Origin of the sequence: Thermovirga lienii, from assembly GCF_036847465.1 — a bacterium.
Lineage (GTDB): Bacteria > Synergistota > Synergistia > Synergistales > Thermovirgaceae > Thermovirga > Thermovirga lienii.
Window position 1 is genome coordinate 115344 of record NZ_DAITZW010000001.1, and the last position, 57671, is coordinate 173014.

Annotated in this window: 57 protein-coding genes (2 of these 57 cut by a window edge); 28 read left to right on the top strand and 29 right to left on the bottom strand. The window is 42.6% G+C overall.

The window, feature by feature from the left end; all coding sequences use genetic code 11:
- The 26 genes from V7Z69_RS00615 to V7Z69_RS00740 form a co-directional block, all read left to right on the top strand.
- Positions 1 to 1348: the 3' portion of a UDP-N-acetylmuramoyl-L-alanyl-D-glutamate--2,6-diaminopimelate ligase gene (locus V7Z69_RS00615; protein WP_334138103.1), read on the top strand. The gene continues 188 nt to the left of window position 1, outside the view; the window shows 1348 of its 1536 coding nt (coding positions 189-1536); its start codon lies off the left edge, out of view; it ends in the stop codon at positions 1346 to 1348.
- Positions 1339 to 2733 (top strand): UDP-N-acetylmuramoyl-tripeptide--D-alanyl-D-alanine ligase, encoded by a 1395-nt coding sequence (locus V7Z69_RS00620; protein ID WP_334138105.1) that lies wholly within the window; start codon positions 1339 to 1341, stop codon positions 2731 to 2733. Before V7Z69_RS00615 ends, V7Z69_RS00620 begins: the two co-directional genes overlap by 10 nt.
- Before the next feature lie 17 nt (positions 2734 to 2750).
- Complete coding sequence (gene mraY / locus V7Z69_RS00625) at positions 2751 to 3701, top strand: phospho-N-acetylmuramoyl-pentapeptide-transferase (protein ID WP_334138154.1); 951 nt, start codon at positions 2751 to 2753, stop codon at positions 3699 to 3701.
- A 29-nt stretch (positions 3702 to 3730) separates the two neighbouring features.
- Positions 3731 to 5104 (top strand): UDP-N-acetylmuramoyl-L-alanine--D-glutamate ligase, encoded by a 1374-nt coding sequence (murD, locus tag V7Z69_RS00630; protein WP_014163128.1) that lies wholly within the window; start codon positions 3731 to 3733, stop codon positions 5102 to 5104.
- Between the two features lie 160 nt (positions 5105 to 5264).
- A complete protein-coding gene (locus V7Z69_RS00635; RefSeq protein ID WP_472132003.1) occupies positions 5265 to 6287 on the top strand; it encodes an FtsW/RodA/SpoVE family cell cycle protein in 1023 nt (340 codons plus the stop codon).
- On the top strand, positions 6262 to 7371 hold the full coding sequence (locus V7Z69_RS00640; protein ID WP_334138108.1) for a UDP-N-acetylglucosamine--N-acetylmuramyl-(pentapeptide) pyrophosphoryl-undecaprenol N-acetylglucosamine transferase: 1110 nt from the start codon (positions 6262 to 6264) through the stop codon (positions 7369 to 7371). Before V7Z69_RS00635 ends, V7Z69_RS00640 begins: the two co-directional genes overlap by 26 nt.
- Complete coding sequence (gene murC / locus V7Z69_RS00645) at positions 7343 to 8791, top strand: UDP-N-acetylmuramate--L-alanine ligase (protein ID WP_334138110.1); 1449 nt, start codon at positions 7343 to 7345, stop codon at positions 8789 to 8791. The genes V7Z69_RS00640 and murC overlap by 29 nt, the downstream gene beginning before the upstream one ends.
- The gene (murB, locus tag V7Z69_RS00650; RefSeq protein WP_014163132.1) at positions 8769 to 9704 is read left to right on the top strand and encodes a UDP-N-acetylmuramate dehydrogenase; all 936 of its coding nucleotides are present in this window, start codon (positions 8769 to 8771) and stop codon (positions 9702 to 9704) included. The genes murC and murB overlap by 23 nt, the downstream gene beginning before the upstream one ends.
- Positions 9694 to 10494 carry a hypothetical protein gene (locus V7Z69_RS00655; protein WP_014163133.1) on the top strand — a complete coding sequence of 267 codons (801 nt, stop codon included), beginning with the start codon at positions 9694 to 9696 and terminating at the stop codon, positions 10492 to 10494. Before murB ends, V7Z69_RS00655 begins: the two co-directional genes overlap by 11 nt.
- A 26-nt stretch (positions 10495 to 10520) precedes the next feature.
- The gene (gene ftsA, locus V7Z69_RS00660; protein WP_014163134.1) at positions 10521 to 11855 is read left to right on the top strand and encodes a cell division protein FtsA; all 1335 of its coding nucleotides are present in this window, start codon (positions 10521 to 10523) and stop codon (positions 11853 to 11855) included.
- A gap of 18 nt (positions 11856 to 11873) precedes the next feature.
- Complete coding sequence (gene ftsZ / locus V7Z69_RS00665) at positions 11874 to 13010, top strand: cell division protein FtsZ (protein WP_014163135.1); 1137 nt, start codon at positions 11874 to 11876, stop codon at positions 13008 to 13010.
- A 53-nt stretch (positions 13011 to 13063) separates the two neighbouring features.
- Positions 13064 to 14551, top strand: a complete 1488-nt coding sequence (locus V7Z69_RS00670) for a B12-binding domain-containing radical SAM protein (protein WP_014163136.1) — start codon at positions 13064 to 13066, stop codon at positions 14549 to 14551.
- A gap of 53 nt (positions 14552 to 14604) precedes the next feature.
- The gene (locus tag V7Z69_RS00675) at positions 14605 to 15267 is read left to right on the top strand and encodes an SPOR domain-containing protein (RefSeq protein WP_014163137.1); all 663 of its coding nucleotides are present in this window, start codon (positions 14605 to 14607) and stop codon (positions 15265 to 15267) included.
- Between the two features lie 18 nt (positions 15268 to 15285).
- Positions 15286 to 16521, top strand: coding sequence for a molybdopterin molybdotransferase MoeA (locus V7Z69_RS00680; protein WP_014163138.1), 1236 nt, complete (start codon positions 15286 to 15288; stop codon positions 16519 to 16521).
- Positions 16509 to 18431, top strand: a complete 1923-nt coding sequence (locus V7Z69_RS00685) for a molybdopterin biosynthesis protein (RefSeq protein WP_244406305.1) — start codon at positions 16509 to 16511, stop codon at positions 18429 to 18431. Before V7Z69_RS00680 ends, V7Z69_RS00685 begins: the two co-directional genes overlap by 13 nt.
- Positions 18428 to 19402: a GTP 3',8-cyclase MoaA gene (gene moaA / locus V7Z69_RS00690; protein WP_014163140.1), complete on the top strand. Its 975-nt coding sequence runs from the start codon at positions 18428 to 18430 to the stop codon at positions 19400 to 19402. Before V7Z69_RS00685 ends, moaA begins: the two co-directional genes overlap by 4 nt.
- Before the next feature lie 9 nt (positions 19403 to 19411).
- On the top strand, positions 19412 to 19903 hold the full coding sequence (gene moaC, locus V7Z69_RS00695; protein ID WP_014163141.1) for a cyclic pyranopterin monophosphate synthase MoaC: 492 nt from the start codon (positions 19412 to 19414) through the stop codon (positions 19901 to 19903).
- Positions 19900 to 20733 carry a MogA/MoaB family molybdenum cofactor biosynthesis protein gene (locus tag V7Z69_RS00700; protein WP_014163142.1) on the top strand — a complete coding sequence of 278 codons (834 nt, stop codon included), beginning with the start codon at positions 19900 to 19902 and terminating at the stop codon, positions 20731 to 20733. The genes moaC and V7Z69_RS00700 overlap by 4 nt, the downstream gene beginning before the upstream one ends.
- 34 nt (positions 20734 to 20767) lie before the next feature.
- The gene (gene rapZ / locus V7Z69_RS00705) at positions 20768 to 21655 is read left to right on the top strand and encodes an RNase adapter RapZ (protein WP_014163143.1); all 888 of its coding nucleotides are present in this window, start codon (positions 20768 to 20770) and stop codon (positions 21653 to 21655) included.
- On the top strand, positions 21652 to 22794 hold the full coding sequence (locus V7Z69_RS00710; protein ID WP_014163144.1) for a gluconeogenesis factor YvcK family protein: 1143 nt from the start codon (positions 21652 to 21654) through the stop codon (positions 22792 to 22794). The genes rapZ and V7Z69_RS00710 overlap by 4 nt, the downstream gene beginning before the upstream one ends.
- 2 nt (positions 22795 to 22796) lie before the next feature.
- Complete coding sequence (gene whiA, locus V7Z69_RS00715; RefSeq protein WP_334138116.1) at positions 22797 to 23708, top strand: DNA-binding protein WhiA; 912 nt, start codon at positions 22797 to 22799, stop codon at positions 23706 to 23708.
- A complete protein-coding gene (locus tag V7Z69_RS00720) occupies positions 23695 to 25644 on the top strand; it encodes an amylo-alpha-1,6-glucosidase (RefSeq protein ID WP_334138117.1) in 1950 nt (649 codons plus the stop codon). Before whiA ends, V7Z69_RS00720 begins: the two co-directional genes overlap by 14 nt.
- A gap of 98 nt (positions 25645 to 25742) precedes the next feature.
- The gene (gene gap / locus V7Z69_RS00725) at positions 25743 to 26765 is read left to right on the top strand and encodes a type I glyceraldehyde-3-phosphate dehydrogenase (RefSeq protein ID WP_014163147.1); all 1023 of its coding nucleotides are present in this window, start codon (positions 25743 to 25745) and stop codon (positions 26763 to 26765) included.
- A gap of 4 nt (positions 26766 to 26769) precedes the next feature.
- Positions 26770 to 27957, top strand: a complete 1188-nt coding sequence (locus tag V7Z69_RS00730) for a phosphoglycerate kinase (RefSeq protein ID WP_334138118.1) — start codon at positions 26770 to 26772, stop codon at positions 27955 to 27957.
- A gap of 26 nt (positions 27958 to 27983) precedes the next feature.
- Positions 27984 to 28796 carry a triose-phosphate isomerase gene (tpiA, locus tag V7Z69_RS00735; RefSeq protein ID WP_014163149.1) on the top strand — a complete coding sequence of 271 codons (813 nt, stop codon included), beginning with the start codon at positions 27984 to 27986 and terminating at the stop codon, positions 28794 to 28796.
- A 38-nt stretch (positions 28797 to 28834) separates the two neighbouring features.
- The gene (locus tag V7Z69_RS00740) at positions 28835 to 29863 is read left to right on the top strand and encodes an asparaginase (RefSeq protein WP_334138119.1); all 1029 of its coding nucleotides are present in this window, start codon (positions 28835 to 28837) and stop codon (positions 29861 to 29863) included.
- Positions 29864 to 29987: 124 nt separating this feature from the next.
- On the opposite strand, the gene rsfS is transcribed toward V7Z69_RS00740, so the two are convergent.
- From rsfS to xseB, 13 genes are all read right to left on the bottom strand, one after another.
- The gene (gene rsfS / locus V7Z69_RS00745; protein WP_014163151.1) at positions 29988 to 30341 is read right to left on the bottom strand and encodes a ribosome silencing factor; all 354 of its coding nucleotides are present in this window, start codon (positions 30339 to 30341) and stop codon (positions 29988 to 29990) included.
- A 37-nt stretch (positions 30342 to 30378) separates the two neighbouring features.
- A complete protein-coding gene (locus V7Z69_RS00750) occupies positions 30379 to 31596 on the bottom strand; it encodes an LCP family protein (RefSeq protein WP_334138120.1) in 1218 nt (405 codons plus the stop codon).
- A 40-nt stretch (positions 31597 to 31636) separates the two neighbouring features.
- Positions 31637 to 32275, bottom strand: a complete 639-nt coding sequence (gene nadD, locus V7Z69_RS00755; RefSeq protein ID WP_014163153.1) for a nicotinate-nucleotide adenylyltransferase — start codon at positions 32273 to 32275, stop codon at positions 31637 to 31639.
- A 45-nt stretch (positions 32276 to 32320) separates the two neighbouring features.
- A complete protein-coding gene (gene obgE, locus V7Z69_RS00760; protein WP_334138121.1) occupies positions 32321 to 33646 on the bottom strand; it encodes a GTPase ObgE in 1326 nt (441 codons plus the stop codon).
- A 117-nt stretch (positions 33647 to 33763) separates the two neighbouring features.
- Entirely contained in the window at positions 33764 to 34045 is a 282-nt protein-coding gene (gene rpmA, locus V7Z69_RS00765; RefSeq protein WP_014163155.1) for a 50S ribosomal protein L27, read from the bottom strand.
- Entirely contained in the window at positions 34038 to 34373 is a 336-nt protein-coding gene (locus V7Z69_RS00770) for a ribosomal-processing cysteine protease Prp (protein ID WP_334138122.1), read from the bottom strand. The genes rpmA and V7Z69_RS00770 overlap by 8 nt, the downstream gene beginning before the upstream one ends.
- A gap of 16 nt (positions 34374 to 34389) precedes the next feature.
- On the bottom strand, positions 34390 to 34704 hold the full coding sequence (gene rplU / locus V7Z69_RS00775; RefSeq protein WP_014163157.1) for a 50S ribosomal protein L21: 315 nt from the start codon (positions 34702 to 34704) through the stop codon (positions 34390 to 34392).
- Between the two features lie 148 nt (positions 34705 to 34852).
- Positions 34853 to 36523 carry a DNA repair protein RecN gene (locus V7Z69_RS00780; protein ID WP_014163159.1) on the bottom strand — a complete coding sequence of 557 codons (1671 nt, stop codon included), beginning with the start codon at positions 36521 to 36523 and terminating at the stop codon, positions 34853 to 34855.
- A 48-nt stretch (positions 36524 to 36571) separates the two neighbouring features.
- A complete protein-coding gene (locus V7Z69_RS00785; RefSeq protein ID WP_014163160.1) occupies positions 36572 to 37447 on the bottom strand; it encodes an NAD(+)/NADH kinase in 876 nt (291 codons plus the stop codon).
- 29 nt (positions 37448 to 37476) lie between these two features.
- A complete protein-coding gene (locus V7Z69_RS00790) occupies positions 37477 to 38307 on the bottom strand; it encodes a TlyA family RNA methyltransferase (protein ID WP_334138123.1) in 831 nt (276 codons plus the stop codon).
- Positions 38297 to 40162, bottom strand: a complete 1866-nt coding sequence (gene dxs / locus V7Z69_RS00795; RefSeq protein ID WP_334138125.1) for a 1-deoxy-D-xylulose-5-phosphate synthase — start codon at positions 40160 to 40162, stop codon at positions 38297 to 38299. The genes V7Z69_RS00790 and dxs overlap by 11 nt, the downstream gene beginning before the upstream one ends.
- A gap of 26 nt (positions 40163 to 40188) precedes the next feature.
- Positions 40189 to 41100, bottom strand: a complete 912-nt coding sequence (locus tag V7Z69_RS00800; protein ID WP_014163163.1) for a polyprenyl synthetase family protein — start codon at positions 41098 to 41100, stop codon at positions 40189 to 40191.
- Positions 41090 to 41323, bottom strand: coding sequence for an exodeoxyribonuclease VII small subunit (xseB, locus tag V7Z69_RS00805; RefSeq protein WP_014163164.1), 234 nt, complete (start codon positions 41321 to 41323; stop codon positions 41090 to 41092). Before xseB ends, V7Z69_RS00800 begins: the two co-directional genes overlap by 11 nt.
- A 154-nt stretch (positions 41324 to 41477) precedes the next feature.
- On the opposite strand from xseB, the gene rpmB reads away from it, so the two are divergent.
- Positions 41478 to 41672 (top strand): 50S ribosomal protein L28, encoded by a 195-nt coding sequence (gene rpmB / locus V7Z69_RS00810; RefSeq protein WP_014163165.1) that lies wholly within the window; start codon positions 41478 to 41480, stop codon positions 41670 to 41672.
- 25 nt (positions 41673 to 41697) lie between these two features.
- Here the strand turns inward: rpmB and V7Z69_RS00815 are convergent, their stop codons facing one another.
- From V7Z69_RS00815 to V7Z69_RS00880, 14 genes are all read right to left on the bottom strand, one after another.
- Positions 41698 to 42423 carry a thiamine diphosphokinase gene (locus tag V7Z69_RS00815; protein ID WP_334138127.1) on the bottom strand — a complete coding sequence of 242 codons (726 nt, stop codon included), beginning with the start codon at positions 42421 to 42423 and terminating at the stop codon, positions 41698 to 41700.
- Positions 42420 to 44429 (bottom strand): DNA translocase FtsK, encoded by a 2010-nt coding sequence (locus V7Z69_RS00820; RefSeq protein ID WP_334138128.1) that lies wholly within the window; start codon positions 44427 to 44429, stop codon positions 42420 to 42422. The genes V7Z69_RS00815 and V7Z69_RS00820 overlap by 4 nt, the downstream gene beginning before the upstream one ends.
- A 258-nt stretch (positions 44430 to 44687) precedes the next feature.
- Positions 44688 to 46013, bottom strand: a complete 1326-nt coding sequence (locus tag V7Z69_RS00825; protein ID WP_334138130.1) for a TldD/PmbA family protein — start codon at positions 46011 to 46013, stop codon at positions 44688 to 44690.
- A gap of 61 nt (positions 46014 to 46074) precedes the next feature.
- Entirely contained in the window at positions 46075 to 47121 is a 1047-nt protein-coding gene (gene mltG, locus V7Z69_RS00830) for an endolytic transglycosylase MltG (protein ID WP_014163169.1), read from the bottom strand.
- 182 nt (positions 47122 to 47303) lie between these two features.
- Complete coding sequence (locus V7Z69_RS00835; protein WP_334138131.1) at positions 47304 to 48251, bottom strand: ABC transporter substrate-binding protein; 948 nt, start codon at positions 48249 to 48251, stop codon at positions 47304 to 47306.
- Positions 48245 to 48457 carry a hypothetical protein gene (locus V7Z69_RS00840; RefSeq protein WP_334138132.1) on the bottom strand — a complete coding sequence of 71 codons (213 nt, stop codon included), beginning with the start codon at positions 48455 to 48457 and terminating at the stop codon, positions 48245 to 48247. Before V7Z69_RS00840 ends, V7Z69_RS00835 begins: the two co-directional genes overlap by 7 nt.
- A 62-nt stretch (positions 48458 to 48519) precedes the next feature.
- A complete protein-coding gene (locus tag V7Z69_RS00845) occupies positions 48520 to 49233 on the bottom strand; it encodes an ABC transporter ATP-binding protein (RefSeq protein ID WP_014163171.1) in 714 nt (237 codons plus the stop codon).
- Positions 49220 to 49993 carry an ABC transporter ATP-binding protein gene (locus V7Z69_RS00850; protein ID WP_014163172.1) on the bottom strand — a complete coding sequence of 258 codons (774 nt, stop codon included), beginning with the start codon at positions 49991 to 49993 and terminating at the stop codon, positions 49220 to 49222. Before V7Z69_RS00850 ends, V7Z69_RS00845 begins: the two co-directional genes overlap by 14 nt.
- Positions 49990 to 50874, bottom strand: coding sequence for a branched-chain amino acid ABC transporter permease (locus tag V7Z69_RS00855; protein ID WP_014163173.1), 885 nt, complete (start codon positions 50872 to 50874; stop codon positions 49990 to 49992). The genes V7Z69_RS00850 and V7Z69_RS00855 overlap by 4 nt, the downstream gene beginning before the upstream one ends.
- Before the next feature lie 17 nt (positions 50875 to 50891).
- A complete protein-coding gene (locus V7Z69_RS00860; RefSeq protein ID WP_014163174.1) occupies positions 50892 to 51767 on the bottom strand; it encodes a branched-chain amino acid ABC transporter permease in 876 nt (291 codons plus the stop codon).
- A gap of 66 nt (positions 51768 to 51833) precedes the next feature.
- The gene (gene hutH, locus V7Z69_RS00865) at positions 51834 to 53363 is read right to left on the bottom strand and encodes a histidine ammonia-lyase (RefSeq protein WP_014163175.1); all 1530 of its coding nucleotides are present in this window, start codon (positions 53361 to 53363) and stop codon (positions 51834 to 51836) included.
- Positions 53364 to 53446: 83 nt separating this feature from the next.
- Positions 53447 to 54442 carry an AmmeMemoRadiSam system radical SAM enzyme gene (gene amrS, locus V7Z69_RS00870; protein WP_334138134.1) on the bottom strand — a complete coding sequence of 332 codons (996 nt, stop codon included), beginning with the start codon at positions 54440 to 54442 and terminating at the stop codon, positions 53447 to 53449.
- Between the two features lie 12 nt (positions 54443 to 54454).
- Positions 54455 to 54997, bottom strand: a complete 543-nt coding sequence (amrA, locus tag V7Z69_RS00875; RefSeq protein ID WP_014163177.1) for an AmmeMemoRadiSam system protein A — start codon at positions 54995 to 54997, stop codon at positions 54455 to 54457.
- Entirely contained in the window at positions 54998 to 55807 is an 810-nt protein-coding gene (locus V7Z69_RS00880) for a class III extradiol dioxygenase subunit B-like domain-containing protein (protein ID WP_334138136.1), read from the bottom strand.
- Between the two features lie 134 nt (positions 55808 to 55941).
- Between V7Z69_RS00880 and V7Z69_RS00885 the strand changes: the two genes are divergently transcribed.
- Positions 55942 to 56436 (top strand): HTH domain-containing protein, encoded by a 495-nt coding sequence (locus tag V7Z69_RS00885; RefSeq protein ID WP_014163179.1) that lies wholly within the window; start codon positions 55942 to 55944, stop codon positions 56434 to 56436.
- Here the strand turns inward: V7Z69_RS00885 and queA are convergent.
- A complete protein-coding gene (queA, locus tag V7Z69_RS00890) occupies positions 56429 to 57481 on the bottom strand; it encodes a tRNA preQ1(34) S-adenosylmethionine ribosyltransferase-isomerase QueA (protein ID WP_334138137.1) in 1053 nt (350 codons plus the stop codon). The two genes, V7Z69_RS00885 and queA, sit on opposite strands and share 8 nt — an antisense overlap.
- 44 nt (positions 57482 to 57525) lie before the next feature.
- Positions 57526 to 57671: the 3' portion of a SpoIID/LytB domain-containing protein gene (locus V7Z69_RS00895; protein WP_334138138.1), read on the bottom strand. 1228 nt of this gene lie beyond the right edge of the window; only the last 146 of its 1374 coding nucleotides appear in the window; its start codon lies off the right edge, out of view; it ends in the stop codon at positions 57526 to 57528.

The window sequence follows — 57671 nt, forward strand, 5'->3', positions numbered from 1 at the left end:
TTACGTCGAAAGCGCTCGTCAAAAGGGAGCGTCAGCCATCTTGGCTGAAAAAACGGTAAAAGTGGATGTTCCTTGTATTGTAGTGAGTGATGTGCGTAGTGTACTAGGTGAAGTAGCCAGTGCAGTTCATGATTTTCCATCGGAAAAATTGATAATGATCGCCGTGACAGGTACGAACGGTAAAACAACTACGACATATATGACTAGAACCATTTTGGAAGCCTCAGGGATCAAAACAGGTTTAATCGGCACAGTTATCTATGATGATGGTCGTAATGTGTCCGAAGCTTCGCGTACTACGCCTGAAGCCTCAGATGTTCAGCGACTGCTCAGAAACATGATCAATAACGGGTGTAAAGCCTGTGTTATGGAAGCATCATCTCATGGCATTGCTCAGGGCAGGCTCAGTGGATGTAGGTACGATGTGGCTGTATTCACTAATTTGACACCAGAGCACCTGGATTACCATGGAGATATGGAGTCTTATTTCAAGACTAAGTCCACATTATTTGAAAACTTTATGAAGAATGGGAAAGGTCGTTTTGTAATAAATGAGGACGATGAGTATGGGAAAATTTTGATCGACAAACATAAAGATAAAACCATTGCTTTTACGTTAAGGGAGCCAAGATTGGTTGCAAAAGAACATCTCAAGGGCGTTATAAAGGGAATGAACCTATGGGGTACTTCCATAGAGGTTAAGTCATCAATAGAAGGATACAATGACCTGTTTTTAAACATCCCTACGATTGGTGAGTACAACGCTGCAAACGCCCTTGGGGCAGTTGGGGCTGCAGCGTTTTTGGGAGTAGAACCGAAATTAGTTAGAGATGCTCTTAAAGAAATGAGAAGCGTTCCTGGAAGGCTTGAAAAGTACATATTTGAAAATGGTCCTACTGCGGTAATAGATTATGCTCACACTCCTGATGCCTTAGAGAAGGCTTTGAGTACCCTCAGAAAGGTTTGCAAGGGTAACCTTTGGGTTGTGTTCGGTTTGGGTGGAAATAGGTATCAAGATAATCGTCCAGAGATGGGTAAGGTGGCTTCCAGGCTGTCCGATAGAATAGTTATAACCGTGGATAATCCCAGGAATGAAGATCCCCGGCAAATAGCTATGCAAATTAAAGAAGGAGCTGATAAAATAGCCGGGGCTCAGGTAGACATAATTCTTGATAGGAAAGAGGCGGTTTTCTACGCCCTAGACAATGCTGAAAACGACGACATTGTCTTAATAGCTGGTAAAGGACCCGAAAGGAACATTATATACGCCGATAAAGTCATTCCTTACAACGATGGGGAAGCTGTAGAGGAGTGGAGTGTTTTGAGAGGTAGGAAAAAATGGAATTAGCCAGATTCGTATCTTTGGAAGAGGTGGCGGAAGTATTAAATGCCAAATTTATAAAAGGGAAAAAGACCTTTTTAGGTACCCCTTTGAGCGTTGATACCAGGACAATGAAGGAAGGGCAGGGCTTTATTGCCCTTAAAGGTTCCAAAGTGGACGGGCACAAGTATGTGAAAGACGCCATTGATAAAAACGCAAGTTATTTGATCGTAGAAGAAGCGAAACTAGATGAAATTCTGCCAACGGCAATACAGAAGCAAGTTTCGTTGCTAGCAGTTAAAGATACAAGCCTTGCTCTTAAAAAGCTCGCGCAGTTCATTTTTAGTGAAAAAAGCAACCTAAAAGAGGTCATTTCGATTACTGGCACCGCTGGGAAGACCACCACGCGGGAGTGCCTAGCGGCCGCTCTAGGTTCAGCGTTTAAAGTTCATTCCGCCATAAAAAGCTATAACACCTGGATAGGGTGCGCTTTGACTATTGCTTCTATGCCCATTGATACAGAGATCCTAATCCTTGAGATGGGCACCAACCATCCTGGCGAAATAATGGAAATGGTTGAATTATTCCCTCCATCCATAGGAGTGATTACTTCAGTGGGGCCTGGTCATCTGGAGGGGTTAGGAGACATCAATGGGGTGATAAAGGCTAAAAGTGAACTTTTGGCATCCAACAAACTTCATACTTTTTATTACAATGCCGACATTCCTCTTTTGGAAGAAGCAGTAGAAAACTATCCCTCAACTTTTGAGAAGATAGGTGTGGGTTTTGAAAGAGGTAAAGTAAGATTGGCTGTAGAAAGATTTTTCCTTAACGAAGAAGGTGCAAACCTTAGAGTAACAGTCTCGGAAAAGGACATGAACCATGTTTTTGATTCATTGCTATTTGGTCTCCAAAACGCCTACTCAATAGGTTTCGCTGTATCAGTATCAAGACACCTATCATTAGAGGTAGAGGATATCGCTGAAGCTTTAAAGCGGGTTTCGCCTCTTGATGGAAGAGGCAAGATAGGAAAGACTTTAAGGGGAGCCGTCTATATTGATGAAACATATAACGCAAATCCATTGTCATTGAAAGCTGCAATGGACAACTTGAAAATGCTCGAGGTTAAAGGGAAAAAAATATTAGTGCTCGGCAGCATGAAGGAGTTAGGTGAATATAGCGCTTATTGGCACCAAGTCATTTTAGAAGAAGCTAATTTTGCGGATTTAGTTGTTCTAGTTGGTGATGAGTGGCCCTCTAGAGATCTAGGCCCTAACTTTGTCAAATGTGAAAGTAACCAAGAGGCAGCATTGTTATTGAGAGAAAAACTGAACCCAGAAGATGTAGTTCTATTGAAGGGGTCAAGAAGCAACAAGTTGGAAGAAATAATTTACGACTTGAGGGGTTTATGATGATAAGTTCCAGCGTAATGTTTGTGGGAATAGGCGCATTTTTGCTAAATACCTTGTTGCAGTCTTTGTGGATATCTTATTGCAAACGAAAAAGCATGTCTCAAGCTATGAAAGAATATGGTCCTAGTCACCATATTAGTCTCAAGGCAGGGACTCCCTCCATGGGAGGAGTAGTTTTTATTATTACCTTCCTGCTCTTTTCTGTTCTCATCTACATTATAGAGGGTCCGGCGTTAAAGAAGTTTTTGCCCATTGTTGGAATACCCTTTACTGCAGGATGCATTGGTTTTTTAGACGATTTCCTCAAGCATCGGAAAAATTCCAGCGAAGGTTTTTCAAGCCTAGGCAAGCTGACGCTCCAGATTTTACTTGCAGCTCCTTGGGTATATTTCATAGTTTTCTGGGGAAACAACATGCTTTTGCATGAGGTGAAACTTTGGGGACCTGCGACAGCTTTCTTGTTTTTGTTCTTGATTGTGGGTTCTATGAATGCTGTTAACATAACAGATGGGTTGGATGGTCTTGCAGCAGGCAGCTGTGCTATCTCTTTCTTGGCAATGTCAGTCTTGCTACATTTTTCGAAATCAGAACTTATGATAAGTATCGTTGGCCTAGCCATTGCAATTTCATTTTTGTGGCATAATGCCCATCCGGCCAAAGTCTTTATGGGGGATACAGGATCTCATTTCTTAGGGGGACTTTTGGCATCCATAAGTATATGTACAGGCAATGCCCTGATGCTCATACCCTTTTCTTTTTTAATGGGAGTGGAGATACTATCGGTAATCTTACAACTACTATCTATTCATTTTAGAGGGAAGAAAATATTTAAAATGAGCCCTCTGCATCATCACTTTGAACTTGTGGGCTGGAAGGAAACCCAGGTGGTAGTCCGGTTTTGGCTAATTCATGTCGTAGGCATGGTTACCTTCATAGTAACTTTTAATATGCTAGGTTTGATTGAATAAACATATTTGGTATGTAGGGAGAGAGAATATTGGAAAACAAGAAACTGAACGGATTGCATGAAGGCTGTAAATTAACAATCATTGGAGCAGGAGTTAGTGGGAGAGCTTTAGCTTCTTTAGCAGTGCGTTTAGGCTTTTCTGTTTTTGTTACTGATAAGGCAGAGATAAATCCGAAGACCAAGGAAATTATAAAGAGATACGGAATAGAGTATGAGGAGAGAGGGCACACAGAGAAAGCCTTGGAAGCTGATGCCTTGGTTTTGAGTTCAGGAATATCCCCCAGAGCACCCATAATTGAGGGTGCTCTAAAGAGAGGGATACCGGTTGTTGGAGAACTTGACTTTGTTTTTCCACATCTGAAAAGTAAGGTGATAGGCGTAACAGGGACAAATGGTAAGACAACCACTACTTCCCTTATAGCCCACCTGTTAACCAATGGTGGATTTGAGGCTGAAGCCGTAGGCAATATAGGTAATGCTTTGGCCGATTATGCGTTTTCTGACCACGAGTGGTTAGTAGTAGAAGTGAGTAGTTTTCAACTTTATTGGAGTCAATATGCTAGCTTCGATATTTCGGTGATAACAAACATCGCACCAGACCATCTTGATTGGCATGGTTCTTACGAAGAATATTTCGCCTCCAAAACTAAAATATTTAATTTGACCAGTGACAATGGCATAGGTATATGCCAAGCGCGAGATGTGGAAGAGATAAAAAAACAATTAAACAGACCTCTCAAGATAATTCCCTTTGTTGATAATAAGAATAAAGTTGTTGATTGGCCTGAGGGGATATATTTTGAGGATGGACAATGTGTATTACGTGATGATAGCAAGATCAGACTCTTTGATGTGAGTAATGTGCATTTGATAGGGACTCACAACCTAGAGAACGCAGCGATGTCTGCTGTAGTAGCTTACTATTCGGGGCTAGATCCCCAAGTCATAGAAGAGGGTATAGATAGTTTTAAGGCTTTACCTCATAGATGTGAGGAGGTAGCTAATAAAAATGGAATAAGATATGTCAACGATTCTAAAGGGACCAATGTGTCTTCAACCGTTGCTGCACTAAATTCTATAGAAGGCAAGAAAATAATCATCTTGGGCGGTAAGGGTAAAGGGGAAGATTACGGACCTCTTGCAGAAGCTGTAAAAGAGCACACGGAAGCAGCAATTCTAATGGGAGAAGAAAAAATTAAGATAGCCGAAGCACTAAGTCGAAAAGGATACACAAATTTCCATTTAGCAAATTCTATGGAAGAAGCCGTTGAAAAAGCAGTAAGCTTGGCTTCTCCTGGATGTACTGTCCTGCTTTCGCCTGCGTGTACGAGCTGGGACATGTATGAAAACTACAAGGCAAGAGGTGAACATTTCCGAAAAGTCGTGAATGAGTTAACCGATTGATGGAAGGGATAGCATGAGGGAGTCATCACAGGATCATCACAGTGATGCAAGTGATGCACTTGCGGGATTGCAAGCAAATAGCCTAATCAAAGAGGATAGAAACCCCTTAGTAATGTTGCTATGGGGGATCCCTCTTGTACTTAATACTTTTGGGGTAATAATGATAACCTCTGTGGGCACTAACATTTCAATAGCGAGGTGGGATGCCCCCTTTGTTCTTGCCATAAAACAGATCCAATGGTCCATAATTGCTGTTTTAGGAATGATTGTTTGCTATGCAATACCTTTCAGAATCTGGAGAAGATATTCTGGCGTCTTTTGGTTTCTATCTCTCTGGTTGATGTATCTGACGCTACTCCCGGGGATGCCTAAAGTTTATGGGGCCTCAAGGTGGATAAATCTTGGAGTGTTTTCAATCCAGCCATCGGAGGTCCTATTTGTTTTTTCAGTTATACACTTGAGTAAGAAATTGCATGAAAAAGATATATCCAAAAGAAGGGCTTTTTTCCGAACGATATTAATGTATGCTTTGGCTTTTTTCCCTTTCGTTTTGCAACCTGACTATGGAGGTGCTATTCTCTTATTTGTTCTAATGATGGGTATTTATGTAGAGGCTCATGGTTGGGCTTACCCTCTTACATATGGAGGGGCTTTGGGCGCCATCATGTTTATCCCTCTTCTGTTTAGCCCTTACAGGATGGCGCGAGTGCTCGCTTTCTTGGATCCCTGGGAGGATCCAAGAGGTAAGGGATTTCAGATTATTCAGGGGTTCATTGCCTTTGCCAATGGAGGCCTTTGGGGAGTTGGGCTAGGACAGGGACTTCAAAAATTGAGGTATCTTCCAGCTGCCCATACAGATTTCATTTTTGCTGCTATCGGGGAAGAACTAGGATTTGTGGGTACATCATTGGTCTTGGTCCTGTTTATTTGCTGGTTTGCAGTAATTCTAAGGTTTTACGTAGATTTTAAAGGCACGATTACTGGAACATTGCTATGGGGCTTTGCTATATCTGTAGCCTTGCCATTGCTCGTCAATTTGGGGGGAGTGCTCAAGCTTTTTCCTATGACAGGGGTGCCTTTACCTTTTATAAGTTATGGTGGTAGCGCCCTTGTAATGATGTGGGCGAGGGTAGGATTTTTGTTGGGGAGCATAAGAGATGGGCTTTCAGAACAAAAAGCTTAAGTTGGCTATTGGGGCTGGTGGCACAGGAGGACATATAATACCCGCTTTGGCCTTTGCAAATTGGCTTAGAGGTAACCACCCTGAAGTGGAGTTTAAATTCTTTTGTGGCGCCAGGAACATTGAAAAAGAGATATACAGCGCTCACTCAATAGAACCTGAAGTATTACCTATTGAAGGGTCACCTATGTGGGGAAACCTATTCCAACGAACAAGCAGGTTGTGGCGAATGATGATCTCCTTTGGTATTGTCAGTAACTACTTCAAGAAATGGAAGCCAGATGTGGTCATAACCTTCGGGGGATATGTTTCTCTGCCGTTGTTGTATGTCTCTTTTAGGGCCAAGATCCCAGCTTTTGTGCACGAACAAAACGTCATTGCTGGGAAAGTGACCAAGCTGGCGTATAAAGCTGGTTTTGAAGTTTTATCAGGCTGGGAAAAATTGGAGGGTGTTAAAGAGTACAGATATGTTGGCATACCTTTGAGGAGATTTCAATGTTTGCCCAGATGGGAAGCTTGGCATAAACTTAACATGAAAGATCATCCACCCTCAGTACCCATAGTTTTAAGCCTTGGTGGATCTCTTTTTAGTGAGAAAATGAGGACCTTAGCATTGAAATTAGCAAGTAGAGAAAGTTTCAAAAAATGGTTTTTCTTGGTTTTGGGGGATGTGGCTCACCCCAATAAGCTAAAGGAGAATGTTTATCTGTTACCTAAAACATGGGAAGTTGGCAATCTATATTCTTTGGCTGATATAGTTATTTCTAGAGCAGGAGCATCAACGCTAGCGGAATTGAGTTATTGGAATATACCAGCGATAGTTGTTCCCTGGCTGGAAGCTGCAGATGGCCACCAGCTGGCTAACGCAAAGCTGTTTGAAGAGAAAGGTTACGGTAGAATATGGTTTGAGGGAGAAGAAAACATAAAATCCCTAGAAAACAAGATCTTGGATCTTCATAGTCGTCGTTTAAAGAAAAAAACAACGAATACAATAACTGACCTTGCAGATAGACCATCTGAACTAGTTTGGGAGAGCTTGAAAAGAGAGTTGAAGGGAGATGTGGATATTGACGGCGAGCAAGCTTAAATTTGAGAAATATAGAAAGTTTCATCTAATGGGAATAGGTGGAGCGGGCATGAGCGGTTTGGCTTTATTGTTATCCCAGTTGGGATGCGAGGTCAGCGGCTGTGACGTCGCCCATAGTTATTATATAGACAAGATAAGCAAGAAAGGCATAGATTTCAGGATAGGCCATAGTAAGGAGCATATTGAAGAACTGGAGCCTGATGTTTTGGTTTGTAGCAGTGCGATCCCCGCAGGTAATTCTGAGCTTGAGTTTGCCTCTAGTAAAGGTATACCTATTTACAAAAGGGCAGAAGTGCTGAGTTGGCTTTTCAACGAACGCTCAGGAATAGGTGTGGCCGGTACTCATGGTAAAACCACTACAGCGTCAATGATAGGTTTGATATTTGAATTGGCTAAAACTAATCCAACAGTTGCTATTGGGGGGGAATTATGTGATATAGGAGGCAACGCAAAATTAGGAAAGGGACCTTACATGATAGCGGAATTAGACGAAAGTGATGGTTCCTTTGAGCTGTTCAACAGCGAGGTCGCTATAGTTACAAACGCCGATTGGGATCATGTAGACCATTACCCCCATTTTCATTCAGTAATCAATGCTTTTAAAAGATTCCTCCATAATAGAAAAGAACAAGGTTTAGCGGTGGTGTGTGGAGAAGACAAAGGAGTTCAAGTGCTCATGGAGAGTAGCGATTTGGATAACATAGTGACCTATGGGTGGGGTACGTCGTGGGATTGGGGAGCTATAGATGTAGTTCATAAAAGTGGTGGTGGTACAAGTTTTAAGGTTTTACATAAGGGTAAGACGGTTGATACTGTGGAGCTTAGAGTGTCCGGAGATCATAACGTTCTAAACGCCCTTGCAGCATATGTGGTAGGTAGTACATATTCCATACCCCAAGATATTATAAAAGACGCGCTTAACAAATTTAGTGGCGCTAAAAGGCGGTTGCAGCATATGGGGAAGATAGGAGATGTGGATATATTTGATGATTATGGACATCACCCTTCAGAGATCAACGCCACCCTTATGGCGCTCAAAAAAACATTTCCACAGAGAAGAATAACCGCAATCTTTCAGCCACATAGGTACACAAGAACTGCAGCCATGTATAGAGAGTTTGCAGAATCCCTTTCTATAGCCGATAAAGTTTACTTAATGCCCATATATCCAGCAGATGAAACCCCCATTGAAGGCGTAAGTTCTCATCTGATATATTCGGCTGTTGTTGATAACGCTGGGGGCAAGTTCTATCTTTGCTCCAGCTCAGACGAAGTAGTTGACAGGGTTTGTGAAGAAGTCGTAAGTGGAGACGTCATTCTAACCATAGGTGCTGGAGATGTGTTTATGATAGGAGATAAAATAATCAAGATACTGCAGAACAGGGATTTGAGCGCCAATGCAGTGGTTATCGAAGCTTAAAAGAAATCAATCTGATGACTATTACGAGATATATGAGAATGTGTCGTTGTCATCCAAAACTTCTTTCCGATTAGGTGGCCCTGCAAAAGTATATGTATGCCCACGATCGGAAAGGGCTGTCGCCGATATCATGTCTTTTTCTTCCAAAGAGGATGTTCCCCTTTGGGTTTTAGGTGGCGGCACTAATGTTTTGGTTCATGATGATGGCCTACCAGGAATAGTTGTCGGAACTTCCAAACTTAGAGATATAACATGGGAAATACGAGGTTCCGATGTTTATGTTTTTGTATACAGTGGTTTTGCCTTACCAGAATTAGTTGCAATAGCTTTAAAAAATGGATGGAGTGGATTAGAGTTTGCTGCAGGAATACCTGGCACTGTGGGAGGTGCATTGGCAGGTAACGCAGGAGCCAATGGCCGAGCAGTGGGGGATCTGGTAGAGTGGGTGAAGACGGTAGAGAAAAACGGAGAAGTGATTCAATGGGAAAAGAATGATTTAGTGTTCTCATACAGATATTCCAACATATATTCTCCCGATAGAGTTATTTCTCAATCCTGCTTAAAACTAAAGGTTTCTGAGACTAGAAAGGTTATGGATCTTTTCATGGAATATAAGAAACGCAGGAAAATGCAGCCAATGAAAAAAAGGACGGCAGGATGTGTTTTTAAAAACCCTTCTCCAGATATGAGCGCAGGGATGTTGTTGGAACGAGCAGGTTGTAAGGGCTTAAGTAAAGGTGGAGCTTGTGTTTCTAATGTGCATGCGAACTTTATCGAAGTAGAAGGAGATGCCAAGGCTTCGGATGTTTATTCCCTCATAGAATGTTGCAAGGAAAGGGTATATGCGTGTTTTGGAGTTAGCCTGGAGTTGGAAATAAGATTGTTTGGTGGTCCATGGGTGTATGTCGAATAAATGGTTAAAGAAAGCGGCCTTTTTTGCTTTATTATTAGGTACAATAGTTGCATTGGAACAGAACTTTCAAGTTTTGAGACTCAGGAATATAACTATTCCGACCCTTGAGGTTCTTCCGGACTCAATTTTATGGCCTAGAGTCAGCTCAGAAAACATCCGCTACTGGCCTCTCTTCTATTTGGATAAAGATAAGGTGATCAAGGATATAGAGGAAAACATACCAGTTACAGTTACTATCGAATGTACAGGTTGGGGTAGCTTCTCTTTTATGGCGCGACCTCTTAAACCCAAATTTATGGTTTTTTGGCGAGGTAGCGAGTGGTTTGTTGCAGATGGAGGCTTGATGTGGTCTGTGTACCACCCGATGAACGGGGTGATACAGGCACAAAAGCCGGAAGAAAACATGATAGTGATATGGTCGGACGCCTTGGGAAGGGACAGTGTGAAGCATGAAATGGCTCCAGAAGAAATAATAAGTTCACCTATCCCTTTAAGTAAGCTAGAATATTGGAAAAAGCTATTAGAAGATAGTGGGTTTTATGAAAACACTAAATCCATATCTGTATTTCCCGAAGGAGAGGAAATTTACGTAGAGGTGCTTATGCGATTAGGTTCGCAAAGAGTGAAGGTTAAACTACAAGCTTCAGGAGAGAATTGGGGTCTGCTGTTTAAAGCCATCAAAAATATTTTGAAGGATCCAGAAATAAGCGGCTATGATGTGTTTATTGATACGACATATGAGGGTAAAATTCTTGTAAAGAAAGAACGCAAATCTACCGGAGTTTGGTAATTCCTCAAGAAGGAGGAGCTTCTCCTATGAAGAAGAAAGAAAAACATAAGGAAATTATAGCAGGAGTTGACATAGGTACTAAAGCTATAAAGTTGATCGTGGCGGAGAAAAGAGATAGGGATATATATGTTTTGGATCTAAGAAAAACCCCTTCCAAAGGGGTGAGCAAGGGAAAGGTAACGGATCCACCTTCTGTAGTGGAAGCAATAAGAAGCATTTTGGATGAGACAGAGAGAAATCTTGGTTTCCCTATAGAAAGCGCCTACGTTATTTATGGGGGTACATCCATTAAGGTACATGATAAGAAAGCTGAGGTAACTCTTGAGGAAAAAAGGAGAAAAATCGTCTTTTCCGATGTTAAGGAAGCGGTAAGTTCAGTCTTGGAGGATTTTGGAGATGTCAGCAATATAATCCACGTCATCCCTGTAAATTATGGAGTGGACGATGAGTGGGGAATAGAAAAGCCCGTGGGGAAAGACGGTTCTCTGTTGAAGTCTGAGTTATTGGTTGTTGAGGGAAATAAGGAAGAGATAACGTTGGCATCAAGTTGTGCAGAGAAAGCAGGACTTAAGATAAAAGGGTTACTCCATAAAGCCGCAATCTCCCCTTTGGGTTGTTTTTCATCTAAACCCGGCGAAATAGTGCTTTACCTGGATATAGGAGCAGGTACAACTACTGCTAGTTTATTTAAAGGTAATAGAGTTCTCTGGTTGGGTGCTTACCCAATAGGAGGCAACCACATAACATCAGATTTGTCGTACGTTTTAGGCATACCCCTTGAAAAAGCTGAAGCATTGAAAAAAATAGTTTCCTTGATTGAACCAGAGGAGAATTTGGATGACGAACTAGAATTTGATTTAGATGGTGAAAGAGCTGTGTGTAGAGTTGGAGATGTGCTGGAGATAATAAAAACACGGCTAGAAGAATTGTTTGTAGATTTGATATTGAAGGACTTGAAAACCAGGATGCCTATGGACTCCCTTTCGTCTTCTTCTTTGTCCAGGATAGTGCTCTCCGGTGGTGTAAGCAAAACGGAAGGTCTTAAAGTGTTTCTGAAGGATATTTGTGGTGTGCCGGTGGAAATGGGGGTTCCTTCTTCAAACTTCATGGAGAATTGGAGAGAGCCGGAAAACGTTTCATTGGCCGGATTGATAAATTATATTGTTGCTCAGGAAACACGCCCTTATACCATTTTAGATAATTGTCTAAGTGGTTCATCTTTGACTTTTGGCGAGGAGGATACGGTTTTTAGTTCACAAGTGGCAGAAAAAGTTAGAAAAGCAAAACAAAAGAGGCTGAAAGGGCAACAGATAAAGAAGGTAATCGATACTTTCAAGAGGACCATTAAAGAGCTTTTTTAAGCTTGGGGGGATATACATATGACGGAATTATTCGAGATTGAGAGTTCGGAGAGGCATGTAAGGGAAGTTATAAAAGTTGTGGGTGTAGGAGGCGGAGGAGGCAATGCGCTGAACCATATAGTTCGAAGTGGAGTCAGAGGTGTAGAGTTTATAGCGGCCAATACAGACATTGCTCATCTAGGGTTATCCGAAGCAGACCAAAAGATAGTTTTGGGAAGGGACTTAACGAAAGGTTTAGGCGCAGGTGCTGATCCAGGAATAGGGCTCAAAGCAGCGGAGGAGTCCGCTGAGGAGCTTAGAGAGTCTTTGAGTGGTGCCGACATGATTTTTCTAACGGCTGGTATGGGAGGCGGCACTGGTACTGGTGCGTCACCTGTAATAGCCAGAATCGCCAAAGAGACAGGAGCTCTGGTAGTGGCAGTGGTAACAAAACCTTTTACATTTGAAGGACGAAGAAGAATAGCTCAGGCAGAAGAAGGAATAAAAAGTTTAAAAGAAGAGGTTGACGCTTTAATCATCATACCCAATGACAAACTACTAGAGATAACTGACAGGCGCACTAGCTTGTCTGAAGCCTTTAAACTGGCAGATGAGGTTTTGCGTCAAGCTGTGCAGGGTGTGACGGATTTGATATTGCGTCCTGGCTTCATAAACGTTGATTTTGCGGACGTTAGAGCAGTAATGAAGGATGCAGGTACGGCTATTATGGGAATTGGGCACGGTGATGGAGAGGATAGGGCCATTATAGCTGCTCAAGCGGCCATAAACAGCCCGCTGATGGATGTGCCCATTGGCGGAGCCAGCGGAATTCTTTTCAATGTAACAGGCAACGATAACGTGGGTATACACGAGATTCAGGAAGCTGCCAGAATAATAACAGAGGCGGCAGATCCAGATGCCACTATAATATGGGGACACGTCATGGATCCGGATATTGATGAGGACAAGATCGTCATAACCGTAATTGCCACCGGGTTCCCTGACAATCCGGGCAAACTCAAGACGTTGAGAGCCGGGCAAAGAGCCCTTGGTATAGACTTGATAGAGTCGGAGATAAAGTTGGCTAATGAAAAGGAAACTGCAGGAGTTAGCGGTGGCTTGTTCGAGAGCGAATTGGACATTCCTCCTATCATAAGAAAAAAGAGAAAAGGCTAAAAAACTTTTAACTGTTTTGGAGGTTGATGATCAATAAAGGAAAGAGATAGTTTATGAAGAAGACGCCCCATAGAAAAAAGGAGATTTCAACAAAAGAGCTTTTAAGAGACGAAATATGGATGGATGACCTCAACGAGGGCGGCGATCCGTTGTGGGCTATGGCTTATCCTGCCAGTTACGCTGTAGGTATGTCTAATTTGGGTTTTCAATATGTATGTGCTTACCTAAAAGAGCATGGAGTAGCTGTAGAACGCTTTTTTGATGATAACGAGCAAGAACGTTCTCTAGAAAGTGGTCGCCTTGCGGGGAATTTCCCGATTATTACTTTTTCTGTCATGTATGAGCCTGATGTAAAGAAAATATTGCAAATGCTTAAAAGATGGGGCATATCGCCTCTCTGGAGGGAGCGGCAGAACAACCTAGAGCCGATAATTGGAGTGGGGGGCGGTTTGTCAGTCATAAACCCCTTGATATTTTCTCATATTGCTGATTTTGTGGTTTTAGGTGATGGAGAAGATGTGATCCCTTATTTGGTAAATGCTGTCCGTCGCTACTCTCAAAAAGGAAACAGAAGAATTTTTTGGGAGTCTATAGCCGAACACCCTTCCTTATTTGTTCCTCCTTTGCACCTTGAGATGTTGCAGAGAGAAGAAATTATTTCGCGTAAAAAATCTTTTTGTATGGACTTATCCAAAGCCAGGGGGCATGCCTTATGGGTGTCCCCTAACACTGTATTTCCTGATACTCTCCTGATAGAAACCCAGAGAGGTTGTTTCAGGAGATGTCCATATTGTACTATCCCGTCGTGTTTTGGAAAACCCAGGTTTAGGAAACCAGAAGGAGTGATAAACGACGTAAGAGGCGCCTATACGCGCGGCATTAAAAGGTTGGGGATCGTGGCGCCGGAGTCGGGAGATTACCCTTGGTTAGAAGAGGTTTTGAAGGAGATACGAAAGAACAACCTAGAAGTTTCTTTTGCCTCGCTGAGGATAGATAATATAAACGATATGTTGTTGGATACGCTGGTGGAGGGGGGGCAAAGGCAAATAACGATAGCGCCGGAAACGGGCGACCAAACCTTTAGATCTTCTTGTGGAAAACATTTCACAAACGAGCAGATTCTTTCTGTTTTACAAAAAGCCAAGGGAAAGGGTCTAAAAAAGGTTAAAATGTATTTTATGTTGGGATTGCCGGAAGAGGAAGACAGACACATACTTGCGACTGCCGACTTAATTGCAGAGGTTCGGGAAAAAACAGGCATGAATGTGGTGGCTTCTGTAGGATTGTTCGTTCCTAAGCCTCAAACTCCATGGTCTGGGATGTCTTTCTCCCATGCTGAATATAAAAGAAAAGTGACGTTACTTAGAGGAGCCATTGGGAATATCAAGGGGGTTGAAATGAGAGTCCAGAGTGTGAGGGAGGCAAGAGATGAGTATAGGATCACTTGGACGAACGTGGATAATTTCTTGGACTATTTTGTCACGAATACTGCTCCAGTTAGAGAAAAAACTGTAGCGCACCTTGAAGCCCTTGGCTTTTAATATGGGTTTTAGAGATGTAGATAAAACATTTTTTAGGATAGAGGTGAGCTGTGATGAACATCAGGAGAGGGAGAAGCTTTAAGAAAAAGAAACCCTTTTTTTCGTTTGGGTATTTTTTACTTCCAGTTTTAGGATTGCTTGCTTTGGGGTTCTTAATCCTAGGGGTAAGGTTGCTATTTTTCCAGCCAAGCAACGAATATGAAATTATAGATGATGTTAGTGATTCACCAGTCATTGTAGAGCAGCCTAGAGAGGATTATCCGGCGCCTGAAACCCAAGATAATACAGGAAACGAAGAAGAGAAAGTAATTACTGCAGTTCCTGTCAAAGTTTCAAATTATAAGGATACCGAGGACACAGGTTCCATGACAGCGCCGAAGGTTTCGGAAGAGGCTGCAAATAAGCAGGAAAATATAGTTAAGAGCACTCCCACTAATAGTGAGGAAAAGGCTAAAATTGCAGATACTTCCATTCATGAACAAAGACCTTTTTGGAGCGTGCAAGTGGGTGCATTTACTGTGAGGGATTCTGCCGACAAGCTTGCAGCAGAATTACAAAAATCAGGTTATGATGTCTTTGTCGTTTCTGCAGAAGTAGGAGGCAAGAAATATTACAGGGTAAGAGTTAAAGCAGGTAAGACAAAGCAGGAAGCTCAAAAGATTGCAGGAAAGCTTTCTTCTGAAGGATATCCGACTTTCATAGCCTATGAAAAGTGATGTGAGGGATTTGTTTAAATGAGCGGTTTTGTTAAAGAAGTTCTACCAAGGGAGGAAGCACTAAATTTCGTTAGTGAAATTTTAAGTTTCCCTTGGGATGTCAATACCTATAAATTGGACCTTCTCTCGGCAGTAGGCAAAAGGTTGGCTGAAGATATATATGCAAACGAGGATTATCCACCTTTCTCCAGGAGCACGAGGGACGGATATGCTGTAAGAGCAGAAGATACGTTGGGATCGTCTCAGGGGTATCCGTCCTTTTTGACGGTGGTGGGAGAGATACCCATGGGGGCGGTGCCAAATATAAAAGTCAGCGAAGGAGAAGCTGCTCTTGTGTACACTGGTGGAGCCATACCTGAGGGAGCAGATGCTGTAGTAATGGTCGAACATACTTCAGTGTTGCAGAATACCCTGGAGGTAAGGAAGTCGGTTCAACGTGGGGAAAATATCATATGCAAAGGAGAGGATGTGGCAAAAGGAAAACTTTTGCTAAAGAAAAACTCCATCTTTGACTTCAGGAGTGCCAGTCTCCTGTCAGGGCTTGGTATAAGCAAAATCAACATCTTAGATCTTTCTGTGGGAGTAGTAAGCACGGGGGATGAGGTTGTACCCGAGGATACCCCTTTTGTTGAGCCAGGTAAAATAAGAGACAGTAATTCCACCATGATAGGAGCGTTGCTCAAGAGAGAGGGCTATCAGGTTCGAAAGTATGGTATTGCATTAGATGATTTAGAAGATCTAATGAAGTTGACAAATAAAGCTATGGATGAGAACGACGTGGTGATTTTAAGTGGGGGTTCCTCTGTCAGCTCAAGGGATTTTACGATAGATGTAATGAACAATATAGGCGAGCCGGGGTTGGTCCTTAGAGGCCTTAACATTTCGCCTGGCAAACCTACATTAGTAGGTGGCAACAAAAACAACCGTAAACTTCTAATAGGGTTGCCTGGTCATCCTTTATCGTGCTCTGTAGTTATGCTGACTTTTGTTTTGTCTTTGCTCGCTTCCATGATAGGAGCAGAAAAAGACACCTTGTGGCAGAAAAAAATTTTTATACCAGCAGGTAAAGATATATACGGTAGAAGTGGAGTTGAAGAATTTATCCCAGCTGTGTTGAACGGGGAGACAGTGTACCCCTCCATGGCTAAATCTGGTTTTATATCTGCCTTGAGGAGCGCAGATGGCTTAGTTAGACTCCCTGAGAATCGGGAGACTGTGAGGAAAGGTGAACCAGTGGAGGTGTGGCTTTGGTAGCAAAATACAAAGAACACATTAGTCTCAAAGAGGTTGCTTCTATATTGAAGGAAAACCTTACGCCGTTAAGCAAGAGGGTGAGACTTTCGACCACTGACACTAACTCGTCTTTGGTAGGAAAAGTCTTGATGGAGGATGTATATGCAGAGCGCAATATTCCTCATTATCCAGCCTCTGCTGTGGATGGTTACGCCATATGTTCAAGCGACACAAGCTATGCAAACCCAGCAAGTCCGGTCGAAATACCAGAAGGCAAGTTTTTATGGGTTAACACTGGAGCTTTTGTTCCAGAGCGCTTTGATGCCGTGGTTATGGTTGAAGATACATCGGTGGAAGGTGACTCCTTGTACGTTTTCAATGCTGTATCTAAAGGGGCCAATATACGTCCGATAGGTGAGGATGTTTCAAAGGGCAGGATTATAGGACGCAAGGGAGAATTATTGACTCCCTTTCATAAAGCCCTCTTTGCTGCGGCAGGGGTTGAAGAGGTGGAAGTAAGGGCACCTATCAAGACTTGCTTCATACCTACAGGTAACGAAATAGTCGATATAAGAGAAACTAATACAAAGCAACTTGCCCCTGGCAAGGTTCCGGAGACCAACTCATTGCTCTTGTCTGAGTTGTTTCAAACTTGGGGATTTCACCTTGATGTCCTGCCATTGATCCCGGATGATCCTGAGCTACTGAAAGGTTCCATAAAACAAGCCGTTGAGGAGTACGATCTGGTTCTTGTAGGAGCTGGCACTGCCAAGGGGAAAAGAGACTACAGTGCGGAAGTTCTCGCTGAACAGGGCAAGATGTTGTTCCGATGGTTGAGAATGAAGCCAGGAAGACCAGTTATGATGGCAGTTGTAAAAGACAAGCCGGTAATTGCACTGCCTGGTTTTCCTGTTTCCACGTTAGTAGCTTCATGGACGGTCGTTTTCCCAACGCTTCAGATTTTGAAGAGGGGCGACATCAGCGAAAGCTATTTGTCAGAGGCTGTAAAAACAGCTAAACAGGTTAAAACAGAGCTAGCGGAGCACTATTCTACTAGGCAGGGAATTTCAGAGTGGCTGAGAGTACAGTGCGGAGAAGTGAACGGGAAAACATACAGCTGGGTTACCTCATCGGGAGCGAGCTCGATGATGCCTTTGACGGAGGCAGACGGATTTTCCTTGGTGGGGGAAGAGGTTTTAGAGCTTCCTAAAGGCAGCAGTATAGAGGTTTGGGTGGTCAAAGAAAATGATTGGATTAATAGAGCTGTTTACCAGGGATCCAATGATCCAGGGATAGAACATTTAGTTGGTTACGTTAGAGATAGAGGTGGAGACTTGATAATTAGATCGGTGGGCAGCTTAGGGGGAGTTACTGCACTTGCCAGGGGAGAGTGCCATATGGCAGCTTGCCATTTGCTTGACCCCAAGACCGGGGAATATAACACTTCATACATTAAAAGGTTCGATATAAATGACGAATGGGACCGGATTTTGTTGTACAGAAGACTTCAGGGTCTCATCGTTAAAAAAGGTAATCCAAAACGTATAGTCGATGTAGCAGATTTGACCAGAGAGGACGTCGTCGTAGTTAATAGGCAGCCAGGCTCCGGGACGAGAGTGCTATTAGATTATTTGCTTAGTCAAACAGAGATCGACCCCAAACAGATAAGAGGTTATGACAATATAGCTGTTACCCATTTCGATGCTGCCTCAAAGGTAGCTTATGGAAATGCTGATGTCGTTGTGGGTATCAAAGCAGTTGCAGATGCACTGGATTTAGATTTTATACCGTTAGTAGAGGAACCTTTTGAGGTCATTATCCCTAGGGCCTTTCTAGATCATCCTGGAGTAAAAGCTTTTCGGGACGCAATAACAGATAAGGTTTGGAAAGAAACCATAATAAAGCTCGGAGGATATAAACTGGAACAATGAATGATTCTTACGGCAGAGAGTTAAACTATTTGAGGGTTTCGGTGACCGATCGATGTAATTTTAGATGTTTATATTGTATGCCTGAAGAAGGGGTGCATTTTATACCTCATGAGAACATAGTGACTTATGAGGATATAGACTTCCTTTTAGGCGTCTTAATTCCAATGGGGATAAGAAAGGTCCGATTTACCGGGGGGGAACCTCTTGTGAGGAGAGGTTTCTTGGGTTTTCTGAAGGATTTGAAACGAAACAGACCTCAACTTAAGATAGCCCTTACCACCAATGGATCTTTAGTGAGATTATTTGCGGAAGAGCTTGGTGCTGTGGGACTATCGGGGCTAAACGTTAGCCTGGACACCATTGATAAAGAGAAGTTTAAAACTGTGACTAGGACCGATGAATTCGAAAATGTTATGGAGGGTATAGATATAATAGGTAAAAAGCTCAACATTCCTCTAAAGATAAATACGGTGGCTATAAAAGGTTTTAATGATGACGAAATAGAGAATTTGATTGATTTTGCGAGAGAGAAAAATGCAGTTATACGATTCATAGAATTTATGCCTTTGGATTGTAGCGTTTGGTCCAAAGATAATTTCCTCTCAGCAGACGACATATTGGCTTGTCTACCAGGTGGAGCAGGAACTTGGGAAAAGGAAGATGTGTCTGCAAGTCATGGCACGGATGGCCCAGCTGTTTATTACAGGAACGTACACACTAACCAGCGAGTAGGTATCATAGCAGCTGTTTCTAGCCATTTTTGTGACAAATGTAATAGGCTCAGGGTAACTGCAAATGGGGAGTTGAGGACCTGCCTGTTTGCAGAAAAGGGGCAGGATATATTGCCTTTACTGCGAGCCAGAAACGAAGAGGCATTGAGGGAAGCTGTAATCTCTTCTGTTCGCATGAAACCGAAGGGATGGCAGTTTTTGCCCGAGACACAGAAGCACATGTGGCAAATAGGAGGTTAAACAAAAAACATGGGGAAAAATGGGTTAACTCATTTAGATTCAAACGATAGGCCACAAATGGTGGACGTGAGCAAGAAAGAAGAAACTCTTAGAGAAGCCGTAGCAGAAGGGAGAGTCGTGCTTCCTCAGCGGATTTTAGAAGTAATAAGAGAGGGCAAGACCAAAAAGGGTAACGTGTTATTGATAGCAGAAACAGCGGGGATAATGGCTTGTAAGAAGACCCCTGAACTAATCCCCTTATGCCACTCCATAAGATTGGATAGTGCTTCCGTAACTTGTGATCTTGACGAATCCAATTCTTGTGTAGTTGTTCGATGCAAGGTGGTAGCAAAAGAGGTAACAGGGGTAGAGATGGAAGCCCTGACAGGGGTTTCCGTCGCAGCTTTGACAATATACGATATGTGCAAAGGCATAGATAAAGGTATGCGAATAGAGGGTATACGCCTTTTGAAAAAAAGTGGTGGCAAGTCCGGTATATATTGTGTGGAGGGAACAGAATGAAAAAGAAGATTTTAGGTCTATCCTTTTCCAGTGATAAATCTTCGTTACCTATGGTCTTGATTCACACTCAAAAGAGCGGAGGGACCTTAGTAAATGGGAAAAAGGCTAAAATAGTAGTCGCACCGCCACAGCACAAGTTGCATGAAGCTTGCAAGGAGAACTCTTTAGTAATAAAGTTGCCCGATAACGTTTTTCCACTGAGGGAGAATGATTTTATCTCGTTTAATAAAGGCGGAGTGCTGTTGAGAGTTTCTGAGGGCAATGGAACATGCTGTGTTTGTGAAGTAGCCAAAGAAGGCTTTTTGCTTGTTTCAGAGTCGTTCGAGAAGTGGGAGCCAGTTAATGTTGCTGTTCTTACTGTGAGCGACAAAGGGAGTCGAGGCGAGAGAGAAGATACCTCTGGCCCTGCCCTTGGAGAGGCCGTGGTGGATATAGGGGGAATACTCCAAGATAGAGCAATCGTTCCTGACGAACCGAAAGATATATTGAAAGTTTTGCGTTCTTGGATAAGTCGTGGATATGAATTGATTTTGATTACCGGTGGAACAGGTCTGTCTCCTCGGGATGTAACCCCCGAGAGTCTTGCAGATCTGGAGGGAAAAGATGTACCTGGGATAGGGGAGTACATGAGATGGAGGACTTCCTACTATACTCTTAGATCGATACTTTCCAGGTGCATGGCGAAGGTTGTTGAAAGAAGCTTGATTATTGCCTTGCCGGGAAGCAGGAAAGCCGCCTTGGAATGTTTTTTTGCAGTGTCACCAGTAATAAGACATGCCATAGAGATCGTAACTGGCAAGGCTACAGAGTGCGCACATAATCATAAGTAGTATTAAGAAGTAAAGGGAGATTGAAAAAAGGAGCATGCATACAAAGAAAGTCCAAAAGTGTATTATTATTACCGGAATGTCAGGGGGAGGCAAATCTACCGTCCTTCACCTGCTAGAGGATAATGGGATGTACGCCATTGATAATATCCCTCCTAGTTTATTGCCTCAGCTAATGATGGTACTGTCCAAACACGAAGCCGCCATTAAAAACGGAGTTGTAGCTGTGATAGACATAAGAGGAGACAACCTCTTAGGGGACTTGTTTCACGCTATAGAATTTTTGAGAAAAGAGGGAACGGATGTCACGCTTCTTTTTCTTGAAGCTTCTGACGAGGTCCTTTTGAGAAGATATGAGATGACAAGGAGAAAACATCCTTTAGGGGAGAACAGTTCGATTCTAGATGCAATAAGGAGAGAACGCAAAAAAATAACTCCCATATTAGAAAATGCGGATGTCATATTAGATACCTCGAACCTAAAGCTTACTGAATTGAAAGAGAAGCTATTCGAGTGTTTATCCATTGAAAAGGAACCCTTTAAAATTCTGCTGTATTCCTTTGGATTTAAATACGGAGTTCCTTTGGATTGTGATTTCCTTTTTGATGTTCGTTTTCTCCCAAACCCTTATTACGATGAATATCTCAGACCCCTTTCTGGTAAAGATGAGAGAGTGAAATCCTTTCTTATAGCGTTTAAGGAAGTAGAAGAATTTTTAGAATACATGATTTCAATGTTGGAGTATGTATTGCCTTTGTATAGAAACACATGTAAACAACAAATAAATATGGCTGTAGGATGCACAGGGGGACGCCACCGCTCGGTAGCGGTTGTGGATTGGCTTTTTGAGCACTTCAGCAAAAGCTACGAAGGTATAATGGTGCATCATAGAGATATTGAAAAAGAGCAGGAGAGTTGGGGATGAACTGGTGGACTGCGTTTACTCTTGGGCTTTTGGCTGGTGGAGTCTTAACGTTTATTTTTTTCCTCGTGTTCAGGGAAGAACAACAAGAAGAACATAAAAAATCTACTTCACCCATGGCGCGATCAAGGGAACGCTCCATAATGAGCAAAGCCATAAATTTGAGGCTTGCCCAAGGACCACGTATCGTAGCGATAGGAGGGGGAACAGGACTTTCTACGTTGTTAAGCGGTCTTAAGGCATACACCAAAAATATCACAGCCGTTGTTACTGTTACCGATGAAGGTGGTAGCTCAGGAAGACTAAGATACGAGTGGGGCATGCTACCGCCAGGAGATATAAGGAACTGCTTGGTAGCCCTCGCGGAGAACCATGACTCTATTCATAAAATTCTTAATTTTCGTTTTGATCGAGGAGATCTAGCGGGTCACAGCCTGGGAAATCTCATCTTGCTGGCTGTTACAGAGATGACCGGAGATTTTCGTCTGGCTGTAGAAGAACTTAATAATTTGTTGGCTATGAGGGGACAAGTTCTTCCTGTTACAACTGAAGCCGTATCTATAGTGGGACAAACGGAAGAAGGGGAAATTCTTCGGGGAGAGTTGGAGATAGCTAAAAAAGGATCCCGATTAAAGTCCATATGGATAGAACCTAGAGGGGCAAAGGCTGCAAAGGGAGTGTTAGAAGCAATAGACAACGCAGATTTGGTGGTGTTAGGTCCTGGGAGCTTATTTACAAGTGTGCTTCCCAATATCCTCATAGATGATGTGGCACTGAAATTGCGATCGGAGGAGACAGCACCTAAAGTGTATGTAGCGAATTTGATGACCCAGCCTGGCGAAACTGAAGACCTTAGCATATTAGATCATTTGAAATGGGTGGAGAAAACTTTAGGCATTTTACCTGAATATATAGTCGTTAATGAAGGAGAAATGCCCAAAAATCACCTAGAGAGGTACAAGAAGCAGGGCTCAAAGCCTCTTTACATGGACAGATTTCAACTAAACCAAATTAGGCGTATGGGGACTAAAGTCATCATGGGAGATTTTGTTCATGTGTCTGAAGAAGGAACGATAAGACATCATCCTCAGAAGTTGGCTGAGACTATCATAAAAGTAGCACGAGAGATACGAGAGGGGTAAACATGGAAAAAATAAAGGATATTTTGTGGGATGAATGGATTCAGAGACCCACTACACGGGAGGATGCTACGGAAGAAATAAAAGGAATAGTTTCCGGGATGACCTGCAAGCCCGATGGGCGGAATGTAATATGTCAAAGTGGCAGATTGTGGGTCTTTGGAAGATTGAGAAAAATATGGAATTTATCCGATTGGGCTAAAGTGGTGGATCTTTCTTCGATATTAGTAATACCTAGGGATTTTAAAGGGAAAGTGTTGTTAAGGTTTCCTCCTGTTTTGTTCAAAAAAATTACAGGATTAGGAGATTCAAATCCAACGTGGTCGTGGATAAGTGGTTTTTTGGGAGTATGTGCATCCTTTTATCTTCCCAGAACGGGATATTATTTGGTTTTTAGGGGGCATCAGGGAAAAGGTTCTGATAGTCTCAATATGTTGTACCGCTTTCTTCTGAAACAAGGTTTTCCTGTTAAGATGCGGCACAAATCAGATGTTAGTGAGGTCATAATAAGAGATCAACAAAGCATCGTGGCATTGTTGGTGAAGACAAATCTACATAGAACATCTTTGGAACTGGAGCAGAAAGCCCTTTTACGGGCTCTTAGAGATACAGCAAATAAAATAGTCAACTGTGACGCTGCTAACATACGGAAGAGCTTGGAGGCGGCGCAAAGACAAATAGAAATAGCAAACGAGATCCTGGCCATGAAAAAGTACATCAAAGTACCAGAGTCGTATATTGATTTAGCTGAAAAGAGGATAGCCAATCCTACCGCTACATTGAAAGAATTGGGTCTACTTTTGGAGAGACCTGTGAGCAAAAGTACGATAGAATATAGGTGGAAGAAAATGGAGGAAATGTTAGGGACAGGGCCCAAAAAGATTGCGAAGGGGGATGGTCAAAATGTACTTCGGTAAAGCGGACGTAAATACCTTTGAAAGAGGCTCCAGCAGAGAATTTTTATTATCAAATGGAAAGGGTGGATATGCTTTTTCTACTGTAATAGGGGCTAATACCAGAAACGAACATGGATTACTAGTGGTATCTGGAGAGAAGTCCTGTGTTCCCACGGTGTATGTCAGTAAAGTAGAGGAAACCCTTTTCGCCAGGAATAAAAAGTATCAGCTTTCTACAAATCAGTATAAAGATACGGTGTACCCTGATGGTTATAGATATATACAAGAATACGAAGAAGACCCCCTTCCTACTACCTTGTTTGTCATTTACAACATAATGTTGAAAAAGACCGTATTCATGCCAAAAGGACTTCCCTGTACTGTGATTAAGTATGAACTGCTAACTAGTCAAGATCGGTTGCAGCTTGAAATTAGACCGTTATGTGCTCACAGAGAAATAGGCCTTACCTGCGATAATGTGTCTTTCGAGGCCGATATTGCAAAGCAAGTCCTGTCTGTAAGCGGCAATGGGTGTCAAAGCCATATATACGCCACTAGAGGTGAGTGGACTTATAAACCATTGATGTTTGAAAACCTTATGTACACTAGGAGCGAGAGTAGTATAAACGGTAAAAATATGGAAAATCTTTGGTCCCCAGGGGTTCTTTCTTTTGAGATAGGAGAGGGAGAAGCTGTTTATGTCGCAATAAGTTCAGAGCCGATGCAGCTGGATGAATCGAAGCTGATCAACATGGAAGCAGAGACGATAAAGTGGGTCAAGAACAAAACCAAAAGAGCCCCCACTCAAAATGTGTTGATCGCTTCTGAGTTGATAAAATCTGCTTCCAATTGCATAAAAGAGTTGGAAGACGGAGGGGCCACGGCAATATCTGGTTATCCTTCATTAAGGGAGTTTTCTAGGGATGCCTTCATATCTATCCCGGGTTTGGCTAAAGCTTACGGTGACCCCATAATAGGATTTAAAGTCCTCAGGACCTGGCTTGCGAGAGCCAAAGAATGTGGGTATATCATGCCTTCTGAAATGGATGGTATGAACAAGAAGCCTAAGATAGCAGCTGCCGATTGTGGTCTTTGGTTCATTTACGCTTTTTCGAAATTGATGGATCAAGCTGGAAACATTTCCGCCATGGAATCCTGGTGGGATGACTTAAAGCGATTAGTGGATAAGTATATTGAAGGCATACCTGAATTAGATTTAGTTTGCGACAATGATGGTTTACTCGATATTAAAACTAGAAACCCTGAGAGACATTGGATGAACGGCGTAGTAGACTCTAAGCCTGTAGTCGAAAGAAGAGGCAAGTTGGTGGAGATAAATGCCCTCTGGTATTTCGTTTTGCGGGAAATGGAACGATATTGTGATTTTATGGAGGATGAAAATGCCAAAAAGTACGGGGATTTGGCAGATAGAGTAGCCGAGTCGTTCCCCAGTGTGTTTTGGAAAAAAGAAGGGTATCTAAAAGATTGGGTAGATGGTAACGAAAGTGATGATTCCATCCGCTGCAATCAGATATTGGCTGTATCTCTTCCAATATCTCCGTTGGATCCAGAGAGAGGAAGGTCCGTGGTGGAAACTTGTTGGAGAGAACTGTACACTACTTACGGTTTGAGAACCCTTGATCCCCATGATGATAAATATAAAGGACGGAGCGAGGGGCGACAGGATCAAAAACAAAAAGCTCGTTTTAGAGGTATGGCGTGGCCTTGGTTGTTGGGGCAGTTCATTTCAGCGTTTGTAAAGTTCAATCCTGACAAGAAAAACATAGTGCAGTACTTTATAAAACCCTTCAGAGCTCACTTGAGGAGGGGATGCATAGGAGGCATAGCAGAGAATTTTGACGGCAGCATGCCTTATTTGCCCCATGGGGATGTGGTGTCTATCCTTAGTGTGGGAGAGATTCTTAGGGTAATTTACGAAGATCTGGCGGACCTGTAGATCTTACGTTATAAAAAGGTAGTCAAAGGCGAGCGTTAGCTCGCCTTTAGTATGGTTAAGATATGTTTTATTTAAAAGATAGAAGGAGGCATTCATAGATGAAGGATCGCAAAGTTAGGGTAGCCATTAACGGTTTTGGAAGGATTGGAAGGCTTGCGCTCAGGGCAATGTACGAGTACAGGCAGGACTGGTCTTTTGAGATCGTAGCTACAAACAGTAGGACCGATGCAGAACAAAGAGCGTACTTGTTGAAGTATGATTCGGTTCATAGGCGATTCAAAGGCACCGTTAAAGTTGAAGGAGATTCCCTTGATGTCAATGGTTCGAAGATAGAAGTTTTGAAATACCAAGATATAAGGGATATTCCATGGGGAGACAAAGGAATAGACATCGTAATCGAGTCATCCGGAAAGTATACCGATGCGGATAAGGCAAAAGGGCATATTGAGGCTGGCGCAAAGAAAGTTGTAATAACAGCACCTGCTAAAGGCGATGTTCCCACAATAGTTATGGGGGTAAATGAAAGTATATATGATCCTCAAAAACATTCCATCGTCTCCAATGCCTCTTGTACTACCAATTGTTTGGCGCCTGTAGTAAAAGTGCTACATGAACGTTTTGGTATAAAACAGGGGCTTATGACAACTACTCATGCTTATACGAACGACCAAAAGACCCTTGATGCCTCTCATAAAAAACTACATAGAGGAAGAGCTGCTGCTCTTTCCATCATACCTACCACAACAGGAGCTGCTAGCGCCATCGGTAAGGTAATACCCGAGTTAAATGGGAAACTTGATGGCATGGCGTTGAGAGTTCCGACTCCAGATGTGTCGGCAGTGGATTTGGTTGCTATATTAAACAAGAGGGTTACTGCCGAGGAGATCAACGAGGCCATGAAAGAGTATGCTGAAGGGGAGCTCAAAGGGATATTGGGTTATGAGACAGAGGATCTAGTATCATCAGATTTCATAGGTGACAGCAGATCATCTATTTTCGCGGCAATGCACACTGTGTGCATTGGTGACATGGCTAAAGTTATAGCCTGGTACGACAATGAGTGGGGTTATGCGTGCAGAGTCTTGGATCTAGTTGAGTACATGGTAAGGAAAGGGCTGTAAAAACATGAAAATAAGGACAGTTACCTCTGAAGCTATAAAAAACAAGAAAGTCTTACTGAGGGTTGATTTCAATGTTCCCATAAAGGATGGAAGGGTCATTGATGATTCAAGAATAAGGGCTCATCTTGAGACCATTCGCTTCTTAAGTTCTAACGGCGCAATAACGGTTCTGGTTTCTCATTTAGGGAGGCCAAAGGGCAAAAGAAACGATGCTTATTCATTAAGACCTATTGCCGCTTATTTTAAAGAGGTCCTTTCAATTGATGTGCAGTTTGTTGATGATTGTGTAGGCGAAGTAGTGAAAAATGCTTTGTCCAATGGGAAGCCACAGGATGTTCTGTTGTTGGAAAATTGCAGATTCCATCCGGAAGAAGAGCTAAATGACGAAAGTTTTGCTGCTCTTTTAGCGGAACCTTTTGATGTGTTTGTAATGGATGCTTTCAGTGCAGCCCACAGGGCCCACGCTACGACAAGAGGGGTAACGAAATTTCTGCCTGCTTACGCTGGTTTTTTGTTGGAGAAAGAGGTAAGCATTTTAGGTAGCGTCAGAGATAATCCAGAGCCTCCTTTGGCTTTGATCCTTGGTGGTTCCAAGGTGACGGACAAAATAGGAGTCATTGAGCACATGGCCAACAAAGCATCGACCATATTGGTTGGAGGAGCCATGGCTTTTCCATTCTTAGTTGCAAAAGGATATTCTGTCGGCAAGTCAAAGTGTGACGAAGAGAATGTCACCTGTGCAAGGCATATACTGAAGGTATTAGAGGATGAAGAAGTTGAAATTATCTTGCCGGTGGATATTGTTGTAGGTGAAAGCATGAATTCCCAACAAGCTTCGGGTGTGGTAAAAGTCGATAACGTCCCCGATAACATGATGGGATTGGACATAGGACCACAAACGGTAAAAGAGTTTTCCAAACATTTGGGAAAAGCCAAATCAATTATCTGGAATGGTCCTTTAGGATTATTTGAAAATCCTGCATTCTCAAGAGGAACGATGGAGATTGGCAAGATTGTAAGTGAAAAAGCAAAAGAGGGAGCTGTCGTAGTAATAGGTGGAGGAGACACGGCAGCTGCAGCTAAGGCTCTTGGTTTTGCTAGTGGAGTCACTCATGTTTCAACCGGTGGGGGGGCTAGCTTGGAGTTTTTGGAAGGTAAAATCCTCCCGGGGATTGAACCTCTTTTGGAGTAAAAATAGCTAAGAGGAAAGAGGGAGATATGGTGGTTCAAAAAAGAAAACCCATTGTGGTGGCTGCTAATTGGAAGATGAACCTCGGTCCTTCTGCAGCCGGAGACTACCTAAAGGATTTCATAGAACTAGTGAAGAAAGACACAAGGTTGATTAGCTCCATAGATAACAAAGAGGTGGAAGTGATATTTTTCCCGCCGTCGGTATCTCTTCCTTGTGTCCATTCCCACCTCGGCACCAACTATTTCATGTTAGGTGCGCAGAATGCTCACTGGCTTCCTAGCGGGGCTTACACTGGTGAAATATCTATCCCAATGTTGAAGGAAGTCGGGGTAACCCATGTGCTTGTGGGCCACAGCGAAAGGCGCTGGCTTTTTCATGAGACTGATGAAGTTATAAGCCTTAAAGTCAAGGCTTGTTTCGAGTTCGGAGTGTCGCCGGTACTGTGTGTAGGTGAAAGGGAAGAGGATCGTTTGGACAATAAAACTGAAGAAGTGATAGAAAAGCAAGTCAGACATGGCCTTTCTTTTTTGAAAGATTTCAATATGAAGATAACAGATGCCCTTTACATAGCCTATGAGCCGGTTTGGGCCATAGGTACAGGGAAAACGGCTTCTCCCAAAGACGCGCAAGAAGCCATTGGGTTTATAAGAGAGCTTATCGGAACTATTTATGGTCGAAACTGTGCAGATGCTGTGAGGATATTGTATGGAGGAAGTGTGAATCCTGAGAATGCAGAGGATTTGATAATGCAAGAAGATATCAATGGCCTTTTAGTTGGTTCTGCTTCCTTAAACCCCAATAAATTTTGTAGAATTCTTTCAAACGTTACCGTTTTGTGATTTTCGTGGTGAATAAGCTTGAGGGGAGGCAGGCTCATTTGTCAAAGAAAATATTGATAATCGGTACAGGAGGAACTATTTCTAGTGTGGATAGCGGGGAAGGGCTGTCTTCAGCCCTTCCTGTTGAAGAAATATTGCGCTTTTGCGAGAGCGAACTCAGTGATTTGGAATATAAAGCAGACGTAATGGACCTTCTCAATATAGATAGCACGCTTATTCAGCCAGAGGATTGGATAAAAATAGCAGAAGAGATAGGCAAGAATTTCTCCGTATACGATGGATTTATCATACTGCATGGAACTGACACTTTGGCATATACTGCCTCGATGTTGTCCTTTATGCTTAGAAATCCCACGAAGCCCATCGTTTTAACGGGTTCCATGAAGCCGGCCCCGATTGCAAACAGCGATGCTATACCTAATGTAGCCGATTCTGTTCGATTTGCTGTGAGCGGATGCCCAGGAGTTTATGTAGTTTTCAATCATAAAGTTATAAGGGCTTCAAGGGCAAGCAAAGTTGCTTCGGAGGATATAGATGCCTTTGTTAGCGTGAATGAATCTCCCGTTGCGTTGGTAACTTCTAAATATATCAATTACAGGAAAGATTTTAAGGCAAACATTGAGGGGCCTTTTTCTGTTGACGTACGAATGGATAACCGCGTCTTTGTGCTTAAGATTTTCCCTGGATTGGAACCGTCTATTGTTGAAACTGTTATTGAAAGGGATATTTCAGGGCTGATTGTAGAAAGCTTCGGGGCAGGAGGCCTTCCTTATAGGGGGAGAAATTTATTGGATATCTTATCCAAGGCAGCTGCTCAAATTCCAGTAGTGCTAACATCTCAAGTCCTTTATAACGGAGTTAACCTTCATACATATGAGGTGGGGATAAGGGCGCTTAAAGCAGGTGTTATATCTGCAGAAGATATGTCCAAGGAGGCTGCGGTCACTAAACTTATGTGGGTACTAGGTCACACCAAGAACATCGATGAAATAAGGAGACTTTTCAAGACACCCATCGCAGGCGAGATAAAGCAACATAAGATATATTATAGGACACCACAGAGCTAGCCAACAGTAATATAAAAGACGAAGCCAGTTAGCAAACGCGAATAACTTCAATGGCTTCGTCTTTTCTTATTTTATTTTTTTATTTTTATTTTTATTTTTATTATTGTCGTTATTTATACCTAACCTAAACGGGATCCGAGAAATGATGTATAGGACAACTCGACCAAAGGTTCTCTAGACGATAGAAATCTCGTCCTTGTCTAGAGAATATGTGCACCACTATGATACCAGCATCTATCAAAACCCAATTGGAGGTGCTCTCACCTTCGACTCTATAGGTCATTCCCATCTCTTCCAGTAGGTCCTTTGTGTATTCTACAAGCGTGTCTTTATGGACATCTGAGTTTGCTGTTGCAAGCACAAAGAAATCTGCTAAATAAGATTTCGACGAAAGATCAATAACCACTAAGTCTTCTCCCTGCTTATCAATGAGAGTACTCACAATCCTTGAAACTTCGCTGTTTTCTGTAATACTCATGTAATCCCTCCTTTGGGCTTTATGGAACTGCTCTAATCTAACTTTCTAACTTCTTCAATATCCTTTCGTAGTCGTGACCTAGAATCAACGTAATGGTTTTTACATCCGAGTTTTTGAAGATCATTTCTTCTTTTAGCCCTATGGTTGTGAAAAACGTAACCACCAAGTTTATGTCCTCATCTGCAAAATCTTTAGGAATCCTGACCGTAGTGTATTTATAGTCGAAATGCTTAGCATTTCCAGAGTAAGAGATTTCGGCTAAGCCTTTGCTTTGCATTAGATAGGCGAAGCGCTGCGCTAGTCTTGGCTTCCCATCACCGTTCAAGATTACTAAAGGCCACTTCAATTGGATAGTATTTTCAGCCTTTGCTGTTTCTTCTTTTGTGTTTCCATCGTTTTCTATTATTTTCGGTTTTGTCGGGGTACTGGCCAGAAACTCTGCTGCAGCAGCCAGGTCAGGTATCCAATAACTAACCTTTTCAATATAAGCAGGTCTTCCAGGCAACGTCGCTATAGCCACGTTTTCTCGAGGTATGTCTTTCAGGTAAGATGCAAGCTGAAGAGCCTGACTCATGGATATGTTAGTGTCGATCAAGCGCAAACCTTCCTTGATTAGGCTTGGTATCTTCGTGAGGATCTCTGGTTGTTTCAGCTTCTCAAATACGGCATTATAAAATTTCTTTTGTCGTTCTATTCTACCAATATCACCATACGCATCGTTTCTGAAACGTACATATCCCAGGGCTGTTTTTCCATCTAGATGTTGCATGCCTTTGGGTATGTCAATGTGAAGGTTTCCTGCCCTATCATGATATTTCAAATGTTTCGACACATATATGTCTACTCCACCTATCAGGTCGACCAGCTTGGGGAAACTATCGTAATTAACTACTACATAATAATGGATGGGAATTGCAAGAAGGTTTACTATACTTTTTTCCAAAAGCTCTATACCTCCATAGGCGTAGGCATGATTTATCTTCTGCCATCCTTTACCCGGGATCTGTGCCCTGGTATCCCTAGGTATGGTAAGAACTTTTATTACCTTTTTATCTATGTCCAATGAAGCGATAGCTATTGTGTCAGATCTGTTGCGTTTTTCTCCAGGGACTTTATCAGTCCCTACTATCAAAACGTTTACCGTTCCTGTTTTTTTGTCATATACTATGTTTTCCTTTATGTTTTCCGAGTTGGGATTCAAAAGAGGTATGACTTTAAATGCTGTCCCTGCAACAAGAGCAAAAATAGCTAACATGGATATTACAAGTATTTCTTTTTTAAAAAACACCTATTGATCACCATCCGTTTCTATTGTAAAGGGAGTTCTTATAAATATAGTGCTCCACGGGCCAAGGGACCAGATATCTAATGCTTTTGCCTTCAGAAACCCTTTTGCGAATCTCCGTGCTGGAAATGGCCAAAAGAGGAATTTCCAAAGGAATAATGCTGCTTTTTATCTCTTCTGGTAGTTCTTGCAGTTTGCTTTTATTGTAGCCGGGTCGGCTTACTGCTACTATATTACAAGTTTTGGCTATTTCAAAAGGTTCTTTCCAACTCATTATATCCAAGACAGCGTCAAGACCAGTAATGAAATAGAAGGAGACACTGTTCGGAGGAAACCAGTGGTGCATTTCTCTCAGAGTATCTATGGTATGGCTAGGTGTCCCTCTGTCTATTTCAACCCTCGACAACCGGAAATGGGGGTTGTCTAAAGTAGCGAGCATGGTCATTGTATACCTATGTTCGGAGGAAGAGATGTTCCTACCCCTCTTGTGGAAAGAATCTCCTGTTGGTACAAATATGACTTCGGCAAGGCCTAAAGAAAAATAAGCTTCTTCAGCCGCTACTAAATGACCAAAGTGGATCGGGTCAAAGGTCCCACCCATTATCCCTATTTTCCTTTTGGTAAGCCCCTCCCCCCTCAGAGGTGCCATCTCGTTTTTCCTCCTTAGTTTCAAGTTTTTAGTTTTATGTATCGGTTATTCAATATCCGTATCTGTATCAGGGATGTATTCAAACTCTAAGTTTCCAATTATTACTGAATCTCCTTCCTTTATGCCTGCTTTTTTAAGGAGTTCCTCAATCTCATAGCTTTTCAACAACCTCTGTAGCCGGTCAATAGAGCCTTCTATGTCATAATTGTACATTTGTACTTTCTTTTCCAAAAACGGTTGTTTGACCCTGAATATTTTACCCCTACTCGTCTTTTCTACAACTATTTCTGGGGGAATGGTTTTTTCGTACTCCTTATCTACATGCACTTCGTATGTCTTGGGCTCTCTCTTGGGTAGAGATTCTTTTCTGCAAATTTGGGATATAGAGGCCATCAATTCTTCGATATTGTCTCCATGTAACGCACTTACTGTAAAGACTTTAATGCCTTTTTTCATAAAGAACTCCGTAGTAGATTCAACAGCTTGCTTTAAATCACTGTCGGAGCTTGCCAGATCTATTTTGTTTATAATTATCAAATGAGGCAATTCCAAGAGGGCTCGATTGTAATGTTCAAACTCTTTTTTCAAGGTTTGCCACTGTTTTATCAAAGAGTATCCTTCTTTTTCTCTTCCCAAATCCAGGACAAAAAGCAGCATCCTCGTTCTTTCAATATGTCTTAAAAAGGCGTGCCCTAGACCCTTGTTCATATGAGCTCCATCGATCAAGCCAGGAATATCGGCTATTACTATCCGTTCCTTATCAGTTTTTAATACGCCAAGGTTAGGTGTGATAGTGGTGAACGGATAGTTTGCTATTAGCGGATTAGCGTTTGACATGGCGGCTAATAGGCTTGACTTACCGGCATTCGGAAGACCCACCAACCCTACATCAGCAAGAACTTTCAATTCGAGGTTTAACGTCCTTTTCTCTCCAGGTTCCCCTTTTTCAGCGTACCTGGGGGCTCTTCTCCTAGAAGATGCAAACCTGGCGTTACCAAGTCCTCCTCTACCTCCCCTAGCGGCGATAAATCTATCTCCTGGCACGATGAGGTCAGCGTAGACTTCTCCGGTTTCAGCGTCTTTAATTATGGTTCCGCATGGGACTTTTATTATGAGGTCCTCTCCGTTTCGGCCATGGCGATTGGAGCTGAGACCATTACCCCCGTTTTCAGCTTTGTAGTATCTTTGATAAGTTAAATCAGCTAAGGTGTGAATGTTGTTAGAAGCCTCAAGTATTACATCTCCGCCTTTGCCACCATCTCCTCCATCTGGGCCCCCTTTAGGCACATATTTCTCCCTACAAAAACTAGAGCAACCATTTCCGCCTTTTCCTGCTTCGACAATAATTTTAGCTGTATCAACGAATTTCAATTCAAGAACACCACCTAAAAGAAATAGGGCCCAAGATAAACTTAGGCCCTTTATATGTCCTCTTCAGGGCATAAAAACGTTCTTCCCAAAAGCGAGGCACCATCCCGGTATGGTAACCTACAAAGAAATCGGTTCTACTGCAACCACCTTTTTGCCAGCTTTGGTGATGAACTTGACCTTCCCGGAGGCCAAGGCAAACAAAGTGTCATCTTTGCCTCTGCCCACATTTGGACCCGGGTGGAACTTGGTCCCTCTTTGGCGCACCAAGATATTACCAGCCTTTACTATCTGTCCGTCGGATCTTTTGACTCCCAGACGCTTGCTTATGCTGTCTCTTCCGTTCGCAGTGCTTCCCTGCCCTTTCTTATGTGCAAAAAGCTGAAGATCAAATCTAATCATTATGGGCCACCTCCCAAACTTTCACGTAGTCGCTGTAACCATTCTCAATAGCCTTTAAACTTTTGGCAGCTGTCTCAAGAAGGATCTGGGCTTTTTCGCAATCCTCACTGTCCAACAGATATATCCCCATGAACCCTCTTTCCTTATCTTGCTTAACATCGTAGCCGCTGCACTTCAAGACTTCCCTTATACCTAATTCTACCATTTGGACCACCGTAGAAAGGGCAGAACATACTATATCTTTGCCATATTCATCGTAGCCTGAATGCCCTTCAACTTCTATTGCTTTTATTTTTCTGCCCTCTCGGTATATTCTAACGTTGGTCATTGATTAACTTATAGCTTTACAACTCTACGGACTCTATCCTCAGGGCCGTAAAAAGTTGCCTATGGCCATATTTGCGTCTTGACTGTTTGCGTTTGTTCTTATACTTGAAAACAATTATCTTCTCGCCTTTGCCTTGCTCTTCGATAACGGCTTTCACTTTGGCGTTCTCAACATAGGGATTCCCAATGTTTACGCCAGTGTCTTGTGCTACAACCAACACCTTCTCAAGCTCAACCATTTGACCTATTTCGCCTTCAATTTTCTCAACCTTGATTATGTCTCCTGGGGCAACTTTATACTGTTTTCCCCCTGTTTCTACTATAGCGTACATCTCCATCCTCCTTCCGCTGGACTTGCAGGCGCCACGGTTTGGTCTTTGTAAGCCTGCTCCAAGCGCACAGAATTATTGCAGCTTAGAAAGTTTAAAACTCTTCCCGCTATCAGTCAAGACCTTATTGGGTGTTTTTCATTATTTGGTTTTATATCCAGCTGACATTTGTAACAAGGGCTTTTGCATGTTCTATAGCCTCTGGAGCATCTTCATTACCTGCCAGCATTCTCGCCACTTCAAGAATTCTCTCTTCTCCAGTTACTTCTTTTACGATTGTATCATCTCCGTCTTTACATACCAAAAAATGTTGGTCCGCAAGGGCTGCAATGGAAGCCTCATGGGTAACCAATATTACTTGGCATTTTGATGATAGCTCCCTTAACTTTATTCCTGCCAATCTTGCTGCTTTTCCGCCTAAGCCCGCCTCCACTTCATCATATACGAGCACTTTGGGCAACATTTTGTCTGAAGCTGCTATTTGAAGGGCCAATAGTAGTCTGCTCAACTCGCCTCCAGAGGCTATTTTTGATACTGGTCCTTGTAGCTCCTCCCCTTTTTTCAGCACAAAAGAAACCACATCCGCTCCGTTTTGCTTCACTTTGCTCGTAGGAGACAAAGAAACAGCGAACTCAAAATCCTCCATTGCTAAATCCTTAAGTATCCTGTTTACTCTATCCTCTAAAAGCAAAGCGGCCTTTTGTCTTGCTTCCCTCAACTCCAAAGCTATCTTACTAATTTCCCTTCGATTTTCCATATTAGTACTTTTTAGCTGAAGAATGAGATTTTTGCTGTTTTGGAGCCACTTCAAGTTGCTGTCCATTTCTTTTATAAACTCTATAACTTCTTCTGCTGTTTTGCATCCCGTTGCCCTTTTTACTTTTCGAAGGGTTCCAAGGGATTTTTCCATAAACGCTAACTCTTTATCCAAATCATGAGTTGAATGCTTCTTTACTACTGCCATGCATAATTTCTCAAGTTTTTCCAAGCTTTCCAGTACGATCTCTTCATTTTTCCTGATGGTTTCTTCATCAGCCACTGCAAACTCAAGCAATCCTTCTCTAGCCTCGATGAACAGGTGGGCAACTTCCTGTATCAATCCTAAATCGGCCTGACCTCCAGTAAGTCTGTCCAATGTCTCCTGGATTTTCGACAAATGCTTTCTCTTAGCTTGTATTTTTATTAATTGTTCTTCCCATAATTTTTCGCTTTGGGGATTTAAATTCAACGACCTTGCTTCCTCGATTATCTCTCTTGACTCTTCAAACTTTTTCTTTATGCTCTCTTGTCTTTTGAGAAGTTGAATGAGCTCTTTTTCTTTCTTTACGGCTTCTGCGTAAATGTCAGCAAGCTTGTTTTTTATTGCTAAAAGATCTTCTCCCCCTGCTCCATCAAGAAGGTTAAGTTGTTTTTGTGGATCAAGAAGTTCAAGCTGGGAAAACTGGCTTTGTATCCCCATTATTTTCTCCATGATGGTATTTACGTACGATAAAGGAGACAGCTTGTTTTGGATATAGGTTTTGGTTCTACCATTTATGGACAGGGTTCTTTTTACGAAAAGAAATTCATCTTCGCCCATTATTTCAAGTAGTTCATCGTCATCAGTATTAGTTACATGAAAAACTGCTTCTATGTGGGCTTCATCCTTACCTGCCTTTATAAAGGTGGATTGAGCTCGTTTGCCTGCAACAAGCTCAAGAGCCCTTATTAGGCTGCTTTTTCCGGCACCGCTCTCACCAGTTATGACAACGAAAGAGCCTTTGAGTGCTAAGGAAGCTCTTGAGATACCACCTATATTTTTGAGGTGTAGTTCTCTTAGCATAATGTACACATCTCTCCTTAAAGGATGAAAATATAACAAGGCGGAAAGTTATTCGTACGTGTGGCCCCATTTGAATTTTTCTTGTAGAAGGGCATAATAATCCCTGCCCCGCAGCGTTATAATGCTTATGGTTTTTTCTTTGTCCAGCCACATGTCTATTCGATCCCCTGGCAACAATTCATATCCAAGCTGTCCATCTTGAGTCAGCATGATCTCCCGATTTTGGCCCTCCGGAACTATGGTTATTATATCGTTATCACTCAATATCATTGGTCTTGAGTAAAGAGTGTGTGCACATATTGGAGCAAGAATCACACAAGGAACGTGAGGTGGAACTATAGGTCCCCCTGCGGATAATGCATAAGCCGTGGAGCCTGTAGGAGTAGAAATTACTACTCCATCTGCTCTGAGATCCGTGAGGTGTCTTCCATTTACGTAAATTCCCAAGCTAACCAGCCTAGCAAAGGAACCTTTGGTAACTACTAAGTCATTCAATGCAAAGAGTTGATGCTTTTTTGAGTCTTCCCTATATATTTCTCCATGGAGTAACCTTCTAGATTGAATCGTATATTCGCCCTTAACGATTAGCTCCAGGTCCTCTTCGGCTTCATCTTTATTGCCACAGGAAAGGAAGCCTAGCTGCCCAGCGTTAATTCCGTATAAAGGAATATTTGCCCCGATTACGTATCTAGCCGCCCTTAAGAAGGTTCCATCTCCTCCTAAGACGATTGCCACGTCCACATTCTTTTTCCACTCCTCGTCAGGAACCTCTGGAGTTCCTAACACATGAGCTTCATGAGGTGGAAGGAGCATAGGTATCCCTTTTGTTTTACTCCACCGTAGCAGTCTTTCTGCTATGAGTAAAGCTTCTGTCTTTTTGGTATTTATGAGCATTCCAATTTTAAGGTTATTATTTTTGTTCAATTCGTATTTCTCCTTCCTTGTAGCTTTTGTTACATGAAACTTTCTTTCTCATGTGAGGACTTGACTACTTCTTCCAGCTTTTCTTTCGTTATTTTAATGTTTTCTTGATCTGTTTCTCCATTTTTCTTTAGCAAGAAAAGAAACTCTCTGTTGCCTTTTGGGCCCAGTATCGGAGAAAAGTCTGCATTACACAACTTGAAATTCGTCTCCTTATCTATGAAGTCAAGTAGTTGGGATAAAACCATCAAATGCACGTTTGGATCTTTTATTACCCCATTTTTCCCTACTTTTTCTCTTCCTGCTTCGAATTGGGGTTTAACTAAACATATGCAGTAGCCATTGCTTCTCAGTAGTTTTTCTGCTACAGGTAGTATTAATTTTAAAGATATAAAAGACACATCGATGCTTATTAGGTCAATGGTTTTTTCGAACATCTCAGGAGTAAGGTATCTAGCATTGGTTCGTTCCATTACCTTTACCCTTGGATCTTGCCTTAGTTTCCACGCCAATTGCCCGTACCCTACATCTACGGCATATACCATCCTGGCGCCCCTTTCCAACAGCACCTCGGTGAAACCTCCTGTGGAAGCTCCTATGTCCACACAACAGCATCCCGTTGGATCTATGCCAAAGACGTCTAGTGCCTTAATGAGCTTATATGCTCCTCTACTAACCCAACTTTTTTCTTCCGAGGTCAAAACAACATTACTGCCTTTGGATACTATGGATCCAGGTTTCCTTACAGGAATTCCATCCACTAGTATTTTCCCTGAAAGTATTAGTTCTTTTGCCTTGTTTCGGGATTCAACCAATCCTCTTTCTACTACTAGCACATCCAAACGTTCTTTATCAGTTTGCAAGGTATAATTTCACCACCTCTTCAGCGGTTAAGTTACATGCTTTTAGCTGATCTTGTCTTGAACCATGAGGGACAAATTGGTCCTGAATGCTTATCGATTTTAGTTTAACAAGGAATCCCTCGGTGGCAGCAATGTCACATATAGCTTCCCCTAGCCCTCCGGCCTTGTAACTTTCTTCGATAACTATTATTGTCACATGATCAGATAAGAGCTTTTTGATAGATTCCGTATCTAGAGGTTTTATGAAACGAACGTCGAAGATAGAGGGTTCTGGAAGACCTTTCTCTCTCGCTAGGGTGCATGCTTCATACGCAGTAACCAGACCTGTTCCATAGGTGATTATGGCCCATTCTTGGCCTTTTTCAAGCAGGATTCCATTCCCCCAAGGGGTACCGTATATGGAGCCTCTACCGACACGCAAAGGAGCAGTTCCTTTGGGGAATCTGATCATACATGGTTCATTTTTATTGAGGGAACCTTTGAGCATGTATTCTAATTCCATTAGGTCCCTAGGCGCCATTATATTTAGACCAGGTATACTTCGACCCCAGCATACATCCAAAAGACCATGATGAGTTGGTCCATCCTCTCCAACCAAGCCGGCTCTATCCACTGCAATCACCACAGGAAGCTTCTGCATGGCGATATCTATAACCAGTTGGTCTAAAGCTCTTTGCAGAAAAGTTGAGTATATTGATACTATAGGTTTAAGGCCTCCTGCAGCCAGACCTGCCGCGAAACTAAGCATGTGTTCCTCAGCTATGCCCACATCAAAAAATCTGTCCGGAAAGGTCTCATGGAACTTATGGAGTTTGGAGCCCTCCTTCATTCCTGCTGTAAGACAAACTATTCTTGGGTCATTTTGTGCAAGATTCAAAGTAGTCTCGGCTAAGGCCTCACTCCAACTTTTGGAGGACCATTCTATGTTGTAACACTCTTTGTTTTTCTCTTTTTTTGCAGGCGAGACACCATGGTATTTTTCCGGCTTTTCTTCTGCGTATGGAACACCTTTACCCTTTTGGGTTACCACGTGTATCAGTAGCGACCTGTCATATTTTGTAGCAAGGGTAAAAATGGTCTCCATTTCCTGCAAATTATGGCCATCGAAAGGCCCCCAGTAACTTATCCCTAGTTCTTCAAACATGTTTGCCGGTTGAAGAAAGTGTTTAATAGAATGTTTGAGGTGAGATATTTTTTTTTCTATGGAGTCTCCTTTAGGTAGAGATTTGCAATGCTCTTTTATTATCTTCTTAAGCTTTGTGTAAGCAGGATGAACGCTGAGCTTAGCAAGGTGATCAGCGAATCCTCCAACGCACTGATTTATGGACATTTTGTTGTCGTTCAATATAAGTATTACTTTGCTTTTTGTTTCTTTTATGTTGTTTAGAGCTTCCAGGGCAACGCCGTTAATTAGAGCCCCATCCCCTATTACTGCTACTACATGATGGTTTTGGCCTAAAAGGTCTCTAGCTTTGGCATACCCTAAAGCTGCAGAAATGGATATGCTGCTATGCCCTCCTATATAGTGATCTAAGTGGCTCTCTGAAGGATTTGGGAAACCACTTATTCCTCCCCACTGTCTCAAGGTTTTGAATTTATCTTTCCTGCCAGTAAGTATCTTGTAAGCATAACTTTGATGACCGACATCAAAAATTATTTTGTCTTTTTCTGGATCAAACACTTTCAATAGAGAAACAATAAGTTCGACTGCTCCTAAAGATGATGAGAGATGGCCACCGTTATTGCTGACTACCGTTATAATTTCTTCTCTTATGGAGTTGCAAAGCTCTTTTAGATTTTTATCGTCGAGGTTCTTTAGGTCCTTATAGTTATTTATTTCAGAAAGAGTAACCATTCAGCGCTCATCACCCTCTAGTATGTTTAATATGTCCTTGATTCCAAATAGATTGCAAACGAAGCAAGATATTTAGTGTCCTTATCGATCTTGCTCAAAGCGCCTATAGATTTTTGCGAGTGAAGCCTTGCAAGTTTCACAGCCTCTTCAAGTCCGTAGACGGCAATAAATGTATTTTTCCCTTGGGCTTCGTCCTTACCTGGATTTTTACCTAAAGAGTTTTTTTCTCCTATTACGTCCAATATATCATCGACCATCTGAAAAGCTACTCCAAGATGAGATGCATATGATGTTAGAGCCTTTATATCGTCGCTAGAGGCACCTGCCAATTGTGCAGGTGACACAACAGCTGCTTTTATAAGCGTGGCGGTCTTATAATATGCTATTTTCCAAGGGCTGAAAAATGAATTATTAGCCTCATGCATATCCATTGCTTGTCCGCTACAAATACCTGAGGGGCCTGCTGCCTCAAGAAGAGTTTTTGCGGCTTCCATTATATTGCTTTTGTCTAAGTTACCTATCGCTGTCAAGTTCCTAATCGCCTGCTCAATTGCATAGAGGAAGAGAGCATCTCCTGCCAATAAAGCCATTGCTTCACCGTAAACAACGTGGTTTGTGGGCTTGCCTCTCCGCAATGTGTCGTTATCCATGCATGGCATGTCGTCATGTATAAGAGAGGCGGTGTGTATCATTTCGACCGCTGTAGCTAAAGGCAAGACTTCCTCTTCTCTCAGGCCGAAAACCTCGCCTACGGTCATTGTTAAGACAGGTCTTATCCGCTTACCGCCAGCCATGAGAGAGTATGTCATGGACTCCCACAGCGTATTTGGTACATTCGGCAGGCCTTTTTTAGAGATATTTCCCAAATGTTCTTCGAAAACCGTCTTTTTATTGTCATAATATTCGATAAAATCTTTCTGAAGGACATTATCTCTCATCGTCAGCTTCCTCTGTTTCAGGGGTTGTTGTGAAGACATCCTTCTCAAGTTCTTCTGATAAAATCCTGATGGTCTGCTCTGTATTCTCTAGAAAGGTCTTGCAATTTTTGACCAACTCCACTCCTTCCTTGAATAGCTCAACGGATTCTTCCAAGGTCAAATTACCAGAATCCAACATTTGGACGATCTCTTGTATTCTCTCCATGTTTTTTGTAAAAGTCATTTTCATTCACCTCGGTAGAAATTATAGACTATAATCTAACTACGAAGTATAAAAATATGCACATGTCACTTGCAATGTTGCAGAAAAAGGTTAAGGCGTGGTAAAATGCAGTTCGCTTGTCGAAGAAGTGGCTAGTAGTGAAGGGGGAATTATCATGGCAAAGGTTTGCGAATGCTGTGGCAGAGGGCCTGCGACCGGTAATAGAGTTAGCCATTCCAATCGTCACACCAAGAGACGTTGGGAGGTCAATCTCCAGAGTGTAAAGGTTGACCTTGGTGGAAACGAGACTCGCAGGATGAAAATTTGCACCCGCTGCCTCAAGTCTGGCAAAGTCAAGAGGGCCCTATAAGGGACCCTTTTGACTTTTTTATTATTTAGAAGTTCAAGTATACCCCAAGCCACCCCTTTTGGACGCTGACATTAATTCCTTGGTTCTCAGAGGAAGGGTGTAGTTTATTGCTCACCGCGAAGGGGTGGTGCTGTGATAATGTGTATTCCTGAAGGGGCCACACCACGTTATCTATGCTTACTCCGATACAATGATCCGATAATGCTAGCAAAGAAATGTTTTTAGGTAACTTTTTGAAATCTAGAGAGATCGATGTTTTTCCTTTCAAAAAATACAATATCTCCTTATCATCAGCCATAGCAATGGTCGAAATACCCCACTCGTCTGCCCAAACCGCAGAGTGGACAATACTGTAAAGGTGGTCAAACCTCCCTCCCCAGCATCCTGTCAGTAATATAGAGGCATTTTCACATCTGTTGCTGGCTTCCTTCAGTGCCAACTGCAGATCCGTCAAATCTTTCATGGTGGGGTAAGTTACAAGCTCCACCATGGTCTTTTGGGCTCTTGTCAGTTCTTCTTCGCTTATGCTGTCCTTATCACCTATATACAAGGTTGGGGTTATACCTGCTTCCAAACAATAGATTAATCCTCTATCTACAGCCCAAAAGGGGTATCCTTTTCGGACCAGGAAAGAAAGCCATTTTTTATCGGGTCTTCTCCCACCAGCCACAAAAACTAACACTTTGCCTAAAGATCTCTTGGAGAATGTTGCTTCAACTTGAGGTAATTCCAGGAAGCTCTTTGTTCTCATACGTTGTCCCTCTTTAGGTGCTCTCCCAAGATTTGTTTTGCCTCTTCAAGGTCCACCAATATATCCCTAGGTTTAGCACCATCAGGAGCGCTCACTATCCCCAAACTTTCAAGGGTATCGATCAACCTTGCGGCTCTCGTGAAACCAACGCGAAGCTGTCTCTGTAATCTACTGGCAGAGGCTATACCCGTTTGCATTATTATTTCTAAAGCTTGCTCCAAGAGGGGATCATAGGATTCTACAACTTCGTTTGGGTGATTGTTATTTGCTGTGTCTATATCGATGTACTCTGGTTCTCCAAATAGGCGAATTAAGTATTCTATAAAGTTTGTTATAGCAGTTTCGTTTATCATAGGTGCTTGCATCCTGACCGGCTTGGAGAGCCTAGGAGTGAGGAACAACATATCCCCACTGCCTAAAAGTTTTTCTGCTCCTGCGATATCTATAACAGTTCTTGAATCAGTTTGAGATGGCAGAGTGAAAGCAACTCTGGCTGGTATGTTAGCCTTTATCAAACCAGTTACAACGTTAACGGAAGGTCTTTGTGTAGCTATTATAAGGTGCATTCCGGTGGCCCTCGCCATTTGGGCAAGCCTACATATATAGTCTTCCACTTCCTTTGGAGAGGTAAACATTAAGTCTGCCAGTTCATCTATTACAATTACTATATAGGGCAACCGGTCCTTTGGTAAAACCTTGGCATTATATGTTTTGAGGTCTCTTGCTCTGGCCTGAGCGAATTTTTCATAACGTCTTTCCATTTCAGACACTGCCCAAGCTAAGGCATGTACTGCCTTTTTAGATTCCACAACGGGTGGCATAAGAGTGTGAGGCAACTTTTCAAATATCTTCATCTCAACACGTTTAGGATCTATTAGTAAAAGGCGCATTTCCTCTGGACGTCTGGCATAGCAAAGGGAGGTTATGCAACTTGATATAAAAACACTCTTTCCTGAGCCTGTGGTTCCTGCTACCAATAGATGGGGTAGCTTCTCTAAAGGAACGGTTAAATGTCTTCCGTCCACTGTTGTTCCTATCGCGATAGGCAGATCTCCTTCTGATTCACTAAAGGATTTATGTTGGATAATGCTCCTGAGATGCACCGGCTTTCTCTTTGGATTGGGTATTTCCACACCAACATATGTAGTTCCAGGTATGGGAGCTTCTACCCTCAAGTTAGCTACGCCCAGAGCCACGGCAAGATCGTTGGTCAAGGCTGCAACTTTGCTCACCTTTACTCCCGGAGCAAGCTGTAACCTGAACTGGATAACTGTTGGGCCAACTACTACTTCAGCCATCTGTGCTTCTATGTTGAACTCCCTCAGCGTGTCAATTATATTGTTACTTTTTTGATCTATTAGTTCCTGGCTAAAATCCTTATCAGAATTAAAGGTTTCTGGGCCTAGGATATCTAGAGGTGGGGGGAAAACCCCCTGTTCGACTTCGCAAGTTAGCGGTAGTTCGCTATCTTGTTGTGCAGTTTCTTCTTCATCTATGGCTTCCAGTGAGTTCGAACATTCAACAGAATTTTCTTCTACCACCAGAAATTGGCCCACTTCTTGCCCTTTATGCTTCCTAACGACTATGTCCTTGACTTTAGGGCTTCTAAGATCGCTCTCAGTTTGGTGACTGTCTTCTTGTGATGCTTTACTATCCTTTTGGGGTGACTGTGCTTTTTCGAATAATGATTCCATTGCAAGTTTAATCTTTCCGTATGAAATGAAATCCAAAAGCCACAGTGCAATAAATACTGCAGCAAACCCCAAAAGAATGGTACCAAAAGGGCCTGCAAACATAAGTAGGCTATTGGATATTACCTGTCCATACAGTCCAGGCGTCATCCATGGGCGTAACTTTATCAATACTGGGAATCCTGAAGTTTTATACAAATGTAAGGCCAACGACAATGCGAAATAAACCAGAACTGTCGCAGCAAGCTGCCGAAAGAAGTGGGGTATGGGTTTCTTGATTAAAAGGGCAATGAAGCAATAAAGCCCAAAAGCCAAAGGGATAATTGCCCCTCCTCCACCATATAACATTATGTATTTATGAAGAAAATGGCCGATCCTCCCCGTGTAAAAGCTAAAGTATGAAGCTATAAAATACAAATCTAGTAGGATAGCCAATAGAAGCGTGATATTTCTGCATAGCGCAAGGCGCCTTTCGGTGAGGAAAGGTTCTTTTATTTTTTGTTGAGCCTTATCCCGCTTTTTGCTTCCTTTTTTCTGTTTTTGATTACGAGAGAAAAAGACATTTCCCAACATTTATGCGTGTGATCCTCCCACAATTATCTCATCTATTAGAACAGTTGGCTGTCCATCAGTTACAGGTACTCCCTGACCTGATTTTCCGCAAACTCCAGCATCAAACATTAAATCCTTCCCAATTTTTGTTATTTTATTGAGGACCTCTGGTCCATTTCCTGTCATTATGGCATTTTTTACGGGATATTGTATTTGTCCTTTCTCTATGTAGTATCCTTCTGAAACATGAAACACAAAATCACCTGTAGTGGGATGCACTTCGCCCCCTCCCATTTTCATGACTAAAAGGCCTTTTTGAACAGAGTTGATAATTTCTTCACTTTCATAGGTTCCATTACCTAGTATAAACGTATTCGACATCCTAGGAATGGGAATATGTCTAAAAGAAGCCCTTCTGCCATTTCCAGTTTTTGGTAGATCGTATTGCAATGCGGAGGCAATGTCGGTGAGGTAATTTTTAAGTATGCCATTCTCTATGAGTATGGTCCTCGAAGCTTCTGTGCCCTCATCGTCAAAACAATAGCTTCCGTATAGATCGGGTAATGTAGGATCATCCACTAAGGTTATTTGTTCGCTTGCTACCTTTTGCCCTATTTTATCTTTATAAACGGAGAAATCTTTATTGATAATGTCAGCTTCCAATCCATGTCCTACTGCCTCGTGGATCATGGTTCCTCCACTTTTACCGCTCAATACGACTTGCATGACTCCTGCGGGGCATGGTTTAGCTTCAGATTGTAATAAAGCTCTTTTGATTGCTTTTTCTCCCATTTTCTCTAGATCATTTTTATTTAAAAAGGCATCTAAATCCAAAGCCATTGCGTGGGATTCCATTCCCGTATAAAGGATGCCGTCTTTCTCAACGACTACATGTATGTAAACTTTTGAGGAATCTCTTTTTTTGTTTACGATCTTACCTTCAGAAGAAATGATCTTTATCACGCTTTTTGATGTACTAATGTTTATGAGCACTTGTTTGATCGATGGAGATGCCCTTCGTATCTTTTTCTCCAAATCCACCAATATTTCGATATTTGGAACCTTTACATGTAACCTATCAGGAATCAGATCCTTGTTTTTGAAGTTTATATCCTTTGATGTCATTCCTGCTTTTTCTTCGCAATTCTTCAGACAGGCTCTTATTGCATTTAAATCCGTGCCATTCGAGGAAGCGTAGACAGTATTTCCATTAAGGAAAAAACGAACCCCCGTTCCGTGGGTGTGATTTGATTTTACTTCTTCTACTTTACCATTATCTAGACGTACTGTGTGAGAGTCCGTTTTTTGCAAAAATACATCGCCGTGATCCAAGTTTTTCTCGCTCATATATTCGCTTATTTTGAATAGGTCATCCATAGCCTTACCAGTCCTTTCCTTCTAAGGTGAATTATTTGCTGTCTTGCTTATTTTTTTTATTCACCTTTATTGCCTTTAAATGCTCTTTATAACTTTCACTAAAGATGTGGCTGCCATCTTCTTTAGCTACGTAGAATAAATAGGAATGCTTTTCGGGGAATATCGCAGCCATCCACGAACCGATGGAAGGAATACAAATGGGTCCAGGAGGTAATCCCTTAACAAGATACGTGTTGTAAGAGGATTCTATTTTCAAATGCTTGTAAAGAACCCTATTAAGCTTTATTCCCTTTTCTCCCCATGCATATACTACAGTAGCATCAACTTGTAGCGGCATGCTTTTACTTAAGCGATTGTAGATCACACCTGCTATGGTTTTCTTTTCTTCCTCCAATGCTGTCTCCTTTTCCACTAAAGAGGCCACCGTAGCTATTTTAAGCAAGTGATCTTTATTTAGGTTACTTTGCCCTATAACGCTTCCCACCCTTTTGTACCACGCTTCTGATGCGGCTTTTACAGCTTGTGAAGCATAGCTTTCTCCGGGGATTACGTAATAAGTATCTGGCAGTAGGAATACGATTCTATCCTCAGCCCTTTCTGGAAGAATATCTCGCACGGAAGGGTAAAATGCCCCTTTTTTCTTAAGTACGTTCGAGAAATCTTCGTTATAATTATTTTTGAAGTATTCTTGTATTTCTCTGTAGGTTTTGCCAGGATAAAGGGTAACCTTCTCAGTAAAAGGTTTTGATGTCTGCAATTGTTTGGCGACTTCCCAAGGGGAGCCAGGTTTTATTCTATATATGCCTGGTTTTATACTTCTATCTATACTTAATTTTACCATCCAGAATATTAAACCTTCAGGATCGTCTACCAATCCCTCCTTGGATAGTTTTTCTGCAACTGTTTTTCCAGTTTCACCTGTTGCTATCAGAACGTTTTTAGGTTCTCCCCTTCCGAACACTTGGTGTTTCTCTATATATGTGGGTGCCCAGGCTATGAGAAAAAAGAAATAAATGAAAGAAACAACCAAAATCACATGTTGAAGTACGAAGCTTATTTGAGTTTTAGTTTTTCCCACTAGAACGACCCCTCCGATATTTTTTGAGAGCATGTGCAGTTATATTATACTAACCCAGTTCCTTCGCAAAAGGAACCAGCAAAGTAATTACAACACAAATAAAGAGGTGGGTTGACCGGCTATATCCCGATCGCCCCACCTTGACACGCTAATTATATAACTTTGGTGCCGCGCAAAGATACTTACGGGTTTATTATATCTGGGTCGTCAACCACACCAAAGTAATGGTACTTACCAAACTTTATTATCTGTACCTGTACAGGCTTTACAACTTCTCCTATTTCGTTAAAGCCTTTGATGACGCCAGTCAGGCCGTCAAAATCCTTAGTGGAAGCTATTGCGTCTCTTATGGCTTTCCCATCGGTGCTTCCAGCCCTTTGAATGGCATCGACGATGATTGTGAGAGCGTCATATGCCGATGCACCTACCATGTCAGGGGCAATGCCGTAACGCCCTTCGTATTCTTTGATGAAGTTTTGTACGACTGGACGTTCGTCATCCCTATTGAGATTGGTAACTATAATGAATCCTTCAGCTGCAGATGGGCCAGCCAGCTCAACCAACTTAGGAGAATCAGCGCCTTCTTCACCTAGTATTATGGATTTGATACCCATTTCTCTGGCTTGTTTTAGAATTGGTCCAGTCTGGAAATAGTAACCGTTGACCATTATCAGATCGGGGTTAAGTTCCTTGATCTCAGAAAGGTATGGTTTGTAGTCTTTTTCTTTGAAGGGATATGCCTTTGAGTATACTATCTCTACACCTGTTGTTTTGTTTTCTATGTACTCTTTAAAGCCCTTTGAAAGAGTTCTTCCAAAATCTATATCAGAATAAAGTACAGCAATTCTTTTTGCTCCCAGCATATCTGTTGCAACCTTAGCTGCCGCCTTGCCTTCTACTTCCGCTAGGAATCCATTTCTGAAGCAGAAGTCACCAGCTTTTGTTATATCAGGGTGTACGGCATAGGCTGCCACAAAAGGAATTTGAGCTTCCTGGAAAAAGGTAGCCACCGCTCTTGTCGGCATGCTGTAAGAGCCACCTACTACTGCTACCACTCTGTCTTGCCCTATTAACTTATGGGCAAGGGAAACGGCTTCCTTTGCGTCCGCTCTATCGTCGTAAACTACCAACTCAACCTTTTTGCCCAGTACCCACCGCTCGCATTGATCTTGTCGACTGCGATGTTAACCGAGTTTAAGACACTCTCACCGTCAGCTGCCGCAAAGCCAGTAAGGGGCGCAAGGACACCGATTTTAATGGTATCCGCTGCAAAGGCAGATCCCCCAAGGAGGGTCAACACCAAAAACACAGATAACAGCACCTTTACCATTCTCATCTTAACACCTCCAATGTATTTACGTTTTTCTGAAACAATTATAACCTGTTTTATATTCCTGCTTATCCTCCCAGATAAGCCTCATGGATTCGTGGGTCGCTTGCAACCTCTTCTGCAGTTCCGCTAAAAGTAATCTCTCCTGTCTCGAGCACGTATGCTCTAGTAGATATCTCCAAAGAAGCCAAAGCATTTTGCTCCACCAAAAGCACCGTCTTCCCGTGTTTCCTGTTGAGTTCTTGCAGAACCTCAAAGACTCTATCTACCAAAATGGGCATGAGCCCCATGGAGATTTCGTCTACCAATAAAAGATCTGGGTCGGAGATCAAAGCCCTCGCAATAGCAACCTGCTGCTGCTCCCCACCAGAAAGGGTGACCGCTGCTTGTTTTTCTCTTTCTTTCAAGATTGGGAACAGTTCATATATCCAATCCAACCGCTCCTGTAAAGGAACTTGTTTTTTAATGCCATATATACCGGTCATCAAATTTTCCCATACCGTAAGCTGTGGAAAGAGCCTAGCCTTCTCTGGGACTATCCTAATGCCCATCTTGGCTCTCTCATGGGCAGCAGTGCCTGTAATATCATTGCCTTTATATTTTATTTTACCCTCTTTAGGAGAGACCAGACCCATTATGGCGTTCAAGATCGAAGTTTTACCCGCCCCGTTAGCTCCAACTATCGAAACTAACTCTCCCTCAGAAATATGGAAGGACACACCCTTAACGGCTTCTATTTCTTTATAGGCAATATGTAAGTTTTCGACTTCAAGAAGCGGCATGTTTTTTCTCTCCTTTACCCAGGTAAGCTTCGATGACTTTGGGGTCATTCTTTATCGAGTCGGGGCTTCCAGAAGCAATCATTCTTCCATGGTCCAAAACTACCATTCTATCTGATAGCCCCATTGCAACTCGCATATTGTGCTCAATCAACAAAATACCCACGCCAGATTCCTTGATCTTGAGTATCAAATCTGAAAGCTTGTTTATCTCCTCTTGCCTGAGACCTGAGAAGGATTCGTCCAACAGAAGAACTTCAGGGTTCAAAGCTAAGGCTCTTGCTATTTCAAGACGTCTCAGGTTGCCTAATGGTAGAAGGCCCGCCCTGTAGTCGGCCATATCAGCCAGTCCGACTTTTTCGAGTATTTCCAATGCTTTTTGCCTAGTGTGGTGAGTATCCCACTTCTGCCAGTACTGGAACTTTGATTGATACTTTTTCATGCCCAAAGCAGCCTCTATGTTTTGCAGAACTGACAACGAGTAAAAGGGCCTTACTATTTGGAAGGTTCTTCCTATCCCCATAGAAGCAATTTTATATATGGGAAGACCATCTATTCGCGTTCCCTTGAAGAAAATCTTTCCCGCGGTGGGTTTCAGGGCACCTGAGATCATGTTGAAGCACGTAGTCTTGCCTGCCCCGTTGGGGCCTATCAGCCCGAGGATTTCGTTCCGGTTGAGGGAGAAAGAAACGTCTTCTACCGCGTGCAATCCCCCGAATTGCTTTGAGACGTTTTCTAGACGCAAAAGTTCACTTCCACTCATTTTTTACCACCTCGGGAAAAAATTCTGAGCCTGGTTTTAACGAATCCATTATCCCCAAGAATGCCACCTGGTTGTAGGCGAATGACCAAAAGAAGCAGCGCTGCGTACAAGAGCATTCTGTAATCGATTAGCGGTCTAAATATTTCAGGCAGTAGACCTAAGATTGCCGCGCCAAGAATTGGCCCCCATACCGTGCCCATACCTCCTACAACAAGCATGGACAACATCATGACGGACACAGGAAAACCAAAATCTGAAGCACTTATAAACCTCATATAGTGGGCGTACAGGGCCCCTCCTACTCCCGCCATTGCCGTACCTATTACGAAAGCTAGAAGCTTGAACTTGATCGGTGATACACCAATTGTGGAAGCAGCTACCTCATCGTCTCTCAATGTAAAGCAGGCCAGACCGCACCATGCTTTGGTAAACCACCAGCTTACCAACAAAACCACCAGTAGGAACGATAGGCATAATACCAAAAAGGAAAAGCCATGTAGCGGCTTTCCCAAGAGCTCTACTCTAGGAATGCCACCTATCCCTAGAGCGCCTCCAAAGAAGGGCACGTACATGAAAAAGGCTTCGACAATAAAGTTGATACCTATAGTGGTTATGGCCAAGAAATCTTCCTTTACGCGCAGACTAGGAAGTCCCATCAATAATCCTATGGTCCCTGTTATTATTATCACTATGGGCAAGCTTAACCAAAAAGACATTCCTGCCTTAGTGGCAAGTATCGCTGCGGTATAGGCTCCTATTCCGAAGAAAGCCGCATGCCCTAAGGAAATTTGTCCAGCAAAACCAACAATTATGTTCAACCCCGACACAACGATGCTGTTAATAGCTATGAAGATACCGATGGTTATAATATAGCTGTCCATGATGACCTCCCTGCGCGTTATATCTTTTTTCTTACATTTCCAAGGAGTCCTTGCGGTCTTACCATAAGGACCAGTATCATGGCTACGAACGCGATAGCATCTCTAGGGAATGGTATATTTGCGTATCCAATCAACAAGGTTTCAGCTATACCAAGCAAAAGAGAAGCAAGTATAGCGCCCGGTACAGAACCTAGTCCTCCAACCACTATCAATGCAAGGGTTTTGTAAGCTGGTACTGCTCCCATTGTAGGGTAAACTTGATTGAAATATATTCCCACAAGTATTCCAGCGATAGCGGCAATGCTCGAGCCAATAGCAAAAGTCAATCTAACTATCTGCGTGCTGTTTATTCCCATAGCACTTGCTATGGACATGTCTTGCGACACTGCTCTCATAGCCAAGCCCAGGTCTGTCTTTGAGGTAATAAACCATAAGATGAAAAAGATGACAATCGAGACAATATATACCATCAAGAGCGTTGGAGATAGAGAAACGTTACCCATGGTTATCGTTGGTAAGGGAATGGAAACAGGGAATCCATGTATTTGAGGGCCTGCGATTAGACGCATCACCTCTTCCACTCCTAAAAGGAGAGCTATACTGGCTATTAGGGGGACGTAAGGGGGGAATTTAAGCAGTGGAGAATACACTACTCTTTCTATCAAGATGCCCACTATGGAACAGACTGCCATAGATGCCAAAATGGCAATCACTAAGCTCCCTGATAAGGAATAAACCGTCAGACCAACGTATGCTCCGATAGTGTAAACCCCTGCGTGGGCTACATGAAGAATTCTAAGTATTCCATAAATCAACGACAGCCCTGAAGTGATTAGCGCGTATATGGCCCCAATAGCGAGTCCGTTCATCAGCTGTTCTATAAAGAGGTCCACTTAGCTATCCCCCCATGTTTTATTTTTAAGTGTGTACTTTGTTATATAATATCCTGCCCCTAGGTTCTAGGCAAGCTTGCCTATGGCATTCTCGACGGCAATTACAATCGTCCCTTCGTCGACCAGCTGTACCATTTCCTGTATGTAGGGATGCAGAAACTCGTCCTCCTCCATGAATGGAACCCTTGCTCTTATGACCTCATAAGCAGCTGAAGTACCTTTGCCCAACTTCAAGGGCTTTCTGAAGTCTACTCCTTGAGCTGCAGTCAAAAGTTCTATCGCCAACACTTTTTTGACATTTTCCAGGATGGTTCTAGCTTTGCGAGCTGCATACATTCCCATGGATACGTGATCTTCCTGGTTTGCCGAGGTGGGAATAGAATCGACCGAAGACGGATGTGCCAGAACCTTGTTTTCTGAGACCAAAGCAGCTGCTACGTATTGAGGTATCATAAACCCACTGTTTACTCCACTGTTTTTGACGAGGAACGGTGGCAACCCATAGGAAAGCTTGTGATCCACCATCCGGGCTATCCTGCGTTCTGAAATGTTTCCTATTTCAGCCATAGCTATACCGAAAAAGTCCATTGACAAAGCCACGGGCTGACCGTGGAAGTTGCCGCCACTTATTGCTTCCCCGTCTGCTGGGAAAATAAGAGGATTATCTGTTACGGAGTTTATTTCTATCTGCATCTTCTGGGCTATAAAATCCAGGGTATCTCTGCTAGCGCCGTGTACCTGGGGAACACAACGTAGAGAGTAAGCATCCTGAACCCTGGCATGTTTGTGCTTTTCTATGATTTCGCTATCTTGGATAAGGGCCCTGATGTTTTGGGCGACTCTCTTCTGCCCTTCATGAGGCCTCAATTCGTGAGTTCTTGGATCGAATGCGTATGGCACCCCTGTCAAAGCCTCTAATGAAAGGGCTGCTGCTATATCGGCAGTTTTGACTACCGTAAAGGCATCGTGTAAAGCCAAGGTCGCTATGCCAGCCATGGCCGTAGTTCCATTGTTCAGGGCCAAACCTTCTTTAGGTCCTAAATTTATGGGTTTTAGTCCTGCTTCCTCCATTGCTTTAAGAGCTGGCATACGTCTGCCTTTATACATTACCTCACCTATCCCCAGTAAGGCGGCTGCAAGGTGCGATAAAGGACAGAGGTCTCCACTTGCTCCAACTGATCCTTGTTCAGGGATCAACGGGTGAATGCCTTCATTCAGGAAGGCAACAAGTTGGTTCAATGTTTTAAGGGATATTCCTGAAAACCCTCTTATGAGCGTATTTATACGCAATAGCATTATTGCTCTGGTTACATCTTCTGGAAATGGGTTCCCTACTCCACATGCATGGCTTTTGAGAAGGTTTTCTTGTAACTGTCTGCTCTTCTCTGGGGGGATCATGGTAGAAGCCAAATCGCCAAATCCTGTTGTTATGCCGTATATGGATTTACCCTCCGCTACCCAGGACTCTACCATTTGGGCTCCCCGTTCCACAAATGCAACGGCGGCATCATCTAAGACGACCTTTTTGCCCTTCCTTGCCACGTCTACGACGTCGGAAATTTTAAGTGAGTGCCCGTTTAGTTTTAAAAATTCCAACTAAATCAACTCCCCTCATTAACGGTAATGTGCATAAAGGAACGTAAAGTTTTAAGTGCTGTATATAGAGCATATATGTAAAATCAGTTCGTGACAATACCCGTACGGGTATTGCATAGACCACATCTTCCATCTTTTTTTAAGTTGAATATTTCTATATGATACCCTGTTCTTTTTATTATCAAAGCGTTACATTTAGGGCAAAAGGTGTCGTTTCCTTCTAAGATGTTGCCCAGGTAGACAAATTTGAGTTTCTCTCTAGCCAAGTCTGCGTATTCCTTCATCTTGTCTAGAGGAGTTGGTTCTTTATGCCATTTATAGTTTGGAAAGTACCTGCTTAAATGAAAAGGTATGTTGGCAGATATACTTGAAAGCCAGTCAATCATTGAAACAAACTGTTCTGTAGAGTCGTTTATGCCTGGCACTAAAAGGTGAGTTATTTCAACATGTACACCAGCCTCGACAGATGTCTCTATGGTGCGTTTTACTGGTTCTAGTGAGCCATGTAGAATGGAATAAACTTTTTCAGAAAAGCCCTTGAGGTCTATGTTCATTGCACTGATATAAGGTAACAACTCCCTTAAAGGGGGGGCGTTAATGTAGCCATTTGTGACTAATACAACATGGATGTTCTCTTTTCTCAAAACTTGGGCTGACTTTAATACAAATTCAAACCATACAAATGGTTCGTTATATGTGAAAGCAACGCTTTTTAGGCCGTTTTTCTTCACCAACTCCACTATCTTTTGAGGGGTAATCTCTATCAAATCCACAGAGTCTGCCCATCTCGCGATGGGCCAGTTTTGACAAAATGGACAATTGAGATTGCAACCCACAGTTCCAAAAGACAATATGCGACTTCCTGGGAACCAATGGTACAGAGGTTTTTTCTCTATTGGATCTATTGCTACGCTGCTTGCCTTACCAAAGTTCAAAGTTTTAAGAGAAGAGCCATAGTTAAATCTAACACCGCAAAATCCCCTTTTGCCTTCAGGAATGTTGCAGAAATGAGGACAAAGTTCGCATATTACTATTTGATCTTCTTTACGCCACCACATGGCATCATGCAATGTATCCACTTTGGACCCCCCTTATTCTTGGCTCTCAGAGTACCTCCTCACAGTAAACCTTTCAATTGTGGCTCCTTCCAGCGATGCGATTCCTGCTTTCATCATGGCGATTTTTATCTGATCCTCTACGGTATTAACTCCAGGCAGGTCTGGCAGCAGTACTCCCTTGGAAAATCCTTTGCTTATCACTATTCCGTATTTCTTGGGGTTAAGCATGTCCAGTGAGTGGATCCTTTCCAATGGGGAAAGAACATCAACTGATACTACTATTTCAGGTAGCTCATCTTTGTTCATAGGCAAAAATCTGGGGTCCGACGTTGCGGCTGAACGGGCATTAGCAGCTATTTCGTCTGCTAGACAATCATAAACAGGTGATATAGTCCCAATACAGCCCCTAAGGGAACCATCTTTTTTCTTAAGAGAAACAAAACATCCACTTGGCCTCAGGAGGCTTTCATCCCATTCCTCTAGCGGAAAGGCTTTTACGTCTATTTTCTCTCTGTTGATCAACCACGCTTCGATAGACCTTCGCGCTAAAAAAGTAAAAGGATTGAAGGTCGTCATTTAGTATCCCTCCTTATCACATGAGCTCCTTTTCCACAAGGCCGTGCAGTACCCCACACCAAATGGGCCTTCATAAGAGAGCACTTCAACCTGCTCCCCCGAGATTAGCCCCAACATAATCAGCACGGATCTCAGGCCACATTCCCCGGCGTTAACGATTACCCTCTCATTGAGGCTAAAAATAGGTTCTGGAGAAGAGTTTTTCAAGGATGAAACCACTGCGCGGTCAAGGATCGCTCCTTCTTTCGTGTATCCTGCTGGTGCGTCAGGAGTCAATGTGTGAGAGAGATCGCCACTTGCCAAAAGACCCCATCTCTCATTGGATATGTAACTTCTTAATATTTTCCCTAAGGAATAAGAGTCAGCCAGAGAAAGTCCTATAGGATTTACCAATATAAGTCTTGGTAATTTCTTGCGGTTATTATTCAAAAAGACGAGAGGTACCACAGCTCCATGATCTAGAGGGTAGATTTCTTTACTGTGTACGGAAACAGAAATGTGTTTTTTTATATGATTCAGAATACTTTCCCCTTCCCCGCCAGGACCTTCCATTTCTACCTTAAGTTCAGGAGCACCAAAATTTGCAAGAGAGCCTTCATATTTTTGTGCTAACTCAACGGCAAGATAGCCTAACTTGTAGTAATAAGCATGAGGATCTACCAAGAAAATGTATGAGGTCGAATCAACATCTATTTGGGAAACTAATTTTTTGATACCTTCCACAGTTGACAAACATCTTCCCAACATTGGTCCTGCAATTTCTTTATGAAGTATAGGAGCATGCGGCATGAGAGCTGCCCAATCCCACATTTTAATCCCTCCTTTTTGCTTTTGCCCTATATATATTATATAAAATTATGAGTTTTTTCTTTATTCTGCTAATATATAAGCTAAGAGATAGTCGCCTTTTTGCTAAGACCCAGACAAAAGAGGTGAGATAGAACTTGTTCAAAGAAGAAACCACAAAAGGTGAGTTGAGTGTTATTAAAGCGTTAGACAGTCTGGAAGAGGCCTTAGATGCCCTACTGAAAAAGAATGCATCATCCTTGCCCCCACAGAGTAACAACCCTGACGATATAAGTATTATGGGATTGTTTTCGACGGGATTCAATGAGAAAACCTTCACAGCTGTCGTGAACGTGGTTACTCTACCTCTTTCTGTTGGTGCAAGGTTGCTCCTGCTTGGCTATGTGTTGAAAAAAGCGGTGTGGGGCGAAAGTAGGTGCTGTTTCAACGAAATTGCATCGATGGTAGGTATATCGGATAGGACTGCATACAGGGCGTTGAAAGAAATAAAAGAAAGCGGCATGTTTAAAGTGGATTCAAGGCCGGGTATAGGGGTTTACATTGAAACAGAAAACCTAGGCCTAAACCTCAGTGAAGAGAGCAAAATGCTACTTAAAAGCAAGATAGAGGACGAATTCATACTCTTCAAATGATGAGCATGGCATCTCCGAAGGAATAAAACCTATATCTCAGCTTTATGGCCTCCTGATAAGCATTCATTATATTTTCGTAACCTGCGAAAGCAGATACTAAAAGCATCAACGTGCTTTTGGGAAGGTGAAAGTTGGTTATTAGCGCATCTATGATACGAAAAGTATATCCTGGATATATGAATTTTTGAGTCCAACCACTGCCTGAAATAGCGGCTCCCATATCGTCCACCATGGTTTCTAGGGTTCTTACCACTGTAGTTCCTACAGCTACGATTTTACCTCCTTTGCGCTTTGTTTCATTTATCAATTTAGCTGTTTCGTCTGGAAGAGAACAAAATTCAGCATGCATCTTGTGCTGGCGCACATCCTTTGCTGCAATGGGCTTGAACGTTCCAATACCTACATGGAGAGTTACATGTGCTATCTTCACACCCTTTCTCTCCAATTCATCAAGCAATTTGGGAGTGAAGTGCAGCCCCGCAGTAGGAGCTGCAGCAGAGCCCAATCTTTCTGCAAAGATCGTTTGGTAGCGGTCAGGCTCAGCATCTGTAGAGCGTATGTATGGAGGAAGAGGGACCCTGCCATATGTTTCCATCATTTTGAAAGGGTCCGTTCCCTGCTCAAATAGGACTCTTCGTGTCCCCGAAGGCAGGGATTCTGCGATTTCAATCTTCTCTCCCCCTGGAAAAACAACCTTGCGTCCTGGTTTTACCCTCTTGCCCGGTCTTACCAGAGCCTCCCAGGCCAAGTTATCATGACTCAAAGGGCAAAGAAGTAGCACCTCTATCTCTGCTGTTCCTCCTTCTTTCTTGCCAAAAAGCCTTGCGGCCATTACTTTTGTATTGTTTAAAACAATGACATCTCCTTTTCTCAGGTACGAAGGTAGATCTCGAAACACGGCATGGTTTATTTCTCCACTATTGCGATGAAGAACGAGCAGGCGAGAAGAATCTCGAGGTTCAGCGGGACTTTGTGCTATGAGTTCTTCCGGCAAGTGATAATCATATTTTGAAAGATCGTATAAGTTGCAATTACTAATGTCCATATTCTTTAATAACCTCACTTGTTATATGCTTTCGCGAAGAAATATCAATATATTTTCTTCAGTTTGGTTCCAGGATAATAGTACATGAGTATTTTTTTGAAGTCCCAACCGTGTTCAGCCATGGATTTAGCTCCCCACTGAGACATTCCAACGCCGTGCCCCCAACCTCTGCCTTCCAAGACCAAAGCGT

Coding starts and splice junctions, on each gene's coding strand:
- V7Z69_RS00620 (WP_334138105.1), top strand. CDS start 1,339: ATGGAATTAGCCAGATTCGTATCTTTGGAAGAGGTGGCGGAAGTATTA.
- mraY (WP_334138154.1), top strand. CDS start 2,751: ATGTTTGTGGGAATAGGCGCATTTTTGCTAAATACCTTGTTGCAGTCT.
- V7Z69_RS00635 (WP_472132003.1), top strand. CDS start 5,265: ATGATAACCTCTGTGGGCACTAACATTTCAATAGCGAGGTGGGATGCC.
- V7Z69_RS00640 (WP_334138108.1), top strand. CDS start 6,262: ATGGGCTTTCAGAACAAAAAGCTTAAGTTGGCTATTGGGGCTGGTGGC.
- murC (WP_334138110.1), top strand. CDS start 7,343: ATGTGGATATTGACGGCGAGCAAGCTTAAATTTGAGAAATATAGAAAG.
- murB (WP_014163132.1), top strand. CDS start 8,769: ATGCAGTGGTTATCGAAGCTTAAAAGAAATCAATCTGATGACTATTAC.
- V7Z69_RS00655 (WP_014163133.1), top strand. CDS start 9,694: ATGTCGAATAAATGGTTAAAGAAAGCGGCCTTTTTTGCTTTATTATTA.
- ftsA (WP_014163134.1), top strand. CDS start 10,521: ATGAAGAAGAAAGAAAAACATAAGGAAATTATAGCAGGAGTTGACATA.
- ftsZ (WP_014163135.1), top strand. CDS start 11,874: ATGACGGAATTATTCGAGATTGAGAGTTCGGAGAGGCATGTAAGGGAA.
- V7Z69_RS00670 (WP_014163136.1), top strand. CDS start 13,064: ATGAAGAAGACGCCCCATAGAAAAAAGGAGATTTCAACAAAAGAGCTT.
- V7Z69_RS00675 (WP_014163137.1), top strand. CDS start 14,605: ATGAACATCAGGAGAGGGAGAAGCTTTAAGAAAAAGAAACCCTTTTTT.
- V7Z69_RS00680 (WP_014163138.1), top strand. CDS start 15,286: ATGAGCGGTTTTGTTAAAGAAGTTCTACCAAGGGAGGAAGCACTAAAT.
- moaA (WP_014163140.1), top strand. CDS start 18,428: ATGAATGATTCTTACGGCAGAGAGTTAAACTATTTGAGGGTTTCGGTG.
- moaC (WP_014163141.1), top strand. CDS start 19,412: ATGGGGAAAAATGGGTTAACTCATTTAGATTCAAACGATAGGCCACAA.
- V7Z69_RS00700 (WP_014163142.1), top strand. CDS start 19,900: ATGAAAAAGAAGATTTTAGGTCTATCCTTTTCCAGTGATAAATCTTCG.
- rapZ (WP_014163143.1), top strand. CDS start 20,768: ATGCATACAAAGAAAGTCCAAAAGTGTATTATTATTACCGGAATGTCA.
- V7Z69_RS00710 (WP_014163144.1), top strand. CDS start 21,652: ATGAACTGGTGGACTGCGTTTACTCTTGGGCTTTTGGCTGGTGGAGTC.
- whiA (WP_334138116.1), top strand. CDS start 22,797: ATGGAAAAAATAAAGGATATTTTGTGGGATGAATGGATTCAGAGACCC.
- V7Z69_RS00720 (WP_334138117.1), top strand. CDS start 23,695: ATGTACTTCGGTAAAGCGGACGTAAATACCTTTGAAAGAGGCTCCAGC.
- gap (WP_014163147.1), top strand. CDS start 25,743: ATGAAGGATCGCAAAGTTAGGGTAGCCATTAACGGTTTTGGAAGGATT.
- V7Z69_RS00730 (WP_334138118.1), top strand. CDS start 26,770: ATGAAAATAAGGACAGTTACCTCTGAAGCTATAAAAAACAAGAAAGTC.
- tpiA (WP_014163149.1), top strand. CDS start 27,984: ATGGTGGTTCAAAAAAGAAAACCCATTGTGGTGGCTGCTAATTGGAAG.
- rsfS (WP_014163151.1), bottom strand. CDS start 30,341: ATGAGTATTACAGAAAACAGCGAAGTTTCAAGGATTGTGAGTACTCTC.
- V7Z69_RS00750 (WP_334138120.1), bottom strand. CDS start 31,596: ATGTTAGCTATTTTTGCTCTTGTTGCAGGGACAGCATTTAAAGTCATA.
- nadD (WP_014163153.1), bottom strand. CDS start 32,275: ATGGCACCTCTGAGGGGGGAGGGGCTTACCAAAAGGAAAATAGGGATA.
- rpmA (WP_014163155.1), bottom strand. CDS start 34,045: ATGATTAGATTTGATCTTCAGCTTTTTGCACATAAGAAAGGGCAGGGA.
- V7Z69_RS00770 (WP_334138122.1), bottom strand. CDS start 34,373: ATGACCAACGTTAGAATATACCGAGAGGGCAGAAAAATAAAAGCAATA.
- rplU (WP_014163157.1), bottom strand. CDS start 34,704: ATGTACGCTATAGTAGAAACAGGGGGAAAACAGTATAAAGTTGCCCCA.
- V7Z69_RS00780 (WP_014163159.1), bottom strand. CDS start 36,523: ATGCTAAGAGAACTACACCTCAAAAATATAGGTGGTATCTCAAGAGCT.
- dxs (WP_334138125.1), bottom strand. CDS start 40,162: ATGGTTACTCTTTCTGAAATAAATAACTATAAGGACCTAAAGAACCTC.
- V7Z69_RS00800 (WP_014163163.1), bottom strand. CDS start 41,100: ATGAGAGATAATGTCCTTCAGAAAGATTTTATCGAATATTATGACAAT.
- xseB (WP_014163164.1), bottom strand. CDS start 41,323: ATGACTTTTACAAAAAACATGGAGAGAATACAAGAGATCGTCCAAATG.
- rpmB (WP_014163165.1), top strand. CDS start 41,478: ATGGCAAAGGTTTGCGAATGCTGTGGCAGAGGGCCTGCGACCGGTAAT.
- V7Z69_RS00815 (WP_334138127.1), bottom strand. CDS start 42,423: ATGAGAACAAAGAGCTTCCTGGAATTACCTCAAGTTGAAGCAACATTC.
- V7Z69_RS00825 (WP_334138130.1), bottom strand. CDS start 46,013: ATGAGCGAGAAAAACTTGGATCACGGCGATGTATTTTTGCAAAAAACG.
- V7Z69_RS00840 (WP_334138132.1), bottom strand. CDS start 48,457: ATGAGAATGGTAAAGGTGCTGTTATCTGTGTTTTTGGTGTTGACCCTC.
- V7Z69_RS00845 (WP_014163171.1), bottom strand. CDS start 49,233: ATGCCGCTTCTTGAAGTCGAAAACTTACATATTGCCTATAAAGAAATA.
- V7Z69_RS00850 (WP_014163172.1), bottom strand. CDS start 49,993: ATGAGTGGAAGTGAACTTTTGCGTCTAGAAAACGTCTCAAAGCAATTC.
- V7Z69_RS00855 (WP_014163173.1), bottom strand. CDS start 50,874: ATGGACAGCTATATTATAACCATCGGTATCTTCATAGCTATTAACAGC.
- amrA (WP_014163177.1), bottom strand. CDS start 54,997: ATGACGACCTTCAATCCTTTTACTTTTTTAGCGCGAAGGTCTATCGAA.
- V7Z69_RS00880 (WP_334138136.1), bottom strand. CDS start 55,807: ATGTGGGATTGGGCAGCTCTCATGCCGCATGCTCCTATACTTCATAAA.
- queA (WP_334138137.1), bottom strand. CDS start 57,481: ATGGACATTAGTAATTGCAACTTATACGATCTTTCAAAATATGATTAT.